Source organism: Methylobacterium sp. Leaf456 (genome assembly GCF_001425465.1).
Taxonomy (GTDB): domain Bacteria; phylum Pseudomonadota; class Alphaproteobacteria; order Rhizobiales; family Beijerinckiaceae; genus Methylobacterium.
The window spans coordinates 1-55345 of sequence record NZ_LMQV01000012.1 but is presented as its reverse complement, the minus strand read 5'-3'; the positions used below and the strand labels follow the sequence as shown (position 1 = coordinate 55345).

Below are 55345 nucleotides of genomic sequence, written 5' to 3'. Positions count from 1 at the left end.
GATCGATCCCGAGGCCGTCGGCGGCGATCTGGGCCAAAGCCGTCCAGGCGCCTTGCCCCATATCGTGGGCGCCGATGGCGACGGTGCCGGAGCCGTCGGCGCGGATTTCGGCGCGGGCCTCGGCCTGCATCATCAGCGCCGGGAAAAGGGCGGTGCCGACGCCCCAGCCGACGAGGCGCCCGGCCCCATCGCTCATGGAGCGCGGCTCGGGCGAACGTCGATCCCAGCCGAAGCGGGCCGCGCCCTGCTCGTAGCATTCGCGGAGCGCCTTCGAGGAGAACGGCCGCTCCGAGATCGGCTCGGCCTCGGCGTAGTTCATCTGGCGGAAGACGAGCGGGTCGATGCCGCAGGCCTCCGCCATCTCGTCGATGGCGGCTTCGAGTGCGGCGCTGCCCGACGCCTCGCCGGGGGCGCGCATGAACAGCGGCGTGCCGGTATCGACCCGCACGCCCGAATGCCCGGTCGAGAGCGAGGGCGCCTTGTAGAGGTAGCGCGAGAGGGCGCTCGCCGGCTCGTAGAAGTCGTCGAAGCTGCTGGTGGCGGTCAGCGTGTGGTGATCGAGCGCGGTCAGCGCGCCCGATCCGTCGGTGCCGAGCCGCAGCGTCTGGCGCGTCTCGGCGCGGTGGCCGACCGGGCCGAACATCTGCTCGCGGCGCAGCACCAGCTTCACCGGCCGGCCCACGTGCTTGGCCGCCATGACGCCGAGCACCTGGGGCCCGGAGAGGAAGCCCTTCGACCCGAACCCGCCGCCGAGGAAGGGCGAGCGCACCAGGATGTTCTTCGGATCGATGCCGAACAGGCCGGCGAGCCGCATCGTCGCCATCGCCATGCCCTGGCTCGGCGTGTCGACGGTGAGCCGATCACCGTCCCACTGCGCCACGATGGCATGGGGCTCCATGGCGTTGTGGTACTGCGCGGGCGTCTCGTAGACGGCCTCGATCCGCCGCTCGGCGTTCTTCAGCCCCGCCTCGACATCGCCCTTGCTCGCGGCGGTCTTGTCGCCCGCGCCCACCGCCTCCGGCTGGTGGGCCTCCGCCGTATCGAGGCCGATGCGGGGCTTTTCCGTCTCGTAGCGGGGCGCCAAAAGCTCGGCGCCCTCGGTCGCGGCCTCCAGCGTCTCGGCGATCACCACCGCGATCGGCTGGTGGGCGTATCGGACGCGGTCGTTCTGGAGCAGGTCGAGCCGGAAGGTGAAGGGATCGTTCTTGGCGTCCGGGTCGGAGGCAAGCTTCGGGGCGTTGCCCGGAACCATCACATCGACGACCCCCGGATGGGCCTTGGCCGCCGCCACATCGAGATGGGTGACGCGGCCCCTGGCGATGCGACTCACCGCGATGACCGCGTGCAGCATTCCTTCGGGGCGGTTGTCGGCGGCGAAGGTCGCCCCGCCGGTGACTTTCAGAAACCCGTCGCGGCGGGTGAGCGGCTGGCCGATGCTCGACCCGTGCCGGGCCTGCTCGGTGGCGATGTCAGGCATGGAGCGTCTCCTCGAAGGCGGAGGCCGGCAGGGCGGGCATGCGCTCCGGCGTGCCGGCGGCGGCGCGGGTGAGCGTGCGGACGATCAGGCGGCGGGCGAGTTCGATCTTGAAGGCGTTGTCGCCGGAGGGTTTCGCCTCAGCGAGGGCTGCGTCGGCGGCTTGGCGGAATATGTGCTCGTTCGGTTCGGCACCGTAGAGCACGGCTTCCGCCGCCCGCGCCCGCCAGGGCTTGAGGGCGACGCCGCCGAGGGCGAGGCGGCCCTCCGTGATGCGCCCCTGGTCGAGCCGCAGCGAGGCGGCGGCAGAGACGACGGCGAAGGCGTATGAGGTGCGGTCGCGGATCTTCAGGTAGCGCGAATGCCCGGAGAAGGCTGCGGCCGCCGCGGGCAGGCGGACCGCTACGATCAGCTCGCCCGCCTCCAGCACTGTCTCGCGCTCGGGCGCGTCGCCCGGCAGGCGGTGGAAGGCTTCGAGCGGCACCTCGCGGGTGCCGTCCTTGCCGGCGATCTCCACGGCGGCGTCGAGCGCCACTAGAGGCACGCAGAAATCGGAAGGGTGGGTGGCGATGCAGTGCTCGCTCCAGCCGAGCACGGCGTGCAGCCGCGTCTCGCCGCCCTGCGCCTCGCAGCCGGCGCCGGGCTGGCGCTTGTTGCACGCGCTGGCCGGGTCGTAGAAGTACGGGCAGCGGGTGCGCTGCATCAGGTTGCCGGCAACCGTCGCGGCGTTGCGCAACTGCGCCGAGGCGCCCGAAAGCAGCGCCTCCGCCACCGACGGATGGGCGCGGGCGAACGCAGTGTCGTAGGCGAGATCGCTGTTGCGCACGAGCGCGCCGACGCGGAACCCGCCCTCCGGCAGTCGATCAATCCGGTCCAGATCGGGCAGGTGGGTTACGTCGACGAGGCGAGCAGGCCGGGTGACGCCGCCCTTCATCAGGTCGAGCAGGTTGGTGCCGGCGGCGAGATAGGCCGCGCCCGGCTCAGTGGCCGCCGCCACCGCCTCGGCGATGGTGCGCGCGCGGACATAGTCGAAGCGGTTCACGCGGCTTCTCCCTGCTGCTCGGTTCCCATCTTGGCTTGCGCGTCGAGCACGGCTTGCGTGATGCCGATATAGGCGCCGCAGCGGCAGAGGTTGCCGCTCATCGCCTCGCGCACCCGCTCGGGATCGTCGCCCGCGTGGCCTTCGCGGATCAGGCCGACGGCGCTCATGATCTGGCCCGGCGTGCAGAAGCCGCACTGGAAGCCGTCATGGGCGATGAAGGCGGCCTGGACCGGATGCAGCGCGTCGCCCTGCGCCAGCCCCTCGATGGTGGTGATCTCAGCGCCGTCGAGGCTGACCGCGAGGCTGAGGCAGGAATTCACGCGCCGTCCGTTCACCAGCACGGTGCAGGCGCCGCACTGGCCACGGTCGCAACCCTTCTTCGAGCCGGTGAGGCCGAGGCGCTCGCGCAGGAGATCGAGGAGGGTGACGCGGGGATCGTCGAGGGCGATGTCGTGCCGCGTGCCGTTGACGCTGAGCGACAGGGACAGGCTGGATGATGCTTCCACGGGCGGGCTCCCACTCTGGAAGCGTTTCAATTAGCCCAAGGGGCCCGGCCGGCCAGTGCGGTGCGAAACGGTCGCAGCGTTTCAGCGCGCCTTGGCGGCCTCTTTCTCCTTCAGGAATTTCTCCATGAAGGCGATCTCGGCGTCCTGCGAGCGGACGATGTCCTCGGCGAGCTTGCGAATCTCGGGGTTCTTCGAGTGCTCCAGGGCGACCTTCGCCATGGCCACCGCGCCGCGATGGTGGGGAATCATCCCGCGCACGAAATCGACATCGACGTCGCCGGTGTAGCGGATCGCCATCTCCTCGTGCATCCGGGCATCGGCCGCGCGGAAGGCACGGGTGGCCGGCGTCTCGTTCGCGGCGGGCTTGGCGCCGTGGTCGTGGTGATGGTGCGAGCCTTCCGCGAAGGCGAGGCTTGCAAGCCCGCAGGCGGCAAGGGCAGCGAGGATCGGCAGGGTCTTCATCACGTCTCCCGTTTTAAGTCTCGGAGCCTGTTCGGCGCATTCATCCCGTCCAATCCCCTCATCCTGAGGTGCCGCAAAGCGGTCTCGAAGGAGGGCCCCAGTGTATCGCGCGATCCCTGGAGCCCTCCTTCGAGGCTCCGCTACGCTGCGCACCTCAGGATGAGGGTGAGGGTGGGAACGGGTGAAGCATCGATCCGCCCCGGCTTCGTAGAACCATGTTCAGTGCCGGCGCTCGGCTTTCATCCGCAGGCCTTCCTTCGGCCGCAGGGTCACCCGGTGCAGCGGCGTCACCGGCGGGTGATCCTGCGGCAGGGTGAGACGCACGGCGCGGACCACGTGGGCCAGCACCAGCGTCGCCTCCTGCAGCGAAAAGCTCTGGCCGATGCAGATGCGGGGCCCGGCGCCGAAGGGCAGATAGGAGAAGCGCCGCACGGACTCGCGCCGCTCGCCGAGGAAGCGATCCGGGATGAAGGCATCGGGCGCCTCCCACAGCTTCTTGTGACGCTGCATCACGTAGGGCGCGATGATGACGGTGGAGTTCCTCGGAATCTTCACGCGCCCGATCCGGTCGTCGCGCAGGGCCTGACGGCTGAGGAACGGCACCGGGGGAAACAGCCGCATGGTCTCCTCCATCACCGCCTTGGCGAAGGGTAACCGGTCGAGGCTCATCGCGCCGTCCTCGCCCAGAGCCGCGTCGGCCTCCGCTTCGAGGCGATCCCGCACGCTCTCGTCCTGCGAGACGCAGTAGAGCGCCCAGGTCAGGGCGTTGGCCGTGGTCTCGTGGCCGGCGGCGATGAAGGTGACGATGTTGGCCTTCACCTCCAGATCCGACAGGCCCTTGCCGGATTCCGGGTCCTGTGCGGCGAGCAGCAGGGTCATCAGATCGTGGGGCGCCTCGCCACGGGCGAGCGCGGCCTTGCGCCGGTCCAGAAGCTCATCGACCACTTCGGCGAAGTAGCGCAAAGCCGGCCGCGCCTTCAGCCGCCCGAGGCGGGGCACGAAGCCCGGCACGCCGAACACGTCGAGGGGGTCGATCGGTCCGATCGATTCGAGCAGCCGCGTCAGCGCCCGCCCGAGCGCGTCGGGGTCGCCGGAAAGGCCCTGCGTGAAGATCGTCCGCTCCAGCACGTCGAGCGTGGTGCGGGTCATCTCCAGGACGACATCGATGCTGGCGCCGTCGCGCCGGGCCAGCCGCTTGGCGACGCGGGCGCCGGCCTTGTCCATCTGCGCGACGAAGCCCGCGACGTGCCGGGCGGAGAAGATCGGCGCCAGAGTGCGCCGTTGCAGACGCCACTCGTCGCCCTCCGCCGTGAGCAGGCCGTTGCCGAGGCCCGGTGCCAGCACCCGGCGCTGAAGGTCGTCCTTGCGGTAGTTCGCGCCGTTCTCGACCAGCAGGTAGCGCACGAGGTCGGGGTCGCTCACGACCGTGATGCGCCCCATCGCCCCCTCGCCCGCGACGACGAATTCCTCGAAGTGGGCCTGCATCCAAGTGGCGATGGGGTTCTCGCGCACCGCCTTGAGGAAGGCGAACAGGCCGAGCGGCCGGGTCAGCGGCGGCGGCACCTTCGGCCGGAACGGCGAGGCTGCCGTGAGAAGAGCCGTGTCCTGCATCGGCGGGGCGAACCTTCGCGGTGACGGAGCGGGGGATGCGTCACGCCTGTTTTGCGGGGCACCATCGCGCTCGGGTATCGGCTTCGTTAAGTAGGGGCCGATCCGAGCCAACGAAGAGGCCACGATGTCGCCGCACGAGTCCCAAGCCGCCGAGTCCCGCGTCGAGACCCGCACGGAATCCGACACCTTCGGCCCGATCGAGGTGCCGGCCCACCGCTACTGGGGCGCGCAGACCCAGCGCTCGATCCAGAATTTCAAGATCGGCACCGAGCGCCAGCCGGCGCCCCTGGTCCATGCCTTGGGTGTCGTGAAGCAGGCGGCCGCCCTGGTGAACAAGGATCTCGGCGGGTTGGATGCCAAGGTCGCCGATGCCATCGCCGAGTCGGCCGCGGAAGTGGTCGCCGGCAAGCACGACGACGAGTTTCCGCTGGTGGTCTGGCAGACCGGCTCCGGCACCCAGTCCAACATGAACGCCAACGAGGTCATCGCCAGCCTCGCCAACGAGCGGCTCGGGGGCAAGCGCGGCGGCAAGTCGCCGGTCCACCCCAACGACCACTGCAACCGCGGCCAGTCCTCGAACGACACCTTCCCGACCGCCATGCACATCGCGGTCGCCCGCGAGGTGCAGGAGCGCCTGATGCCGGCGCTCACCCATCTACACGGAGCGCTCGATGCCAAGGCGAAGGCGTTCGAGAGTATCGTCAAGATCGGCCGCACCCACCTTCAGGACGCGACCCCGGTCTCGCTCGGCCAGGAATTTTCGGGCTACGCCGCGCAGGTGTCGCTCGGCGGCGCCCGCGTCGCCGCGACGCTTCCGGGCGTGCTGGCGCTGGCCCAAGGCGGCACCGCCGTCGGCACCGGCCTGAACGCCCATCCCGAGTTCGCCGAGCGCTTCGCCGCCAAGGTCGCGGAGCTGACCGGGCTGCCCTTCACGAGCGCCGAGAACAAGTTCGAGGCGCTGGCGACCCACGACGCCCTCGTCTTCCTCCAGGGCGCGCTCTCGGCGCTCGCCTCGGGCCTGTTCAAGATCGCCAACGACATCCGCCTGCTGGGTTCGGGCCCGCGCTCGGGTCTCGGTGAGCTGTCGCTGCCGGAGAACGAGCCCGGCTCCTCGATCATGCCGGGCAAGGTCAACCCGACCCAGTGCGAGGCGCTGACGATGGTCTGCGCGCAGGTGATCGGCAACGGCACCACCGTCAGCTTCGCCGGCTCCCAGGGCCATTTCGAACTCAACGTGTTCAAGCCGGTGATCGCCAACGCCGTGCTGCAATCGGTGCGGCTCTTGGCCGACGCGGCGGTGAGCTTCACCGACAACTGCGTCGTCGGCATCAAGGCCAATGAGGACAAGATCGCCGACCTGATGAGCCGCTCTCTTATGCTGGTGACGGCGCTCGCGCCCTCGATCGGCTACGACAAGGCCGCCGAAATCGCCAAGACCGCGCACAAGAACGGCACCACCCTGAAGGAGGAGGCGCTGCGGCTCGGCTACGTCACGGACGAGGAGTTCGAGCGCGTGGTGCGGCCGGAAACCATGCTGGCGCCCGGCGCCGAATAGGCGCAAACTCCTGTTCCGGCGCGGGAAACATCCTGCGCCGGACCTGTGCGGAGGACGATTCGGTGGCCGAGATCATCAACCTGCGGCAGGTGCGCAAGGCCCGCGAGAAGGCCGAGCGCGAGGCCAAGGCCGCCGAGAACCGCGTGCTGTTCGGCCGCCCGAAGAAGGCCAAGACGCTCGCCGAGACCCGCAAGGCGATCGAGGCCACCCGCCACGAGGGCCACCGCCTGAGCGAACCCGACAAGGAATGACCGACGGACGGCCCGCGCCCGAGGGCGTCGCCAAGCGCTCCGTCATGATCGCGGGCCACCGCACCAGCGTCTCGCTGGAGGCGGAGTTTTGGGAGGCGCTGCAAGAGATCGCCCGGTCGGAAAACCTGTCGGTGCAGGCGCTCATCGGCCGGATCGATGCGGAGCGGGCCGGGCGCAACCTATCCTCGGCGATTCGCGTGCACGTGCTGCGAGCGGTGCAGGGACAGGGCTGAACCTACAGCGCGCCCTCGCGGATCGCGCCGGGATCGGCCAGCGCGTGCAGCAGCCCGGCGGCGAAATGGGCGAAGCGCAGGGTCACGGCCTTGCGCCGCGGGCCGCTCAAGGGATGGGCCGCGGGCTCGCGCAGGATCGCAGCGCCGAAGGAATCGGCGACGATGAGGCCGCATTCCTCCGGGATCAGGCTTTCGGGCACGCTCTCGGGGATCGCAAAGAAGAAGCGGTCGCAATAGTCGCGGTAATCCGGCCATTTCCGGTCGGCGCGAAAGTCGGCGACGCTCGATTTGATCTCGACGATGGTGAGCTTTCCGGCCCCGCATAGGGCGATCACGTCGGCCCGGCGCCCGTTGGCGAGCGAGAACTCCGGCAGCGTCACACAGCCCATCTCGGCGAACAGGCGGCGCACCCCGCGCTGGATGTGGAGCGCGGTCGGCGATTGCCGCCGGTCGGGCGGCAGGACGACATGCGCGAGGGCCGGCGACGCGAGGGCTGTGGACATAGCGGGGCGATGGCTTGCGGGTGGGGCCGAATCATGACGGGCCCATTTGGCAGGCGAGCGCGGCGGCTGTCACCTGCGGCGATGTCTCGCGTCGGCGCGGAGTCGTCCTTGAACCCTCTCCGCCGTCATTCCGGGGCGCGAAGCGAACCCGGAATCCACCCGTGATGCGACGGCTGTACAAGCGTCACGGCCAGTCGTGGATTCCGGGTTCCGCTGCGCGGCCCCGGAATGACGGCGACGGATAGCAGTACCCACATCGACCGAATGCCGGCCCGCGTCTAACCCAACGCCGCCCGGATCGCCTCGAACCCCTCCGTCAGCGCCGCCGGGCCCGGCTGGAGGATCAGCGGGGATTTGATCTCGTGGATGCGCCCGGCCGCCACCGCGGGGATCGCGTCCCAGCCCGGCCGGGCGCGGATGCGGTCGATGTTGACGCGCTTGCCGCACCACGAGGCGAGAATCACGTCGGGTGCCGCCGCGATCACCTGCTCTGAGGTGACGATGCGGTCCTTGGCGGCCTGCATCCGGCTCAACGCCGGAAACACATCGCGCCCGCCGGCATGCCCGATCAGGTCGGACACCCAGCCGATGCCGGAGATCATCGGCTCGTCCCACTCTTCGAAATACACCTTGAGCGGCGCCCGCCCGGCGCTCTCGGTGGAGGCCGCGTCGAGGCGCGCCTCGTAGGAGCGGGCCAAGGCTTCCGCCCGCTCGGCCGTGCCGACGAGGGCGCCCAGCGTGCGGATCATCGCGAGGCAGCCGGCCACGTCGCGCTGGTTGAACAGGTGGACCGCGATTCCGGAGCGGGCGAGGTTCGCGACGATCTCCGCCTGGAGATCCGAGAAGGCCAGCACGAGATCGGGTTCGAGCGCGAGAATTTTCGGAAGGTCCGCGCTGGTGAAGGCCGAGACCCGCGGCTTCTCCTTGCGCACGCGGGCCGGGCGCACGGCGTAGCCCGAGACGCCGACGATGCGGCGATCCTCTCCCAGCAGGTACAGCGTCTCGACGGTCTCCTCGGTCAGGCAGACGATGCGTTCGGGCGGGAAACGGCGCATCGATAAGCCTCTGTTGTGCCGCGCTTTCGTTCGACGAACCGGCGTCCACTTCGTCGGAAGGCGCTCACTGCTTGAACCACGTCAGCAGCCCGGCGCCGGGGGCGAGCATGAGGAAGCCCCAGACGAAGGCCGAGAGCCAGTTTGCGATCTGGAACGGGATGCGGTTGACCCCGAAGGAGCCGGCCACCAACGGCACTACGGCGCGGGCCGGGCCGATGAAGCGCCCGATCGCCACCGCGCCCGCGCCCCAACGGCGCAAGAAGTCTTCCGCCTTGTCGGTTATCTCCGGGTAGCGCTTCATCGGCCAGACTTTCTTGACGTCGTCCTTGAAGTAATGGCCGACCTCGTAGGAGACCCAGTCGCCCAGCCCCGCACCGATGCCGGCCCCAATCACCATCGGCCAGAACGGCAGGTCGCTCGATCCGATCAGCGCGCCGATGGCGAGCAGGATGAAGGTCGCGGGCACCAGCAGCGACAGGAAGGCCAGCGATTCGCAGAAGGCGATGGCTCCGGTGACGAGCGGCGCCCAGGCCTTATGCGTCTCCACGAAGGTCAGCACGGTCGTCTTGATCGTCTCGAAGTCCATGCCGTCCCCGGTGCCGCTAGGCTTAAGCGCATCGAAGCCGCAACGCGCGGCGCGCCCATGGGATGCGTCACATCGCGCATCGGGTTACGAAAGCGGTGCAAGACGACACATCCGGAGCGTCATGAAGGTCCTGTCGATCCAGTCGCACGTCGCCTACGGCCATGTCGGCAACGCCTCCGCGGTCTTCCCGATGCAGCGGCTCGGCGTCGAGGTCTGGCCGGTGCACACGGTGCAGTTCTCCAACCACACCGGCTACGGGAAGTGGCGCGGCCGGGTGTTCGACGGGCCGGCCGTCGAGGAGGTGGTGCAGGGCGTGGCCGAGCGGGGCGCCCTGAAACACTGCGACGCGGTGCTCTCCGGCTATATGGGCTCGGCCGATATCGGCACGGCGATCCTGCGGGCGGTCGCCGCCGTGCGGGCGGCCAACCGCGAGGCTTTGTATTGCTGCGATCCGGTGATCGGCGACACCTATGCGGGCGTCTACGTGCGGCCGGGCATCGCCGACTTCATGCGGGATCAGGCGGTGCCGGCGGCCGACATCCTCACGCCGAACCAGTTCGAGCTGGACCTCATCGCCGGGACGCCCACCGACACGCTGGCGGGCGCCAAGGCGGCGGTCGGTGCGGTGCAGGCGCTGGGTCCGCGGGTCGTGCTCGTCACTTCGCTCACCACCGCCGAAACGCCCGCGGACGCCATCGACATGATGGCCGGCGAAGGCGGTTCGTTCTGGCGAGTGCGCACGCCGCGGCTCGACCTCAAGGCGGTGTCCGGTGCGGGCGATGCGGTGGCCGCGCTCTACCTCGTGCATTACTGGCGCACCCGCTCGGCGGCCCTCGCGCTCGGCATGGCGGCGGCCTCGATCCACGGGCTGCTGCGCCGCACGGCGGAGGCCGGCGCCGAGGAACTGCTGACCGTCGAGGCGCAGGAGGAGTTCGTCGCCCCGACCAGCGCCTTCCCGGTCGAGACCGTCTGACAAGGATTTTCGATGCCGAAACGCCGCTTCGCCACCCTCGACGTGTTCACGGACACGGCGCTGGCCGGAAACCCGCTCGCGGTGGTGCTCGACGGCGACGGCCTGGACGCGGCGGCGATGCAGGCCATCGCCCGGGAGTTCAACCTGTCCGAGACGGTGTTCGTGACGGCGCCGAGCGAGGCGCGCCACCGGGCGGCGCTCCGCATCTTCACCCCGGCCCGCGAGCTGCCGTTCGCCGGCCACCCCACCGTCGGGACCGCGGTGCTGCTAGCGCTCCACGACCGCAACGAGAAACCCGGCATCGACGCCCTCGCCTTCGGGCTGGAGGAGCGGATCGGCACCGTCTCCTGCGTGGTCGAGACGGGGGCCGACGGGCGCTCCGGCCGCGCCCGGTTCAAGCTGCCGGTGCTGCCGCGCTATCTCGGCGAGGCCGCGGAGGCCGGGGCACTCGCCGAAGCGCTGGGGCTGTCGCCCTCCAAGATCGGCTTCCACCGCCATCACCCGAGCCGGCACGGGGCGGGCCCGGCCTTCACCTTCGTGCCGCTGGCGAGCCGTGACGCGTTGGACCGGGCGCGGATCGACGAAGCGGGCCTCGCCCGGCTCTTTCCCGAGGAAGCCGACGCACTCTACCTCTACGCCCTCGACCCCGAGGGGATCGGCCGCCAGTATCAGGCTCGGATGTTCGCCCCGCGCCTCGGCGTGCGCGAAGACCCGGCGACGGGGAGCGCGGCGGCGGCCTTCGCGGGGGTGCTGACGCAGTTCGAGCCGCTCGGCGACGGCACCCACGACGTGTTGATCCGCCAGGGCGTCGCCATGGGCCGCCCGAGCGTCATCGATCTGCAGGTGGTCATCTCCGACGGCGCGCTGCGCTCCGTCGAGATCGGTGGAGCCGCCGTGCTGGTCTCCGAAGGGACACTGCATGTCGATTGAGGGCGAGACCCTGCCCGCGCCGGGCTTCTCCCTGACGCCGCTCAGACAGATCGCGGCCCGGCTCGCCCCCTACGACTGGGCCTGGGCCCGCGACAACGCGGAGGCGATCGACCGCAACTGGGCGCGGCGCCTGGAAAAGACGCCGGGCCTGTTCGACGGTCCGGTCTATCTCGCAAGCGGCTGCGCCATCGCGGACGGGGCCTGCGAGGCGGCGTTCTTCGAGGCGCGCTACTCCCGCTTCATCGCCTTCCGCGACGCGGGCGTGCCGGACGCGCTGGTGGCCAACGCCTTCGCGGCGATCGTCCCGCACACCGCCGACGGCGCGGTGGTGCTCGGCGTGATGGGCGCCCACACCGCCAATGCCGGCCAGATCTACTTCCCCTGCGGCACGCCCGACCCCGGCGACCTGCGCGACGGCGAGGTCGTGGACCTCGCTGGAAGCGCCGAGCGCGAGTTCCTGGAAGAGACCGGCCTGTCCCTACCGGAGGGGGCGGCGCAGGACTGGGTGCTGCTGCGCGGCGACGGTCAACTCGCCTTCCTGCGCCCGGTCCGGTTCGATGGCGACGCCGCGGCCTTGACGGCCCGCATCGATGCCCATCGCGGCCACGAGGACGAGCCCGAACTCGCCCACAGCGTCGTTGCCCGCTCGCGGGCCGACATCGACGCGGGCCGGATGCCGGGCTTCGTCCAGGCCTATCTGGCGAGCGTTTTTCCGGAGTGAGACCAGCGCCTTTATCCCACCCATGCCCCTCATCCTGAGGTGCGGAGCGAAGCGGAGCCTCGAAGGAGGGCTCCAGGGATCGCGCGTGTGCGCCTACCGATACCCGTACCGCGCCTTCGCCGCCGCGTGCAGGCGCAGCGCCTCCGCTTCGCGGCCGGCCGCGCAGGCGTCCGCCGCCTTGCCGAGATCGGCGCCGAAGCGCGTGCCGACCGCCTCCGACAGGTCGCCGGTCCGCACGTCGCCCGCGACGATGGATTGCGTCCGGGCGATGATGGGGCCGCAACCGGCGCCGGGCGTCAGGTCGGCGATCACGGCTGCGGGGGCCGCAGCGACGGCCGCGACCGGCGGCGGCGCGCTCGATTGGCAGGCGGTAAGCGACACGCCGAGGGCGGCGAGAACGAGGGCGGAACGGGTCGAGGGCACGGCGGGTCTCCCTGCGGTCGAACGACGAACGGCCGGCATCTCGCGGACAAGCTTGACCGTGAAAGGGTTCTGCGCGTGCGTTCCTTGCGGGTCAATCATCGATAGCGCCCGACCCTCGATCTCCCGATCAGATGGCGTGGACGACTTCGATATGATGTCCGTCGGGATCGCGAAACGACGCGGCGTAGTAGGCGCCGCCGTCGTAGGGCGCCTCGACGCTGGTTGCGCCAAGACTGAGGGCGAGGGCGTAGATCAGATCGACGTGGTCGTCTCCCGTCGCCGAGAAGCTGACCAAGCTGCCATTGCCGATATCGCCCCGATGGCCCTCCGGTTTGCTCTCCACGGTGAATGCGAAGCGGTTCGTTGCATGCCAGGAGACTCGGCGCCCAAACGCATGGGTCTCGCCGAGTCCCAATGCTTCTGCCAGCGGATCGTAAAAGTCCTTGGCCCGCTTCAGGTCGTCGGTCCACAATCGGACCGATAGGGAAACCGGTTCGTTCTCCAGGCGCCGGCGGATGGCGTCACGGTCCGGCAAATCCGCTTCGCTTGGCGGCACGCTCGGGTCGTCGGCTGCGGCGCGGTCCCGTGTCTCCTTATCCATGCCGGCGATCAGCCATCGCAACAACGCTGCCATCCGCTCGGGATGAGCGCCCGCGAACGAACCGCCGTCGCCGGCTTCGATCCGAGCCAGCGTGCCGGCCAGTTCCGCGCGCCGCGCTTCGGTGGTCTTCTTGGCACCCCATGCACCTTCTGGAATGTCGACATCGCTTCCCTCCGGCACCGGTGATCCCTGTCGGCGCCCATCCCGATCGTCACCGGCGACGGATCGGATCGCCGTCATCATCCGTTCAATGCCTGCGCTTGTCACACTCCCCACCAATCGATACATACGCGAACCCTGGTCGCGGGCCCCTTGCCGGCGAGTCAGCCCCTGAGGAGACCGAGCGTGGCCCCTGGCCGCTCCGTGCAGACGATCGACGGCGCCGCTTTCGCGGCCGCGTCGTCCTGCGCGCTCATCCTCGTCGGCCTGCTTCTTAGCCGCCCCTGAGGGCCGTCCGGGCGCGTGCCTGGGCTCTCAGGGGATGCCGCTCGAACCCGGAAACGACAGGCTTATTCCGGCGCCGCTCCTTAACCGAGTCGAGCGCGCCGGCCGCGAGGGAAGACCCATGGCGAACATCACTCCCAAGGACCGCGTCGTCATCTTCGACACGACGCTGCGCGACGGCGAGCAATGCCCCGGCGCCACCATGACGCTCGACGAGAAGCTGGCGGTGGCCGAAGTCCTCGACGGAATGGGCGTCGACATCATCGAGGCGGGCTTCCCCATCGCCTCGAACGGCGATTTCGAGGCCGTGTCCGAGATCGCCCGGCGCACCAAACGCGCAACGATCGCCGGGCTCGCTCGCGCGATTCCCGCCGACATCGCCCGTGCGGGCGAGGCGGTGCGCCACGCGCAGCGGGGCCGCATCCACACCTTCGTCTCGACCTCGGCGATCCACCTCGCCCACCAGATGCGCAAGACGCAGGACGAGGTGATCGAGATCATCCTGAAGACCGTGGCCCAGGCCCGCGACCTCGTCGAGGACGTGGAATGGTCGGCCATGGACGCGACCCGCACCGACATCGATTACCTCTGCCGCTGCGTCGAGGCGGCGATCCGCGCGGGCGCCACCACGATCAACCTGCCCGACACGGTGGGCTACGCGACGCCCCAGGAATACGGCGCGATGTTCCGCTCCGTGCGCGAGCGCGTGCCGGACGCCGACAAGGCGATTTTTTCTGTGCATTGCCACAACGATCTGGGCTTGGCGGTCGCGAACTCGCTCGCGGGGCTGGAGGGCGGCGCGCGCCAGATCGAGTGTACGGTCAACGGCATCGGCGAGCGGGCGGGCAACGCGGCGCTCGAAGAGATCGTCATGGCGATCCGCACGCGGGCCGACGTGATGCCCTACGACACCGGCATCGACACGACGATGCTGACGCGGGCCTCGAAGCTCGTCAGTCACGCGGCGAACTTTCCGGTACAGTACAACAAGGCCATCGTCGGCCGGAACGCCTTCGCCCACGAGAGCGGCATCCATCAGGACGGCATGCTCAAGCATTCCGAGACCTATGAGATCATGACACCGGCCTCCGTCGGGCTCGCCAAGACCTCGCTGGTGATGGGCAAGCATTCGGGCCGGGCCGCGTTCAAGTCCAAGCTGTCGGAACTCGGCATCTCGCTGTCCGACAACCAGATGCAGGACGTGTTCGAGCGGTTCAAGGATCTGGCCGACCGCAAAAAGCACGTCTACGATGAGGACATCGAGGCGCTGGTCGATCAGAACCTCGCGACCGCCCACGACCGGATCAAGCTGGTCTCGCTGTCGGTGATCGCGGGCACGCGCGGGCCGCAGCGCGCGACGATGAAGATCGAGATGGACGGGCGCACCTTCACGGAAGAGGCCGACGGCAACGGGCCGGTGGACGCGGTGTTCAACGCCATCCACGCGATGGTGCCGCACGACACCACGCTCGAACTCTATCAGGTCCACGCCGTGACCGAGGGGACCGACGCGCAAGCCGAGGTCTCGGTGCGATTGAAGGCCGGCGAGCGCTCGGTGACGGCCCGCGGCGCCGACCCGGACACGCTGGTCGCCTCGGCCAAGGCGTACCTCTCGGCGCTGAACAAGCTCTCGGCGGCCTCCGTCCGGCTGCACGCGCAGCACGCCGCGGTGGTGTGATCTCCTCGGCGTGATCCCACCCTCTCCCTCATCCTGAGGTGCTCAGCCAACGGCTGAGCCTCGAAGGAGGGCTCCAGGGATCGCTGTGACTACTGGAGGCCTCCTTCGAGGCTCCGCTTCGCTTCGCACCTCAGGATGAGGGTGTGTCTTGGAGGATCGGCCCAGCGGCCGATCCGGCTCGAACAGTCGATCAGCAAAAATGCCCGCCTATCGCTCCCGCACCACCACCCACGGCCGCAACATGGCCGGCGCCCGCGGCCTGTGGCGGGCCACCGGCATGAAGGATTCGGATTTCGGCAAGCCGATCATCGCGGTGGTGAACTCGTTCACGCAGTTCGTGCCCGGCCACGTCCACCTGAAGGACCTCGGCCAGCTCGTCGCCCGCGAGATCGAGCATGCGGGGGGAGTCGCGAAGGAATTCAACACCATCGCGGTCGATGACGGCATCGCCATGGGCCATGACGGGATGCTGTATTCGCTGCCGTCCCGCGAACTCATCGCCGATTCGGTCGAGTACATGGTCAACGCGCATTGCGCCGACGCCATGGTCTGCATCTCGAATTGCGACAAGATCACCCCAGGCATGCTGATGGCGGCGCTCCGCCTCAACATCCCGGCGGTGTTCGTCTCCGGCGGACCGATGGAGGCCGGCAAGGTCGTGATGAACGGCATCACCCGCAAGTTCGACCTCGTGGACGCCATGGTGGCGGCGGCCGACGACCGGGTATCGGACGAGGACGTCGCGATCATCGAGCGCTCGGCCTGCCCGACCTGCGGCTCGTGTTCGGGGATGTTCACGGCCAATTCGATGAACTGCCTGACGGAAGCGCTCGGCCTGTCCTTGCCCGGCAACGGCTCGACGCTGGCGACGCATGCCGACCGCAAGCGGCTGTTCGTGGAAGCCGGGCACCTGATCGTCGATCTCGCCCGCCGTTACTACGAGCAGGACGATGCCGGCGTGCTGCCGCGCTCGGTCGCTAGCTTTGCCGCGTTCGAGAACGCGATGACGCTCGACATCGCCATGGGCGGCTCGACCAACACGGTGCTGCATCTGCTCGCCGCCGCGCACGAGGGCGAGGTGCCGTTCACCATGGCGGACATCGACCGGCTGTCGCGGCGCGTGCCGGTGCTGTGCAAGGTCGCCCCGGCGGTGGCCGACGTCCACATGGAGGACGTGCACCGGGCCGGCGGTATCATGGCGATCCTGGGCGAACTCGACCGCGCCGGCCTGATCGACCGCAGCGTCGGCAACGTGAGCGCGGGCACGCTGGGCGAAGCCCTCGACCGCTGGGACGTGACCGTGACCCGCAGCGAATCGGTCCAAACATTCTTCCGCGCGGCGCCGGGCGGCGTGCCGACGCAGGTCGCTTTCAGCCAGGATTCGCGCTGGGACGACCTCGACCTCGACCGCGAGGGCGGCGTGATCCGCGACGGGGCGCACGCCTACTCGCAGGACGGCGGACTCGCCGTGCTCTACGGCAACCTCGCGGAGGACGGCTGCATCGTGAAGACGGCGGGCGTGGACGCCTCGATCCTCACCTTCACCGGCACCGCCCACGTGTTCGAGAGTCAGGACGCCTCGGTGGACGCCATCCTCAACGGGCGCGTGAAGGCCGGCGAGGTGGTGCTGATCCGCTACGAGGGCCCCCGCGGCGGGCCGGGCATGCAGGAGATGCTGTATCCGACGAGCTACCTAAAATCGAAGGGCCTCGGGAAGGCCTGCGCGCTGGTCACCGACGGACGCTTCTCCGGCGGCTCGTCGGGCCTCTCCATCGGCCACGTCTCGCCGGAGGCGGCCGAGGGCGGGTTGATCGGGCTCGTCGAGCAGGGCGACCGGATCGAGATCGACATCCCGAACCGGCGCATCCATCTCGCCGTGGACGAGGCGGTGCTGGCCGAGCGCCGCGCGGTGCGCGAGAAGGACGGCTGGAAGCCGGCGGCGCCGCGCAAGCGCAAGGTGAGCACGGCCTTGCGGGCCTATGCGATGCTGGCGACGAGCGCGGCGAAGGGGGCCGTGCGGCGGCTCGAGGAGTGATCCGCCGAGGCCAGACTCAGGCCGCCCGATCGAGTCGGGCCGCGCTGGGCTCGGTCACCTCATCCGTATGCACCTCGAACTGCACCAGCCGCGCCGAGCCGAAGCTGGTCGAGATCGCGCAATCGGTGGCGTCGCGGCCGCGCGCCATGACGATGCGGCCGATGCGGGGCGTGTTGTGGCGAGCGTCGAACGTGTACCAGCGGCCGTCGAGATACACCTCGAACCACGCGGAGAAATCCATCGGGTCCGGCACGGCCGGAACGCCGATGTCGCCGAGATAGCCGGTGCAGTAGCGCGCCGGGACGTTCATGCAGCGGCAGAACGCGATGGCGAGATGGGCGAAGTCGCGGCAGACGCCGACCTGCTGGGTGTAGCCGTCGAAGGCCGTGCGGGTGGCGTCCGCCAGCTGGTAGTCGAAGCGGATGCGCGCGTGGACGTAGTCGACGATCGCCTGAACCCGCGCCCAGCCTTCCGGCGTGTGGCCGAAGAGCTGCCACGCGGTGGCGCAGAGCCGATCGGTGTCGCAGTAGCGGCTGCCGAGCAGGAACGGCATCACGTCGTCGGGCAGCTCGTGAATCGGGATTTGGTGCGCGTCCGGCACCACCGGGTCGGGCCGGCCTGAATCGTCCACGAGGAAATCGGCCGAAAGCGCGATCCGGCCCGCGGGCGCGAGAATGCGGGTGACGACGTTGCCGAACGCGTCGAGCGACTGGCGCTGCGGCACCTGCGGATCGATTCGGATGGTCTCGGGGCTGCGCAGATCCATCTGGCGCGACGGATGAACGTTCAGGAGGAACGACATCGGCGTCGGAGCGAGGGTCTCGAAAGTGATGTCGTAGCCGGTGCGGATCAGCATGACCGTGCCTTGAAATGAAAGCTGTGGCGCGGAGATCGACGATTGGTCGAGCCCGGGGGCCGCTCTGAGACCTCGCCAGAAAGTCGGATCGCACCGCGCCGTTCCGATCCACCGTGCACAAATGTTGCGCAGTGCAACCCGTCGGCCGCGCGCAAGGCGCGCATTGCTGGTGCAGCGCAGCACGCGGTATGGGTAGGTCCATGTGGACCGCCCTCTGGAACCGCCTCGCCCAACCGGGCCATTTCCTGCGCTGGTCGGGCGCGACCCTGCCCTGGCTCGCCGGGCTGTCGGCCGTGCTGCTCGCTTTCGGCCTGTACCTGACCTTCTTCACCGTGCCGCCGGACTACCAGCAGGGCGACACGGTGCGGATCATGTACATCCACGTGCCGGCCGCCGTGCTCGGCATGGGCTTCTACGGGGCGATGGCGCTCTCGGCGATCGGCTCGCTGGTCTGGCGCCATCCGCTCGCCGACGTGTCGCAGCGCGCCGCCGCGCCGATCGGGGCCGCCTTCACCCTGATCTGCCTCGTCACCGGCTCGCTCTGGGGCAAGCCGATGTGGGGCACCTATTGGGTGTGGGACGCGCGGCTGACCTCGATGCTGGTGCTGTTCCTGCTCTATTGCGGCATCATCGCCCTGTGGCGCACCATCGAGGACCCGAGCCGGGCGGCCCGCGCGGTCTCGATCCTGACGCTCGTCGGCGCGGTGAACCTGCCGATCATCAAGTTCTCGGTGAACTGGTGGTCGACGCTGCATCAGCCGGCCTCGATCCTGCGCATGGGTGGGCCGACGCTGCATTCCTCCATGCTGTATCCGCTGCTGGAAATGATCCTGGCGATGACGCTGCTCGGCGTGACGCTGCATCTCCAGGCGATGCGCACCGAAATCTACCGCCGCCGGGTGCGCAGCCTGCTGATCCGGCAGGCCGAGCGGCTCGATGCGGGGGCGCAGGCGCCCGTCGCCCGCGCCGCGGCTGCGCTCCCCGTGGGCCAGGCGATCTGAGGGACGGAGCCCATGGAGTTCGGACCCTACACCCCGTTCATCGCGGGCGCCTTCGGCTTCACCGCCCTGGTGCTCGGCGCGCTGATCCTCCACGGCTGGCGCGACGGTCGGGCGCAGAAGCGGGCGCTCGCCGAATTGCAGGGTGAGCAACCATGAGTACGACCCCGACCCTTGAGCGCCCCCGGCGCTCGTTCCTCGTCCTGTTGCCGGTCGTCGTCTTCGCGGTGCTGGCGGTGATCTTCTTCGTGCGCCTGCGCTCGGGCGCCGACCCGGCCGCCCTGCCCTCGGCGCTGATCGGCAAGCCGGTGCCGGCCTTCGCGCTCGGCCCCGTGACGGGCCTGCAGGCCAACGGCCAGCCGGTGCCGGGGCTGGCGAGCACCGACCTGAAGGGTCAGGTGACGGTGCTCAACGTCTTCGCCTCGTGGTGCGCCCCCTGCCAGATCGAGCACCCGATGCTGATGCGGCTGGCCCAGGAGCCGGGCATCCGCCTCGTCGGCATCGACTACAAGGACCCCGGCGACGCCGGCCGGCGCTGGCTGGAGCGCCACGGCCTGCCGTTCGCCGCCGTCGGCGCCGACGCGACCGGGCGGGCCGGGATCGATCTCGGCGTCTACGGCGTACCCGAGACCTTCATCATCGGCCCCGACGGCACCATCCGCGACAAGCTCGTCGGCATCCTGACGCCGGAGAATTATTCCAATGTACTGGAGCGCATCCGCGCCGCTGGCAAACCGGCCCCCGTGACGAACTGACCGGGCGGCCCGGCGGGCGCTTGGAACCGAGGCGCCAGGGGCGTATTGCACCCACAGCGTCAGCTTGTAACCGTTCCATGGGACGAGCCACGCCACGGTTTCAACAAGCTATAGAAGCGCCATGCGGATCGGGCTGTTCGTCCCCTGCTACGTCGATGCGTTCGAGCCGGAGGTCGGCATCGCGACGCTGGAACTGCTGGAGCGGTTCGGCCTCGACGTCGAATATCCGTTCGACCAGACCTGCTGCGGCCAGCCTATGACCAACACCGGTTGCCACGCCGAGGCCGCCGCCACCGAGGCCCTGTTCGTCAAGAACTTTTCCGGGTTCGACTACGTCGTCGCCCCGTCGGGCTCCTGCGTGCATCAGGTGCGCGAGCACCTCACCGCCATCCCGCAGACCGACGAGGTGAAGGCGGTACGTTCGAAGACCTTCGAGCTGGTTGAGTTCCTGCACGACGTGATGAAGATCGAGGAACTGCCCTGGGCGGCCTTCCCGCACCGGGTCGCCTACCACTCGAACTGCAACGCTTTGCGCGGCATCGGCCATGCCCGGCCCAGCGAGCTGAACCGGCCGTACTTCTCCAAGCCCCTCAACCTCCTGAAGAAGGTGAAAGGCATCGAGATCGTCGATCTGGCGCGGCCCGACGAGTGCTGCGGCTTCGGCGGCACCTTCTCGGTGTTCGAGCCCGCGGTCTCGGCCAAGATGGGCTACGACAAGGTGACGGATCAGGCCCGCGCTGGGGCCGACTACGTCGTCTCGGCCGATTCCTCCTGCCTGATGCATCAGAAGGGCTGCGCCGAGCGCCTCGGCGTGCCGCTGAAATACATCCACATCGCCCAGGTGCTGAACGGAGCCGCGGCATGAGCGAGGAGCTTCAATCCCGCGAGCGCGAGGGCGTGATCCACCCGGAGGTGCGCGCCCGGAGCGACGAGAGCGAGCGCGGCCCCGACGGCCAGCGCCTCCAGCACGCGGAAGCCGCTTCGAAGCCGATCCGCGCCGACGCCCCCCGCGAGCCGCAGCCCCGCGGCGCCAAGGTGAAGGGCAACCGCCCGATCGATCAGGCCGAGGCCGCCGAGCGCTTCCTCGCCGCGCCGCTGCACCAGAAGGCCCATGACGAGCGCCTCTGGGACGTGCGCAAGAAGCGCGACACCGCCGCCCACGGCATCCCCGAATGGGAGGAGCTGCGCGAGATCGCCTCGCAGATCAAGGCGCACACCCTCACCCATCTCGACACCTACCTCGAACAGTTCGAGGCGGCAGCCAAGGCGAACGGCGTCCACGTCCACTGGGCCGAGGACGGGGCGGCGCACAACCGCATCGTCCTCGACATCCTGCAAAAACACGGCGCGAAGTCGCTCGTGAAGTCGAAGTCGATGCTGACCGAGGAGTGTGGCTTCCGCCACTTCATGGCGGCCAACGGCATCGACATCATCGAGACCGATCTCGGCGAGCGCATCCAGCAGCTCGACGACGAGGAGCCGAGCCACGTCGTCATGCCCGCCGTCCACAAGACGCGGCTCGACGTGGCCGACGTGTTCGCCCGTACGCTCGGCACCGACCCGGACAACGACGACGCTCACTACCTCGCCGAGAGCCAGCGCGAGACGACGCGCCCGCTGATCCTCAAGGCCGATGCGGGGCTGACCGGCTGCAACTTCGCCATCGCCGAGACCGGCACGGTGGTCACCTGCACCAACGAGGGCAACGCCGACCTCTCGGGCAACGTGCCGCCGCTGCAGATCCACTCGATCGGCATCGAGAAGATCGTCCCCAAGGTCGAACATCTCGGCGTGTTCATCCGCCTGCTGTCGCGCTCCGCGCTCGGCTCGCCGATCACGCAGTACACCTCGCATTTCCGGGGCCCGCGGCCAGGGACCGAGATGCACATGGTGCTGGTCGACAACGGCCGCTCCGAGCGGCTCGGGATGGAGGAGTTCTGGACCTCGCTCAAATGCATCCGCTGCGGCGCCTGCATGAACACCTGCCCGGTCTACCGGCGCAGCGGCGGCCTCTCCTACGGCGCGACTTATTCCGGCCCGATCGGGCTCATCATCGATCCGACCTTCAACAAGCGCAAATACTCGACCCTGCCGTTCTCCTCGACCATGAACGGCTCCTGCACCAACGTCTGCCCGGTCAAGATCAACATCCATGAGCAGATCTTTGCGTGGCGCAAGGTGCTGGCCGAGGAGCACCAGATCCCGCTGCTGAAGCAGGGCATGATGAAGGCCGCGGGCGCGGTGCTGAGCCGCCCCGCCGCCTACCGCGCCGCGATCGGGGCCGCCGATTCGGCGCTGCGCGTCCTGCCGCGCTTCGCCGTCTACAACCCGGCCAACACCTGGGGGAAGAAGCGCGAGATGCCCCACGCCCCACGCCAGAGTTTCCACGCGTGGTACCGGCAGAACCGCATGAACAAGGATGGGCAATCGTGAGCGCCCGCGAGGCCATTTTCGCCCGGCTCAAGGCCAACCGGCCGGCGGGCGATTACCCGCTGCCCGCGGTCCCGGATTTCGCTCCCCTCGTCGGCGACGATCTCGTGGCCGAGTTCGCCGAGCGGCTGGCCCGGATGGGCGGCCGCGTCGAGCGCGCCGGCAGCCCCGCCGACCCGTTCGCCCCCGTGCGCTCGCGGCTCGCGGGCGCGGCGGTGATCGCCTCCGCCGTCCCGGAATTCACCGGCAACCGCGATCTCCGGGCGGCGCAGCGCCCGCAGGACATGGCCGACGTGGACGTGGCGATTGTGCGCGCACGCTTCGGCGTCGCCGAGACCGGCTCGGTGCTGTTCACGCAAGACGACCTGATCGTGAACGCGGTCGCCTACCTCGCCCAGCACCTGATCGTGCTGCTCGATCCCGCCGATCTCCTGACCAATATTCAGGCGGCCTATCGACGCCCGGAATTCGGGCGATCCGCCTACGCCGTGCTCCATACCGGGCCGTCCGCGACCGCCGACATCGAGGGCGTGTTGATCCACGGGGCACAGGGCGTGCGCTCGCTCACCGTGCTTCTGTTGCAGCGCAAAATTCAGGCAGCGTGAAAGCGGAGCCGTAGAGGTTTCCGGACGTTTGCGACGAAACGCCTCCGGCCACGGAGGAACCTTCGTCCAACGAACCCGGAGCCCCCCGTGCGCTTCAAGCTCGGCTGCAGCCTCGCCTACGAGGTCAAGACGCCCACAACCTTCATCTTCAACGTGGAGGTCGCCCACCTGAAGAGCCTCGCGGTGATGAGTGAGACCCTGACGCTCGCGCCCGACCTGTCCCGCCGCACCTACGTCACGCCCGATCTCAAGAATCGCTATCTCGGCGTCAACGTCGCGCCCGGCCCGTTCTCGCTGGAATACAACGCCGAGGTCGAACTGACGGTCTTGCGGGCCGACCCCGAGACGATCCGCGAGACGCCGGTCTCGGAGCTGCCGCTCGACATCCTGCCGTTCCTGCTGCCGAGCCGCTTCGTCTCCTCCGACCGGCTCGCGCCGTTCGCGCAGGCCGAGTTCGGGCACCTGCCCAAGGGGCACCAGCGCGTCAACGCGATCTGCAACTGGATTCACGACCACATCGCCTATCAGCGCGGCGCCAGCGACGGCGAGACCACCGCCGACGAGAGCCTGCTGAAGCGGGCGGGCGTGTGCCGCGATTTCGCCCATCTCGGCACCGCCTTCTGCCGCGCGCTCGGCATCCCGGCCCGGTTCGTGAGCTGCTACGCCTACGGCCTCGTGCCGCGCGACTTCCACGCCGTGTTCGAGGCCTATCTCGACGGACGCTGGTGGCTGTTCGACGCCACGCGCCAAGCCCATCTCGACGGGCTGGTCCGCATCGGCATCGGCCGCGACGCCGCCGAGATCGCGTTCTCGACGCCCTACGGCGAGATGGAGTCGACAGGCATGGAGATCCGCATCGACCGCGCCGACGGTGGTCCGGAGCCCCCCGAGCGCACGGTCGATGCGATCTCGACGGAGGAGCCGGCGCCCCATGCCGGGGCGGCGTAACCGCCACCTCGACATCTCCCCCGATCCTTGCATCCTGTGATCAGAGGCAGGAGCGACACCGGATGCCCTATCGCCATACCGTCGGCCCACGCACCCACGTCTTCGCCGATCTGGCGACCCTGATGGCGAAGGCGACGCCGATCCGCTCCGGCGATTGCCTCGCCGGCATCGCCGCCGAATCGGCCGAGGAGAACATGGCGGCGCGCTGGTGCCTTGCCGAGGTGCCGCTGAAGGACATCCTGGCCCGGCCGCTGATCGGTTACGAGGACGACGACGTCACCCGCCTGATCCTCGACGACCACGACGAGGCGGCGTTCTCCGAGATCACCTCTCTCACCGTCGGCGATTTCCGCGAGTTCCTGCTCACCGCATCGTCGGAGACGCTGGCCCGCATCGCGCCGGGGGTGACGCCGGAGATCGCGGCGGCGGTCTCGAAGATCATGCGTAACCAGGACCTGATCTTGGTCGCCCGCAAGTGCCGCGTGGTGACGAAGTTCCGCAACACCATCGGCCTGCCCGGCACGCTCGCCGTACGGCTCCAGCCCAACCACCCGACCGACGACCTCGCGGGCGTCACCGCCTCGATCCTCGACGGGCTGTCCTACGGCTGCGGCGACGCGGTGATCGGCATCAATCCGGTCTCCGATTCGATCCAGACCATGGCCGGCCTGCTGCGGCTGTTCGACGGGATCATCGCGCGGCTCGAAATCCCGACTCAGGCCTGCGTCCTCACCCACGTCACGACGACGCTCGACGCGATGAACCGGGGGCTGCCGGTCGATCTCGTGTTCCAGTCCATCGCCGGCACGCAGCGGGCCAATGCCAGCTTCGGCGTCACCCTGCCGATCCTGCAGGAGGCGCACGAGGCCGCGCTTGCTTTGAAGCGCGGCACGCTCGGCGACAACGTGATGTATTTCGAGACCGGCCAGGGCTCGGCGCTCTCGGCCGACGCTCATCACGGCATCGACCAGCAGACGCTGGAGGCCCGAGCCTACGCCGTCGCCCGGCGCTACCGGCCGCTGCTGGTCAATACGGTGGTGGGATTCATCGGGCCCGAATACCTCTACAACGGCAAGGAGATCATCCGGGCCGGGCTGGAAGATCATTTCTGCGGCAAGCTCATGGGCGTGCCGCTCGGCGTCGATGTCTGCTACACCAACCACGCCGAGGCCGATCAGGACGACATGGACACCCTGCTGACGCTTCTGGGCGCGGCTGGCTGCACCTACGTGATGGGCATTCCCGGCGCCGACGACGTGATGCTGAACTACCAGTCCACCTCGTTCCACGACCAGCTCTACATCCGCGAGGTGCTGGGGCTGAAGCGGGCGCCGGAATTCGAGGAATGGCTCGCCCGCATCGGCCTCACCGATTCCGCCGGCACGCTGCTCCCCGGCGGGGCCGCCGCCCGCCTGCTCACCGCCGCGCCGGACCTCGCCGCATGAGCGAACCCGACGACCTCTGGCAGCGCCTCGCCGGGCTGACCCCGGCCCGAATCGGCCTCGGGCGGGCCGGCGCCGGCTTGCCGACCCGCGAGGTGCTGAAGTTCGGCCTCGCCCACGCCCAGGCCCGCGACGCCGTCCACACGCCGCTGGACGCCGCACAGGTCGCCGCCGAGATCGAGGCGTTGGGGTTCGCCACCGTGACGGTCGCCTCCCGTGCCGAGGACCGTGCCACCTATCTGCGCCGCCCCGATTACGGCCGCCGCCTCTCGCCCGAGAGCCACGCGGCCCTCGCCGAGGCCGCGGGCGAGCCGGTTGACTTGGCCCTCGTCGTCGCCGACGGCCTCTCGGCCCGCGCGGTCCACGAGGGCGCGGCGGCGATGCTTAAGGCGTTCCAGCCGCATGCGGAAAAAGCCGGCTGGCGCCTCGCTCCGGTGACCATCGCCGCCCAAGCCCGCGTCGCGCTCGGCGACGAGGCCGGCGAAGCGCTCAAGGCCCGCGCGGTCGCGGTGCTGATCGGCGAGCGCCCCGGCCTTTCCTCCCCCGACAGCCTCGGCCTCTACGTCACCTTCGAACCCAGACCCGGCCGCTCGGACGCGGAGCGCAACTGCATCTCGAACGTGCGTCCGGCCGGGCTCTCGCACGAGTTGGCCGCGTTCAAGCTGAACTGGCTGCTGACCCAGGCCTTCTCCCGCGGGCTGACGGGCGTGAACCTCAAGGACGAGAGCGACCGGCTGATCGAGGCGGCGGACTCGCCCGAGGCCCTGGCGCCACCCGCTTGATGCGTCAGCCCGGCGCGAGGCCGAGGATCGAGCCGAGCGGCACGATCAGCGTGGCGCCGACGTAGAACCCGTCCTTGGAGCGATTCGGCGTGAACGGGTTCCAGTAGGAATTGCCGTTGACGAGGTACTGCACCACCGGCTCGAAGAAGACGCCCTTGCCGAGCGCCAGATGGGCGTTGGCCTCGAACACGAGCTTGTCCCGAGGATAGGCGCCGCCCGGCCCGCCGGAAATCGAATTGGCGTCGCCGAGGAAGCGCGCGTAGTCGGGGGCGATGCGCTGCCAATTCACCTTGATGCCGTACCGGTCGAGCGGACGGCTCTGGTCGGGCGCCTGCAAAGTTAGACCGGCAAACGCGTTCCAGCGGATCGGGATCGTCGGATCGGGCGCATAGGCGAGGCTGGTATAGGCCTGGAGCGAGGTTGGGTTCGGGTTGTTGGCGTCCGCACCATGGTCGGCGCGCCAGACCACCTGCGAGCCGGTCAGGATGACGCCGGAGGTGCCCGCGCGCTGCAGCACCGGCTCGCCGGGGTTCAGCCCCTTCGAGCGCCCGGACACCGTCCGAACGTTGTCTTCGTGGTCGGCGGTGTTGACGAAGCCGGTCAGGGCCACGCGGCTCGGATAGGGATCGGTCGCGAAGGTGGTCGTGCGGCCGATCTCGGCGAGCGTCACGACGCCGTTCAGCGGCTCGTGTCCGAAATCCCAGCCGGAGGAGAAGTTGGCTCGCGCCGTCACCGCGAAGGCGCCGGCCTGGATGTAGCTCTCGGGGGTGATCTTGTAGGTGGCGTTGGCGCCCCAGACGCCGTAGAGCGGCGAGGTCAGACCGGCATTGATCTGCAGGATGTCTTGGAAGCAGCTCGCCGCCGACTGGCAGGGCGGCAGCGCGTAGTACCGGTTCGGATGCGTGCGTCCGACCTCGATGGAAAGGCGGTCGTCGAGAAGCCGCTGCTCGTAGGTCAGCACTGAAAGGCGGGCGGAATCGCGGTTGAAGGTCGGCTGGTAGCCCACCGTGGTGTCGCCGACATCGCCATCCATGTTGCGGTTGTTGAAGCGGAAGCCGAACACCGTCTGGGTGATGTGGAACCAGCCGCCGGGAATGCCGGCGAGCCGGTCGAGGTCGGCGTCGAGGCTGAGCAGGAAGTAGGCCGAGTTCGAGAGCTGGCCGGGGCGCAGGCCCGCGCTCGGGTTCGAGAAGAAGAACTCGTAGACGTTCACGTCGAAGCTGAGCCCGGCGGCCGCCAGCGAGGCGGCGGTGGGCGCGAGCGGCCCGTGCCACTTCACGCTGCCGTCCGGCGCGACGCCGATCGCCCCCGCATCGGTTCGAGGCCCGGCCTCGCCGGTGAAGGTCTCGACCGCGCTCGGCGACTGGGCGGAGGCGGGGGCCGCTGCGAGGCAAAGGGCGAGCACCGTAGCGGCGAATCGAACCCGGAGGGCGGGAGCAGGCGAGGCATGCGTCATCGACACGGGTCTCCGGCGACCGGGCGCGGTCGAGCGACCGGCCGGCCTGGATGCGCGGTGGTGAGCGAAGGCGGTGATGGAGTTGTGCAGCCGCGGAAGGGTTGCGGCCGCATCGATCGTCCGACGAGGAACGGAAGTCCGCCGCCTTACGATTGATGATGTTTGTTATCCTTTAGATGAACACGGCATCGGTCAATGAAATCGATTTCTGTATTTCAGATGTCTTGCGAAAATCCATTTCGCCGCAAGCTTGGCCCGTAGAACGATGTCGACCGACCGCGTGGGCTCGCCGCTTCGGCACCGTGGGGAGGGAGCGCGGCGGAGGCTTGCCCAAGCGTGGCTGTTGCGGGCCCGACACACCGCGAAACCAACCAGACTTTGCCTTGGGGAGCGCCTTCGAGCGCCGCAATCCCACCATAAACCGGGACGACTTCGGGGTCGCGGTAAATGCTGTCGCTCCAACGCTTTATCGCGGAGTTTCGAGGGTGTCGAAAGACGCTTTCGCGGGTCCCCCGTCCGGGGGTTCCGCGGCCTCGGATGCGTAGCAGGGCCGGGGCACGAGATCAGCGATGGACGCGCGTCAGACCGACAAGTCGAAGCTGCCGAGCCGGCACGTGACGGAGGGGCCCGAGCGGGCGCCGCACCGCTCGTATCTCTACGCCATGGGCCTGACCACCGAGCAGATCCACCAGCCGCTCGTCGGCGTGGCCTCCTGCTGGAACGAGGCGGCCCCCTGCAACATCTCGCTGATGCGCCAGGCGCAGGCGGTGAAGAAGGGCGTGGCCGCCGCCAAGGGCACCCCGCGCGAGTTCTGCACCATCACGGTCACCGACGGCATCGCCATGGGCCACAGCGGCATGCGCGCCTCGCTGCCCTCGCGCGAGGTCATCGCCGATTCGGTCGAGCTGACGATCCGCGGCCATTCCTACGACGCGCTCGTCGGGCTGGCCGGCTGCGACAAGTCGCTGCCCGGCATGATGATGGCCATGGTGCGCCTCAACGTGCCGTCGATCTTCATCTACGGCGGCTCGATTCTGCCCGGCTCGTTCCGCGGCCGCCCGGTCACCGTGCAGGACCTGTTCGAGGCGGTCGGCAAGGTCGCCGTCGGCGACATGAGCCTGGACGACCTCGACGAGCTGGAGCGGGTCGCCTGCCCTTCGGCGGGCGCCTGCGGCGCGCAATTCACCGCGAACACCATGGCGACCGTCTCGGAGGCCATCGGCCTCGCCCTGCCCTACTCCGCCGGCGCCCCGGCTCCGTACGAAATCCGCGATCAATTCTGCGCCGCGGCGGGCGAGAAGGTCATGGAGCTGATCGCAAAGAACATCCGCCCGCGCGACATCGTCACCCGCAAGGCGCTGGAGAACGCCGCCGCGACGGTGGCGGCCTCGGGCGGCTCGACCAACGCGGCTTTGCACCTGCCGGCGATCGCGCATGAATGCGGCATCGAGTTCACGCTGTTCGACGTGGCCGAGATCTTCCGCAAGACGCCGTACATTGCCGACCTGAAGCCCGGCGGGCGCTACGTGGCGAAGGACATGTTCGAGGTCGGCGGCATCCCGCTGCTGATGAAGACCCTGCTCGACCACGGCTACCTGCACGGCGACTGCCTCACCGTGACCGGCCGGACGATTGCGGAAAATCTCGCCAAGGTGGCCTGGAACCCCGATCAGGACGTGGTCTTCCCGGCCGATCGGCCGATCACCGTCACCGGCGGCGTGGTGGGTCTCAAGGGCAACCTCGCCCCCGAGGGTGCCATCGTGAAGGTCGCGGGCATGCCGGCCTCGAGCCAAGTCTTCACCGGGCCTGCCCGCGTGTTCGACGGCGAGGAAGCCTGCTTCGAAGCCGTGCAGAACCGCACCTACAAACCGGGCGAGGTTCTGGTCATCCGCTACGAGGGCCCGAAGGGGGGCCCCGGCATGCGCGAGATGCTCTCGACCACCGCGGCTCTCTACGGCCAGGGCATGGGCGACAAGGTGGCGCTCATCACCGACGGGCGCTTCTCCGGCGCGACCCGCGGCTTCTGCGTCGGCCATGTCGGCCCCGAGGCCGCCATCGGCGGGCCGATCGGCCTGCTGCGCGACGGCGACATGATCACGCTCGACGCCATCGAGGGCACCCTCGACGTGGCGCTCTCGGACGAGGAGCTGGCCCAGCGCCGCTCGGAATGGACGCCGCGGGGCAACACCGCGACCTCCGGCTATCTCTGGAAATACGCGCAGACCGTGGGTCCCGCGGTCAACGGCGCCGTCACGCATCCGGGCGGTGCGAAGGAGACGCACACCTATGCCGATGTCTAGAACCGTCCCTTTCCGGCCCATGCGGCCGGCCGGGGTCGATCTGGATCGGCTCCGGACCGGCCTGCTGGCCGCATTCCTGGGCGCTTGCCTGGCGGTCGCCGCCGTCGATCCCGGCACCGCCCTCGACGCCACCGCCCGCACCCCCGTGCCCGAAAAGGGTTTTCGCTCGGGTCGTGACGCACTCCGCTCGGGCGTGCGCGACTACAACGCGGGCGACAAGCAGGGCGCCGTGCGCGCGCTCGAATACGCCGCCGACCAGGGCCAGACCCTGGCGCTGTGGAAGCTCGGCCGCATGTACGCGGCCGGCGACGGCGTGCCCCAGGACGACCTCAAGGCGTTCGAGTACTTCTCGCGCATCGCCGACGACACCACCGACGACGCGCCCGACACACCGAATTCCGGCGTGCTGGCGAGCGCCTTCAACGCGCTGGGCACCTACTTCCTTGAGGGGATCAAGGGCACCTACGTGCGCCCGAACGCCGAGCGCGCCTACGAGATGTTCAACTACGCGGCGTCCTACTTCGGCGACCCCAACGCACAGTACAACCTCGCCCGGCTCTACCTCGAAGGGACCGGCGTGGAACAGGACCCGCGCAAGGCCGCGCGCTGGTTCAACCTCGCCGCCGAGAAGGGCCATCGCCCGGCCCAGGCGCTGCTCGGCGACCTTCTGGTCAACGGCACCGGCATGCCGCGCCAGACGGTGAAGGGCCTGAGCTGGTTGGCACTCGCGCGGGCCGGGGCGCAGGGCGCGCCGGACGCCTGGATCGTCGATCTGTACGACAAGGCCTGGGCCTCCGCGAGCGAGGCCGACCGGGCCGACGCGATGGCCCAGGCGCAGACGCTCTCGACGGGCTCGACCCGGCGGCGGCGCTGATCCTTGCCTGAACCGGCATGAGCCGGTTTAGGCTGATCACGGCGTGACCGGGAAGACACAGCCATGGGGATCGGCGCGACGTTCGCAACCATTCGTCCGGCCCGATGGTTCCAGCGGTATGCCGTCATCTGTATCGGCACGGCCCCGCACGGTAGCTTGGCGCCATGGTGAATGCGTATCCCAAGGCCGACCCGGCGCTGGAACGGACCGCCGCGCTGCTGGCGGACGCCCGCTCCGCCGACGAGGTGGTCGAGATCCTGCGGCTGACCGCCCGGCGGATCGCCGGCTCCGACGGCATCGCCGTCGTCCTGCGCGACGGGCGATCCTGCTTCTACGCCGCAGAGGACGCGATCGAGCCGCTCTGGCGCGGCTGCCGCTTCCCCCTCGACGCCTGCGTCTCGGGCTGGGCGATGCTCAACGATGAGACCGTCGTGATCCCGGATATCGGCATCGATCCCCGCGTGCCGCAGCCCGCCTACGCCAACAAGGCGATCTGCAGCCTCGCCATGGTGCCGATCGGCACGCCCGAGCCGGTGGCGGCGCTGGGCGCCTACTGGTGCGCCATGGTGCTGCTCGACCCGACGACGCTGACGCGGATCGAGACGCTGGCCCGGCAGGCCGGGGAGGCCTTGGCGCGGGTGCGGGGCGAAGCGTTGGCCGCGGCCGGTGCCGGGCGGTCGTTGCAGCCGGAAGCGGCTTCGTAGCGAGGACGCCCACCGGGCTCCGCGTCGCACCGTCATTGCGAAGCAACGCCGAAGCAATCCAGGGCGCGACCTCCCCGGAAAGATCGAATTCAGCCGACAATCGGCAGCAGCCGCGCGGACTTTCGAGAATCTGCGGAGCGCTGGATTGATACGGCTTCCCCCTCGCAACGATGGTGTGATTTATTTTGACGCCGTCGTGCGTGTGAAACGAAAGGCTCAGAAGGCCGGGCACGTAAGGGAACGGCGTCGGCCGCGGCGGTGGCGATTTCGACCACGAGGAAGCTGGACAAGGTCACGACCAACACCGCCCCGCGCAGACGCTTCTGCAGCGCCACTGCCCCGAACGGCGTCAGGTCCCAGGCGTGGCCGGGCGGACCTGCGACGAGGCGTCAGTTGGCGAAGCGGAAGTGCAGCACGTCGCCGTCCTGCACGACGTACTCCTTGCCTTCCAGCCGCAGCTTGCCGGCGTCGCGCGCGCCGGACTCGCCGTTCAGCGCGGTGTAGTCCTTGTAGGCGATCGTCTCCGCGCGAATGAAACCCTTCTCGAAGTCGGTGTGGATGACGCCTGCGGCCGCCGGCGCCCGCGTGCCCTTGGTGATCGTCCAGGCGCGGGCCTCCTTCGGGCCGACGGTGAAGTAGGTGACCAGCCCGAGCAGATCGTAGCCGGCGCGGATCACACGGTTGAGGCCGGGCTCGGTCAGGCCGACGGCTTCTAGGAAATCGCCCTGGTCGGCGACCGGCATCACCGCGATCTCGCTCTCGATCTTGGCCGAGACCACCACCGCCACGGCGCCTTCGGCCTTGGCCCGATCGAACACGGCCTGCGAGTGGGCATTGCCCTTGTCGGCATCGCCCTCGTCCACGTTGCAGACGTAGAGGACGGGTTTGGCCGTCATCAGGCCGAGCTGCTGGAACAGACGCTCCTCGTCGGCCTTGCGCTCGACGAGGCGGGCGGGCTTGCCGTCGCGCAGCAGCGGCAGGGCGCGGTTGACGAGGTCGAGGAACTCCTTGGCCTCCTTGTCGGCGCCCTTGGCGCGCTTCTCCAGAGCAACAACGCGCTTCTCCAGGCTGTCGAGGTCGGCCAGCATCAGCTCGGTCTCGATGGTCTCGATGTCGGCGATCGGATCGACCTTGCCCTCGACATGGGTCACGTCGCCGTCCTCGAAGCAGCGCACCACGTGGGCGATGGCATCGACCTCGCGGATGTTGGCCAGGAACTGGTTGCCGAGCCCCTCCCCCTTGGAGGCGCCGCGCACGAGGCCGGCGATGTCCACGAAGGTCAGCCGCGTCGGGATGATCTCCTTCGACGTGGCGATCTTGGCCAACGCGTCGAGGCGCGGATCCGGCACCGCCACCTCACCGACGTTCGGCTCGATGGTGCAGAACGGATAGTTGGCGGCCTGCGCCGCCGCCGTCTGCGTCAGCGCGTTGAAGAGGGTCGACTTGCCGACGTTCGGCAGGCCGACGATGCCGCATTTGAAGCCCATGGCTGGTCCTACAAGTCCACTTTGATCGGTCGGGAGCCGCGCCCGGTTGCGGGCTCCATCGGATTCCGGCGTCGCCGTGTCAATTCGCGACTTTAAGAGGCGTCGCGCGCTTTCGCCTTCCCGGCTTCCGCCGGGGTCTTCACCGTATCCCAGCCGCGGCCGGCCATGGCGAGGTGGACCTTGTTCTGGAAGCTCGCATCCTCGCCCGCGGCCATCACCGGCGCGTGGTCGGCGATGGCCCGGCACAGATCCTCGACCCACGGCTCCTCCGACTTGGCGAAGTCGTTGAGCACGTAGGCATGGACCAGCGCCTTGTCGCCGGGATGGCCGATGCCCAGCCGCACCCGGCGGTAGTCGTTGCCGCATTGGGCGGTGATCGAGCGCAGGCCGTTATGGCCCGCGTTGCCGCCACCGAGCTTCACCCGGAGCTTGGCCGGGGCGAGATCGAGTTCGTCGTGCAGCACGATCACGTCGGCGAGTGCGATCTTGAAAAAGCGCTGCGCCTCGCCGACCGAGCGGCCGGACTCGTTCATGAAGGTCTGCGGCTTCAACAGGATGGCCCGCTCGGTGCCGAGCACCACCTCCGCGGCCTCGCCCTGGAAGCGGCGGCGAAAAGGGCTCGCCCGATGAACGCGGGCGATCTCGTCCACGCCCAGGAAGCCGATGTTGTGGCGGTTTCGCGCGTAGCGCGGGCCGGGATTCCCTAAGCCGACGATGAGCCGCATGCGATGCCCCGCTCCACATGAAAATGCCCCGGCCGGGCGGCCGGGGCATCGCTAGACGATCGTTCTGGATACGAAATCGGGGACGATTGTCTAAATCACTGTGCCGCATCGGCCGGGCGCGGTGACGCGCCCGGACCGGATCACGCCTTGTCGGACTCGTCGGACTTCTCGTCCGCTTCGCCCTCGGCCTCCTCGGCCTTCTCCTCGGCGGCTTCCGCCGACTGCGCCTCGGCGATCGCGGCCTCCTCGGCCTCGACCTCGGCGCCGAGCACCGTCGGCGGGACGATGTTGGCGACCGCGTCGGTCGATTCGCCGGTATAGGTGCCGGCCGGGATCTTGAGGTCGGCGACCGTGATGACGTCGCCGATGGCGCGGCCGGTGAGGTCGCCCTCGACCGCCTCGGGGATCTGGTCGGGCGCGACTTCGAGCTCGATCGTGAAGGCCGAAATGTTGAGCGTGCCGCCCTCCTGCTTGATGCCGGGGGCCGCGTCCTCGTTCACGAAGTGCACCGGCACCTCGACCGTCACGGTCTGGCCCGCGACGACGCGCAGGAAGTCGACGTGCAGCGGCACGCCGGAGACCGGGTCGAGCTGGTAGTCGCGCGGGATCGCGCGGACCTTCTTGCCGCCGACGCCGATCTCGAACAGCGTGGTCTTGAAACCGCCTGCGTAGATCAGCGTGCGGGTGCGGATGAGTTCGATGGCTATGGCCTGCGGAGCCTGGTTGCCGCCGTAGATGACGGCGGGAATCTGGCCCTGGCGACGAACGGCCCGGGCGGCCCCCTTGCCGACCCGGTCGCGTGCCACGGCCTCAAGCGACTTCGGTGCGCTCATGGCGTGATCCTTCACAAGAAAAATGGAGCCGGGACAAACGACAAAGGCCGCCCGAAGCGGACGGCCCGACCGTTCCCCAGCGCGCCCGTGCCTCCAAGGGTGTCTCAAGGGCGCGAGGCGCGCATACACGGGAATGCCGGCGCTGGCAACGCCGCGCCCCCGGATATTGCAGCGCGAACTACTATCGGGACTTCGCAAGTCGAAGGTCCGTCACGTGCGGTGCATCGTCTTGAGCGCGGAAGAATTGGCGGGCCGATTAGGGAACGGCTTCGGATCGGGTCGCGTTCCGGTGCGACAACAGATCGGAGGAAACCATGAAACGCGTATCGCTCGCCGTCCTCGCCACGCTCGCACTCGGCGGCACGGCGCTCGCCACCGAGCAGCCGGGCGCCTCCGGGCACGCCCCCGGCCACGAGATGAAGCAGGGTGACGGTAAGAAGATGCAGGGCTCGCCCAACGCCGCCGGCTTCGACAAGAGCAAGTCGGACGCCACCGGCACAACCGCGCCGGGCCAAGGCTCGGGCGCGGCCAGCGCCACCAGCAGCGACAGCAAGGTCAAGCAGTAAGGCTCGGTGCCGCCGGACCCGTCCGGCGGCATTCTGGCCGAGCGGTCGCGCGTCCGCGATCCGCTCGACGGAGCGGATCAGCCCTGCGCGGCGACGATCGCCGCGATCAGCGTGCGCTTGAGGTCGGCCTGGCTGAACGGCTTCTGCACCACCGGGCGATCACGGAACGGCTCGCGGATGCCCGCGCCACCGTAGCCCGTGGAGAATACGATCGGCAGGTTGCGCTCGGCGATGGCCTCGGCGACCGGATAGATCGGCTCGCCCGCCACGTTCACGTCGAGGATGGCGACGGTGTAGTCCTCCGCGCGCGCCATCTCCAGGGCGGTCGCGAGCCGCGCGGCCGGGCCGACGATCTCGCAGCCGAAATCGAGGAGCATGTCCTCGAGCAGCATCGAGATGGCGGCCTCGTCCTCCACCACGAGCACGCGGGCGCCCGTCAGACGATCCTCGTTCGAATCCACACTCACGCCGGGTCGTCTTCCCTCAGATCCGTTATCGTGACGGAGGGCCTTGGCCGCTCCGACTCGCATCCCAAGACGATTCCGACGAGGCGACACCGGCCGCCGTACGGCCCGCGCCCCCTTCCGGCTCCCGCCCCGGCTCAGGGCAGGCGTCGCTTGGAAAGACAGGCGTGTCAAGCACCGTGGGCGGGGCCGCCATGCTATCGTGAACGCCGCGATGTTAGTCCGAGATACATTTCCGCCCCCCTGTGGCCGGAAGGCCGTCCCCGGCCTCAGCCGCCGCGCCGTGATCGCGGGTGCGGGCGCCGCCGCGCTCGCCGCGTGGCGGCCCCGGCGGGCGGGTGCGGCGGGCGGGTCTCCGCTCGTGATCGGCTCGAAGAGCGACACCGAGGGGGCGCTGCTGGGCAACCTGATCGCGGATGCGCTGGAGAATTCGGGCCTGCCGGTGGAGCGGCGCCTTGGCCTCGGGCCGACGCTGATCGTGCGCTCGGCCCTGCTTTCGGGCGAACTCGACCTCTATCCCGAATATACCGGCAACGTCGCCTTCTTCTCCGGCACCGAGACCGATCCGGCCTGGAAGGCGGGCGAGGCGGCTTACGCCGCCGCGCGCCGCCTCGACGGGGCACGCGGCCTCGTCTGGCTCGGGCGGGCGCCCGCCGACAACACGTGGTGCATCGCGGTCAACGGTCGCCTCGCCCGTGCGGAAAATCTCGTCGGCATGGCGGATTTCGCCCGGATGGTCGGCGCCGACCGCATTCGGCTCGCCGCCTCGACCGAGTTCGTCGAGAGCCCTGCCGCGCTTCCCGCCTTCGAGGCGGCCTACGGCTTCCGTCTGCCGACGAACCGCATCGTCAGCCTGCCGGGCGGCGACACCGCGGTGACCGCGCGGGCGGCGGCGGAAAACATCAGCGGGGTCAATGCCGGCATGGTCTACGGCACCGACGGGGCGTTGTCCGCCCTCGACCTCGTCGTGATGCGCGATCCGCAGCGGGCCCAGATCGTCTACGAGCCGGCCCCGGTGATCCGGGCACAGACGCTGGAACGGCATCCGGAGATCCCGGCCGCCCTCGATCCGCTCTTCGCCGCCCTCGACGCCGCGACCCTGCGCCGCCTCAACGCCGCGGTCGCGGTCGAGGGGCGCACCGCCGAGGCGGTCGCCGCCGAATGGCTCGGGCAGCGGGCCGGGACACGATGACGAGCGCCCCTTTCGGAGTGCGGGCCGTCCTGCTGCCGCTGGCCGCCGCGCTCGCCCTGCCGCTGGTGCTCGGAAGCCTGCCGCTGCTGCACCTCGCGCCGAACCGCCTCGTCACCGGCGCGCCGATTCCCGTCGCGGCGGCGCTCGGCCCCTGGCTGTGGCCGCTGCTGGCGCTGGCCGCGACCGGCCCCGCGCTGGTCGCATCGGGCCGGGGCCGCGCGGGCGCATGGTTCGGCCTGCTCGCCTGCACCGGCGGGTTCGCCCTGCTGCTGACGGGCCTCGGCGCGGGCGCCGCGGAGCTTCTGGTCGGCCAGCCGCCGGCCGCTCGGGCAAGGCTCGCCGCGGGCGCGTGGCTCGCCGGGCTCGGCCTCTGCGCCGGAATCTTTTTGGGGATGCGCGCGAGCCGTCTCCCCGCCGCCGGATGGCTTTCGGCCCTCGTGCTCCTCACTCTAATCGGCGGCCTCGGCGCTGCCGGGACGCTCGACGCCTTCTCCCTCACGGTCGAGTTCCGCGCCCGGCGCGACGGCCTCGCGCGGGCGATCCTCGAACATCTCGCCCTGTCGAGCGGCGCCCTGATCATCGCCGGCCTCGTCACCGCCGCACTCGGGCTTTGGCGGCGCGGGCGCGGCGCCATCGACCTCTTCGTCGGCGGCGTTCAGGTGGTGCCGGCCGTCGCCTTGCTCGGCGGACTGGTTGCCGTTGCCTCCGCTGGGCTCGCGTTGATGCCGGCTCTACGCGCCTACGGCGTCTCGGCGCTCGGTGCCGGGCCGGCGCTCGTGGGCATGGCCGCCTACCTGCTGCTGCCGCTCTGGCGCGGGCTGCAAGGCGCGCTGCGCACCCCCGACCCGGCGACGCTGGACGCCGCCCGCGCCCTCGGGCTGACCCCGCGCCAGACTCTTGCAAGCCTGCGCCTGCCCCTCGGCGCCGGCTTGCTGATCGGCGGCTTGCGCGTCGCGGCGGTGCAGGCGCTCGGCCTCGCGACGCTGGCGCCGCTCGTCGGCGCGGGCGGGCTCGGGCGCCTCGTCTTCGACGGGATGGCGCAGTTCGCCCCCGACCTGATCCTGCTCGGCGCGCTGCCGGTGATCGCCCTCTCGCTCGCCGCCGAATCGGCGCTGAGCGCCGTGGAGGCGGCGGCGCGCCGCCGCTGGCCGTCATGAGGGCAACCTTGGCGCCGCTTCTGCTGGGCCTCGCGCTGGCCGCCGTGAGCCATCCGGCCGTCGCAGGTCGGCTCGCGGGCGGTGCCGGCTCGCGCCCGCTCGCGCTGGACCGCCTCACGGAGTTGGCCGCGAACCACCTCGCGCTCGCCGGAATCGGCTTCCTGATCGTCGCCGGGCTCGGGATCGCCCTCGGCATCGCCGCGACGCGCCCCGGCTTCGCCCGCTTGCGCGGCGGCATCGACGCGCTCGCCGCCTTCGCGCAGAGCCTGCCGCCGGTCGTCGTGGTGGCGCTCGCCCTGCCGGTGCTCGGCTTCGGCGGCCCGCCGACCCTTCTGGCGCTCCTCGCCTACGGCCTGATGCCGACGCTGCGCGGCACCGTCGGCGCCCTCGACGCCGTCTCGCCCGAGGCCCGCGCGGCGGCCGAGGCCATCGGCCTCACTCGGCGGCAGATTCTCACGAAGGTCGAGATACCGCTGGCCGCCCCCGGCCTGATCGAGACGCTGCGCACGGCGCTGATCCTGTCGATCTCGGTCGCGGCGGTGGGCGCTCTGGCCGGCGCCTCCACCCTCGGCACCCCGATCGTCGCCGGCCTCCAGAACCAGAATCTTTCGGGTTTGCTCCAGGGGACGGCGGCGACCGCCGCGCTGGCGTTCCTGGGGGATGCGCTGCTGCTCGCAGTGGGCGGGTTTTTGACGAGGGATTGAAACCGGTGCCGGCTGATCCGCCCGGGTCGAACCGCACCCCCGTCGTTGCGAGGCGAAGCCGAAGCAATCCACGACTCCGCAGTCTACGGAAAGCTCATCCGTGGATTACGAACGACGCTGAGCTGGATTTCACAATCGAATTCGCCCCTTTCGGCATCCTCGCGCACTGGATTGTTTCGGCTCCGCCTCGCAATGACGGCGCGGGTGATGCCCGCCGCCGTTCGCGATCAGCCCACCGAACCAAAATCACAAAAAATCACTTGTCGAGGAATTCCACCTTCGCCCCCTTCACCGTGTGGCTCGCCAGATCGCGCGCATCCCAATTCGTCAACCGGATGCAGCCGTGCGACTCCGTCTTGCCGATCTTTTCCGGCTCGGGCGTTCCGTGGATGCCGTAGGACTCGATCGAAAGGTCGATCCAGACGAGGCCGACCGGGTTGTTCGGGCCCGGATGGATCGAGAACTTTTTCCGCGTTTTCACCCCTTTGAACCGGTACTTGGGGTTGTACGTGTACCAAGGATCGAAAGCGACCGCCTTTACCTTGGCGGTGCCGTCCGGCGCGGGTTTTTCGCTGCTGCCGATCGAGGCCGGGTAGTCGGCCGTCAGCGTGCCGTCCTCGCCGTAGGCCCGCACCCGCTTCGTCTTCTTGTCGACCTCGATTCGGGAGACCTTGGGCGCCAACGGCGCGCCCTCGACCTTGCCGTCGCCGGTCGGCGGCACGGCCGCGACGATCAGGCTGCCGCCGGCCTTGTCGAGCGGCACGCCCGGATTGAGCGCCGAGAGTAGGTCGCGCTGCATGTGGAAGCGCTCGGAAAGCATCTCGCGGATGTTGGTGTAGCGCATCGGCCCGACATCGGCCTGCTCCTCCATCTTCGGAGGCATCTTCTCGACGAAGGGGCCTTTCACGTCGGTGTCCGTGATCGCGTAGTCGGACACCACCGGGTCCGGGCTCGTGCCCTGGAGTTTGTCGAAGAGCGCGCGGGTGAGCTTGCCCTCAGCGGGCAGGCCTTGCGCCGCCGCGTAGGCCCGGAGCGCGCCGCGCAGGTTCTCGCCGTCGCGTCCGTCGATGGCGCCCGGCGAGAACCGGGCGCGGTCGAGCAGCACCTGCACCTTGATGAGCAGCGGATCGGGCCGCTTGGCTTCGGCATCCTTTTCGGGGCGCTTGGACTTGCCCTTCGGCTTGTCCGCCTCGGCCTCCGGCTCGCGGAAGGTGGCGTCGTTGATCGCCCCCTTGGTCAGGGCCGATGCGGCGGCCTCCTGCTTGGCAGGTTCGGGCGCGGCGTGTGCGGAACAACTCGCGCCGAGCAGGGGCAGCCCGACGAGGGCGCCCCGCATCCATGACCGCACCATCGCCCGTCCGCCTCCGCTGCCGATGGCGGGACAAATGACCGGCAAGCGCCGCCGTTCCCGCGGCGAAGCGGCCATCCCCCGCTATTGGCAGAGGCGGTGACCGGCGTTGCGCTCGCGCTCGTCGAGATGGAGGTGGTTGCCGTGGGCCGCGTCGCTGCCCGGCCCCAGCACCGTGCGGAAAAAGGTGCAGGCGCTCGCTCGGACCGCGGCGAGGAAGGCCGCCTCCGGCGTGCCCTCAGCGGCGGCCGTCACCTTGATCGCCGGGCGCTTGGAAAAACCGTAGCCCATCACGTCGACGGCGTTGGCGAAGCTGTGCTCGCTGAGCTTGGCGTCGGTGTCGTGGTTCTGGCCGCGGCAGACGTATGTTCCGCCGAGCGAAAGGCTTTTCAGTGAGTCGTCCAGCTCCCGGCGGGCGGAAGCCTGCACCTCGGTGGTCCAACGGGCGAGCGCTTCGGCCGTGCGGCAGGTGAGCGTTGCGGCCGGCTCCAGAGCGATGCCGTCGGCGAGCGCGGTGACGCTCAGGGGGCGCGGCGCGCTGCACTGGCCGTTGCCGAGGGGCGGCACGGCCTCGAACCGGGCGCCGAGCCGCTCCAGCCGGCGCAGGCAGGCGGAATCGTCGGGCGCCGCGACCTTGAGCGCGAGCGCGGCCTCCCCCGACAATTCCGGCGGACGCGCGGGCGGCAGCGGCGCCTCGGGAAGCGCGTCCTTCACCGCCTCCCCGGCCGTCATCTTCTCCGGCTCCTTGGCGATGGTGAGTTCCGGCGGGCGCTCCGGCGGCAGCGGTGTCGTCTGCGGCACGGTTGGCGGCCCTTGCGGGACGAGGTCCGCCGGCCGCGCGGGCGGCTCCGGCGGCGGCAGCGGGACGGTCGCGGCGGGGGGCTTCGCCGGTTCCGCCCCGGCGGAACTCGCAAAGAAAACGGCGGCCAGCAGGCAGGCGAACACGACAGGCCTCATGCCCCGGAACTCTCTCCGAAGGCCCCGGACGGGAGCCGACCCGATCCGTGATCCGCCGCCGGCCCGCCGCGGACAAGGACGCCGGGGCCACGCCCGCTGGCAATCGTCACGAGAAGCCCTTTTGCCTGCGCCGGCCCGCGAACCTATGCTCAGGCGTGAGCCTCGCTCCCGAAGGGTTTTTGTATGACCGCCGACACCGCACGCGATCCGAGCGCCACCGCCGGCGCGAACCCGTTCGATGCGAGCGAGTGGCCCACCTTCTTCGGCCTGCCGCCGTTCGAGGCGATCCGGCCGGAGCATTACGTTCCGGCCTTTGCCGACGCCCTGAAGGCGCACGAGGCGGAGATCGCGCTCATCACCGGCAACGCCGACGCACCGAACTTCGACAACACCGTCGCGGCTCTGGAACGCTCCGGCCATGCGCTGGAGCGGGTGGCGAGCGTGTTCTTCAACCTCTCGGGCAGCACGACGAGCCCAGAACTGCAGGCGATCGAGCGGACGGTGGCACCGCAGCTCGCCCGGCATTCGAGCGCGATTTCGCTGAACCCGGAGCTGTGGGCGCGCCTCTCGGGGATCGACCCGGTCACGGAGCGGCTCGATGCAGAGCAGGCCCGCGTGCTCGATCGCACCCGCACCCGTTTTCGACGCGCGGGTGCCGACCTCGCGCCCGAGGCCAAGGCCCGCATCGCGGAGATCGCGATGCGGCTCGCCGAACTCGGCACGCAGTTCGGCCAGAACCTCCTGGCGGATGAAAATTCCTTCGTCCTGCCGCTCGACGGCGAAAACGATCTGGCCGGCCTGCCGCCCTTCCTGCGCGACGCCACCGCCGCGGCCGCGGCCGAGCGCGGCGGCACGCACAGCCACGTCGTCACCCTGTCGCGCTCGCTGATCGAGCCGTTCCTGGTCTTCTCCACCCGCCGCGATCTGCGGGCGCGGGCCTACGCGGCCTGGACCCTCCGTGGCGAGAACGGCGGCGAGACCGACAACCGCGGCCTCATCGCCGAGATCGTGGCCCTGCGCGCCGAGCGGGCCCGGCTCCTCGGCTTCGAGAGCTACGCCCATTTCCGCCTCGACGACACCATGGCGGCCTCGCCCGACGCCGCGATGGCGCTGCTGCGCGACGTCTGGACCCCGGCGCTCCGCCGGGCCGGGGAGGAGCGCGAGCGGCTTCAGGCGCTGGTGCGGGCCGAGGGGCACGACTTCGCGCTGGAGGCCCACGATTGGCGGCACTACGCCGAAAAGCTGCGGCAGGCCGAGCACGAACTGGATGAGGCCGAGATCAAGCCGTACCTGCCGCTGGAAGGTGTGATCCAGGCTGCCTTCGACACCGCTTCACGGCTTTTCGGCTTGTCGTTCGAAGAAGTCGCCGACCTGCCGCGCTACCACCCGGACGTGCGGGCATGGCTCGTGCGCGACGCCGACGGCGCCGAGGTCGGGCTGTTCCTGGGCGATTACTTCGCCCGCTCCTCCAAGCGGTCGGGCGCCTGGATGAGCGCGTTCCGCTCGCAGGAGCGGCTCTCCGGCGACATCAAACCCATCATCGTCAACGTGATGAACTTCGCCCGCGGGTCCCGCGCTGAGCCGACGCTGCTGTCGTTCGACGACGCCCGCACCCTGTTCCACGAGTTCGGCCACGGCCTGCACGGGCTCCTGTCCGACGTGACCTACCCGCTCCTGTCCGGCACCGCGGTCTCCCGCGACTTCGTGGAACTGCCCTCGCAGCTCTACGAGCACTGGCTGGAGCAGCCGGAGGTCTTGCGCGCGCATGCCCGCCACTACCGCACCGGCGAGCCGATGCCGGACGCGCTGCTGGAACGGCTCCTCGCCGCCCGCAGCTTCAACCAGGGCTTTTCGACGGTGGAATACACGGCCTCGGCCATCGTCGACATGACGCTCCATCTCTCGGCGGCGGGCGAGGACGGGCTCGACGTGCCGGCCTTCGAGGCGGACGCGCTCAAGCGCATCGCCATGCCTGCGGAGATTTCCATGCGGCACCGCTCGCCGCACTTCGCGCACATCTTCTCCGGCGACGGCTACGCTGCCGGCTATTACAGCTACCTCTGGTCCGAGGTTCTCGACGCCGACGCCTTCGACGCCTTCCGCGAGGCCGGCGACATCTTCGATCCCGAGACCGCGGGCCGCCTGCGCCGCTACGTCTACGGCGCGGGCAACCTGCGCGACGCGCGGGAGGCCTACACCGCCTTCCGCGGCCGCTTGCCGAGCATCGCGCCGCTGCTGAAGAAGCGGGGGCTCGCGGCCTAGGCGGTCCCCCGGATCGGTCGATCAGGCGGCTTCCCGGACGCCGCCGCGCATCGACAGGTCGATCGGCGCCTCGACCACCGGCAGGGGCTTGGCCTGGCGGTTGGCTTTGTCGCCGTAATGGGCGCGCAGCAATTGAGTCCGGTCGCGCAGATGCGCCTCGACCCGCTCGTTCATCCGGCCGACCGGGCCGGTCAGGGCGTCGAAGCCGGCGGTGAGAGCACGGGCCATCGCGCCGGTGCCCGTGACGATGCCGTCGCCGATCTTGTCGAGAATGCGCATGGGTGTCCGCTCGTCTTGAGAGTTTGGGTCGGAGATAGGGCTCGGACGGCGGCTTCGGGCGCGGCCGAACGCTGCATCCGAGACATGGAACCCAGTCGAAGGCATCGGCTTGTACGGTGTTGCCCGGCGCGCCGCGCGGCCTGACTTGTTCCACGACTGCCTTCTTCTTTGACACGATTGCCGACACGACTTCATCCCGCTGCCGGACTTTTCATCATCGTCGCCTGCGATCGGTGTCGCCCTCGATGGCGCCTGCGCCGTGCGAACGTGCCCGAATCTTGAACATCGCGAGGGGATGGCGCATCGCTCCAGCATGACACACACGACGCTCCGAGGGCGGAGGGCGCCCCGCCGCCGCGCCTCCGCATGAGGCGAGCCGCCTCCGCGGCGCTGATGCCGTTCGATGCGGCGCGCGGGCTTCTGCTCGGGCTGGCCCGGCCCGTGGCGGCGCGATCCGTGCCGCTCGCGGAGGCGTCGGGCGCCGTCGCGGCCGAGCCGGTGCTGGCCCCCCGTGACCGTCCCGCCGCCGCGACGGCCCTGCGTGACGGCTACGCCGTCGCCGCCGCGCTCCTCGGCGGAGCCTCGCCCTATGCGCCCGTGCGGCTGCCCGGCGAACCGGTTTGGGTCGAGGCCGGGGACGGGCTGCCCGCGGGGACGGACGCCGTGCTCCCGCCCGAGGGCCTGGAGGGACGCGATGCCGTGGCCGAGGTCTTCGTGGGCGAGGGCGTGCGGGAGGCCGGCGGCGACTGGCGGGCGGGCGAGGCGTTGCTCGCTGCTGGCGAGCGGATCGCGCCGCGTCATCTCCTGGCGCTCGCGGCCTGCGGCCTGTCGGCCGTCGCGGTCCGGCGCCCGCACTTGGCGCTGATCGTCACCGGCGCGCCGGAGCCCGATGCGCTGTCGCCGTTCCTCGCGGCGTCGATCGCCCGGCAGGGCGGCACCGCCGCGACCGCCACCGTTCCGGACGTGCCCGAAACCATCGCCGACGCGATCCTCGATGCGACCGCTGACGCGGTGCTGGTGCTCGGCGGGACTGGGTTCGGACGAAGCGACCACAGTGCGGCGGGCCTCGCCCGTGCCGGGCGGCTCCACGCCCACGGCCTCGCCCTGCGGCCGGGCGAGACCGCCGGGATCGGCGAGGCGGCGGGGCGCCCGGTCCTGCTCGTGCCGGGCGGGCCCGAGGCGGCGCTGGCGGTGTATCTCACGCTCGGCCGACCGCTGCTGGCGGCCCTGTCCGGCTCCGCGCCGCCGGAGAGTCGTCCGGCCGTGCTTGCCAAAAAGATCGCGTCCGCCATCGGCTTGAGCGAGATCGTCTTCCTGCGCCGCCAGGGCGGCAGGGTCGTGCCGCTCGGCGGGGTCGATCTGCCGCTGCGGCGGCTGGTGGACGCGGATGCCGCGGTGCTGGTGCCGCCGGAGCGCGAGGGCTATCCCGAGGGGACCGAAATCGAGGTTTGGGATTGGTGAGCGGACTCCAAGGCACACCCCAAGGCACCCACCAAGCCGCCCAGGATCGAGACACCGAGGATTTCGTCCGCCGCCTCGCGGCTGCGGCACGCCAGGAGCAGTTCCTGACGGTGGTGAGCCGCGAGGACGCGCTCGCCGCCTTCCGCGCCGCCGTGCCGCACAGGGCGTTGCCCCCCGAGACGGTGCCGCTCGCCGATTCCCTCGGCAGAGTGCTGGCGAGCGACGTCGCCTCGCCCATCGACGTGCCGCCCTTCGACCGGGCGCTGGTCGATGGCTTTGCGCTCCGCGCCGCCGACACCGAGGGCGCCGGCCCGTCGCAGCCGCGGCGGCTCGCCCTCAACCGCGAGATCCTGGCCTGCGGCGTCGCCCCCGGGCTCGCGGTCGAACCCGGCACCGCCACCCCGATCGCCACCGGCGGCGTGATCCCGCGCGGGGCCGACGCCGTGGTGATGGTGGAGCAGACCGAGTTCGACGAACCCGGCCTCGCCATCGACGTGTCGGCCCCGGTCCGCCCCGGCCAGTTCCTCGGCTATGCCGGTGCCGACATGGCGCTCGGCGAGACGGTTCTCCGAAAAGAGCTGACGATCACCGCCCGCGAGATCGGCATGCTGGCGGCCTGCGGGCTCGCCGCGGTGCCGGTGGTGCGCCGCCCACGCGTGGCGATTCTCTCGACCGGCGACGAACTCGTGGCGCCCGGCGCGACGCTGCGGCCCGGCGCGATCTACGATTCGAACGGAGCCATCGTCGCGGCCTCCGTCACCGAGAACGGCGGCGAGCCGATCGCGCTCGGCATCGTGCGCGACGACGAGGCCGCGCTGGCCGACGCGCTGCGCGGCGCGCTCGCCGGTCACGATCTCGTCGTGCTGTCCGGCGGCACCTCGAAGGGCGCGGGCGACGTGTCCCACCGCATTCTCGACCGGTTGGGATCGCCCGGCATTCTGGTCCACGGCGTCGCGCTGAAGCCCGGCAAGCCGCTCTGCCTCGCGGTGGCGGATGGCACGCCGGTCGTGGTGCTGCCGGGTTTTCCGACGTCGGCGATGTTCACCTTCCACGAATTCGTCGTGCCACTGGTGCGCGCGCTGGCCGGTTTGCCGCCGCGGGAAGAGCAGGCGGTGGCGGCGACCGTGCCGCAACGAGTGCCGTCCGAAATCGGCCGCACCGAATTCGTGATGGCCTCGCTCGGTCGCGGGCCCGACGGGCCGGTGGCGTTGCCGCTGCCAAAGGGCTCTGGCTCGGTCACCGCCTTCAGCCAAGCTGACGGCTTCTTCGCCATCCCCGCCCCCCGCTCCGGGCTGGAAGCGGGCGAGGCGGTCTCGCTGGTGCGCCTCGGCGCGGGCGTACGGGCGCCGGACCTGACGATCGTCGGCAGCCACTGCATCGGGCTCGACCGGCTGGTTGGGCTCCTGGCCGAGCGCGGGTTCACCGCCCGCACCGTCTGGGTCGGCTCCGCCGGGGGGCTCGCGGCGCTGCGGCGCGGCGAGTGCGATCTGGCCGCGATGCACCTGCTCGACCCCGAGACCGGCCGCTACAACGCGCCCCTCCTCGACACGAACATGCGCCTCGCCCCGGGCTGGCGCCGCCTGCAGGGCGTGGTGTTCCGCCCGGGCGACGGGCGCTTCGAAGGGCGCAGCGCCGAGGCCGGCGTCGCCGCCGCGCTCGCCGATGCGCAGGCCGTGATGGTCAACCGCAATGCCGGCTCCGGCACGCGCCTCCTCGTCGATGGCCTGCTCCAGGGCGCCCGGCCCGCGGGCTTCTGGAACCAGCCGCGCTCACACAACGCCGTCGCGGCCGCCGTCGCCCAGGGGCGAGCCGATTGGGGGGTGGCCATCGCCAGCGTGGCGCGCGCCTACGGCCTCGGCTTCCGACCGCTGACGGAGGAGCATTACGACTTCGCCACCACGGCCGGTACCGAGGACCGCCCGGCGCTCGCCGCCTTCCTGGCCCTGCTCGGCGCCCCCGAGACCGCGGCGGCGCTCACAGAACTCGGCTTCACGCCGGCAGGAGACGCCCCATGAGCGGGCTCAGAGTGATCGGCCTCGCCGGCTGGAGCGGTGCGGGCAAGACCACGCTGCTGTCCCGGCTGATTCCGCTGCTGGTGACCCGCGGCGTGCGCGTCGCGACGCTCAAGCACGCCCATCACGGCTTCGACGTGGACCATCCGGGCAAGGATTCGCACATCCACCGGCAGGCCGGGGCGAGGGAGGTGATCGTCTCCTCGTCCCGCCGCTGGGCGCAGATCCGCGAGGTCGCGGAGGGGGACGAGGCGCGCCTGCCCGACCTGCTGCGGCGCCTCACGCCGGAGGGCCTCGCTTTGGTCGAGGGCTTCAAGCGCGAGAGCCACGCGAAACTCGAAGTGTTTCGCGCGGCCAACGGGCGACCGCCGATCTTTCCCGACGATCCGCGCATCGTCGGCATCGCCAGCGATGTCCCCTTCCCCGAGGCCGGCGTGCCGGTGGTCGGACTCGACGACATCGCTGTCGTTGCCGATCTGGTGCTGAGCCGCGCCGAGCCGTTGGAGACGGTGCTGGCCCGGCTGGAGAGCGTGTGATGGCGCAGCTCACCGACGATTGCTTCGCCTTCGGCGGCAAGCTCATGGCGATCGAGGAGGCGGTCGCGCGCATCGCCGAGCGCTTCCCGGTGATCGCCGGCACCGAATCCGTGCCGCTGGCCGAGGCCGACGGGCGCATCGCGGCGCACGATGTATACGCCGAACACGCGCTGCCGCCCTTCGCCAATTCGGCGGTGGACGGCTATGCCGTGCGCCACGCCGACCTCGCGCCCGGTGCCGAGACCGTCCTGCCCGTCACCGGCCGCCTGCCCGCAGGCGCCGCCGCCGAGGGCGCGTGGCCCGGCGGGGCGATCCGCATCTTCACCGGCGCGCCGATGCCGCCGAACGCCGACACCGTGTTCATGCAGGAGGACGTGAGCCGCGCGGGCGCGCGTGTCGTCCTGCCGCCGGGGTTGAAGCCCGGCGCCAACGCCCGGCCCGCGGGGGAGGATCTGGAACGTGGCGCTCTGGCGATCCCCGCCGGGCAGCGGCTTCGCCCGCAGGATCTCGCCCTCGCCGCCGCCACCGGCCACGCCCGCCTCACCGTGCGGCGGCGGCTGAGGGTCGCCTTGTTCTCCACCGGCGACGAACTGGTCGAGCCCGGCACAGCGCTTCGCCCCGGCGCGATCCACGATTCGAACCGGGTGCTGCTGGCCTCCCTGCTGACGCGCCTCGGCTGCGCGGTCTCCGATCTCGGCATCCTGCGCGACGATGCCGCGACCCTGCCGAGCCATCTCGCGCGAGCCGCGGAGGGCCACGACCTGATCCTCACCTCCGGCGGCGTCTCGACCGGCGAGGAGGACCACGTGAAGGCCGCGGTCGAGGCGACAGGACGGCTCGTGATGTGGCGCCTCGCGGTCAAGCCCGGCCGCCCAGTGGCGGCTGGGCTGGTGGCCGGCACGCCCTTCGTCGGCCTGCCGGGCAATCCGGTCGCGGTCTACGTCACGCTGCTGTTCGTGGTGCGTCCGCTGCTCGCCGCCTTGAGCGGCGCCCGCTACGAGCCGCCGCAGGCCTTTTCCGTGCGCTCGGATTTCTCCTACAAGAAGAAGCAGGGCCGGCGCGAATTCGTCCGCGTCACCCTCGCCCACGGGCCGGATGGGCTGATCGCCCAGAAATTCCCGCGCGACGGGGCCGGCGTACTGACCTCGCTCACCGGCAGCGACGGCCTCGTGGAACTGCCCGACGACGCGCTGGGCGTCGCGCCGGGCGAGCCCCTCGCCTTCTTCCCTCACGCCTCGCTCTGGTAGAGTTCCGGAGGGGCGTAGCCCGAGACGGTGCCGGCGCGTCTGCGGGTCAGGTCGCGCAAAGGGGCCAGCCGGGCCGGCGGCAGCGAGGCGCGGGCGGCGAGGTAATAGGTCTCCCAGCCGAACGGCCGGTAATCCAGGGCGAAGCGCTCGGCGACGGCGCGGGTGCCCATGCCGACATCCGCCGCCCCCGTGGCGATGAGCGCCGCCACCGCCTGATGCGTGAATTCCTCCGTCTGGTGTCCGACGATGGACGCGATCGGCACGCCGGCCTCCTGGCACAGCCGCTCGAACCAGATGCGGGTGCCTGCCCCCCTCTGCCGGTTCACGAAGCGCGCCTTTCGCGCGGCGATGTCGGCGACGTCCGTCAGCCGCAGCGGGTTGCCGGGGGCGAACAGCAGCCCCTGCTCCCGGCGAAACAACGGCGTCACCGCGAGGTCGGCATCGCGAAACAGCCCGTCGAAGGGGGGTGGGGGCGGCCCATCGCTGCCGAAATGAAAGCCCGCCGCCTCGACCGCGCCGTCCCGCAGCCGCGCGATGGCATCGAGGCTGCCGGCCACCATCAGGTCGATCTCGCGATGCGCCTCCACCGCCTCCAGGAGCAGCGGATCGTGGCTCGCAGCCAGGCGGATGCGGGCGACGTCCGGCTCCATCAGGCGGCGCAGGCCGTCGGCGAGCGCCAGTTCCTCGGCGGCGAGCGCCGGCCCGAGCCGCACCTGCGAGGCCTTGAGCAGGGCGAGCAGCCCGGCCCCGAGCGGCGTCAGCGCGCTGCCGTGGCCCTTGGTCTTCACCGCCGCCGGGCGGCCGAGCGCGTGTTCGAGCGCGGATAGCTGGCCCCAGGCCGAGCGGTAGGACACGCCGAGTTCCAACGCCACGCCCTGGAGCGAGCCGGTGCGCTCCAGCGCTTCCAGCAGCGCCATCGTCGGCCCGAGGGGGATGTCGGCCCGGCCGCCGCCGGCGCGGCCGTCGATGCGCAGGCTCACCCTCATATGCAAGCCCTTTCCTATTGATCTTCTCCTCGCGGGCGTAGCATCCGGCGGTTCGAGGCGCATCCCCCGGCGCCGATTGCCGCGATGACAGACACCCTCCACGAGACGTTCGCCCGCCTGTGGACGCTCGACCGCGACGTGGTCGCGATCGCGTGGCTGTCGCTGCGCGTCAGCCTCACGGCGGTCGGCATCGGCCTGCTGCTCGGGATTCCACTGGGCGCGCTGGTCGCGGTGGCGCGCTTTCCCGGCCGCGACGGGCTCGTGGCTTTGCTCAACGCCTTCATGGGGCTGCCCCCCGTCATCGTCGGGCTGGTGCTCTACCTCGTCCTGTCCCGCTCCGGCCCGCTTGGGGGCTTCGGCCTGCTGTTCACGCCGGGTGCGATGGTGGCCGCGCAGGCCGTGCTGGCGACGCCGCTGGTGGCCGCGCTCTCGCGCCAAGTGGTGGCCGATGCCGAGGCGCATCTCGGCGAGCAGCTGCGCTCGCTGCGCCTCTCGGCGCCGCGCCGGGCTCTGGTGCTGATCTACGACGCGCGCTTCTCGCTCGTGACGGCGGCGCTCGCCGCCTTCGGCCGGGCGATCTCGGAGATCGGCGCCGTCCTCGTCGTCGGCGGCAACATCGACGGCCACACCCGCACCATGACGACGGCGATTTCCCTGGAGACGCAGAAGGGCGATCTCAGCCTCGCTTTGGCCTTGGGCGTCGTGCTGATGGGCCTCGTCATCACGGTCAACGCCGCCGCCGCCTTGCTGCGGGGCCACGCGGCGAGGGCGTACGGGTGAGCGCGGAGCACGCCATCCGCCTCGCCGGCGTGGACCTGTCCCTCGGCGGGCGGCCGATCCTCGATCGGCTCACCTTCGATGTGCCGTCGCGCGGTGTGACGGCCATGATCGGCCCGAACGGCGCGGGCAAGAGCGTGACGCTCCGCGTGATCGACGGCCTGCTCCGGCCCGATTCCGGCACCGTCCATGTCAGCCCCGGCCGCACGACCTTCGTCTTCCAGCGCACCGCCCTGGTGCGGGCGAGTGCTGCCGCCAACGTCGCCCTGGCGCTCGGGCCGCTCAAGCTGTCCCGGGGCGAGCGGCGGGAGCGCGTCGCCGCAGCACTCGCCCGCGTCGGCCTGTCCGGGCGAGCGGAGGACGCCGCCACCCGCTTCTCGGGCGGCGAACAGCAACGGCTGGCGCTCGCCCGCGCCTGGGCCCTGCGCCCCGCCCTCCTGCTCCTCGACGAGCCGACCGCGAGTCTGGATCCGGGCGCCACCGCGATCGTCGAGGATCTGATCGCCGCGATGGCGCGGGCCGGCACCGCCGTGCTGCTCGTCTCGCACAATCTCGGGCAGGTCGCGCGGCTCGCCGAGACCGTGGTCGTGCTCGATGCCGGCCGTGCCGTCGAGCAGGGCCCGACCCGCACCACCCTCCCCTCACCCCGAACGCCCGAAGCGCGGGCCTATCTGACCGGAGAACTGCCTTGGACTTCCTTCGCCGCGGCTTCCTGACTCTCGCCCTTGCGGCCGGCCTCGCCGCCGCCGTGCCGGCTCACGCGGACCCGCAATCCATCGTCGTCGCCTCGACGACCTCGACCGAACAATCGGGCCTTTTCAAGCACATCCTGCCGCTGTTCAAGGACAAGACCGGCATCGAGGTGAAGGTCGTGGCGCTCGGCACGGGCCAAGCCCTCGACGCCGCTCGCCGGGGCGACGCCGACGTGGTGCTGGTCCACGACCGCGCGGCCGAGGACAAGTTCGTTACGGAGGGCTTCTCCAAGGCGCGCCGGGACGTGATGTACAACGACTTCGTCGTGATCGGCCCCAAGGCCGACCCGGCGGGGATCAAGGGCGCCAAGCTTCAGGACGCCTTCAAGAAGCTCGCCGAGGCCAAGGCGCCGTTCGTCTCCCGCGGCGACCGCTCCGGCACCCACAGCGCCGAACTGCGGGCCTGGAAGGAGGCCGGCGTCGATCTGGCCGCCCAGAAGGGCGACTGGTACCGCGACGTCGGCCAGGGCATGGGCCCGGCCCTCAACACCGCCTCGGCCCTCAACGCCTACATCCTGGCCGACCGCGGCACGTGGCTCTCGTTCAAGAACCGCGGCGAGTTGACCGTGCTGGTCGAGGGCGATCCGAAGCTGTTCAACCCCTACGGCGTGATGCTGGTGAACCCGGACAAGCACCCCACCGTGAAGGTGAAGGAAGGGCAGGCCTTCATCGACTGGCTGGTCTCGCCCGAGGGCCAGGGCGCCATCGCCAGCTACAAGATCGGCGGCGAGCAACTGTTCTTTCCGAGCGCGGACAAGGCCGGGAAGTAGAACGGTTTTTTGCTCGATCGCTTCGGCTTCGCCTCGCAATGACGGAGCGGAGCGGAGGCCGTACGAGACAGACAGCATGAAAAAGCCCCCGAACCGAGAGGTCCGGGGGCATTCTTGTTTCAGAGCACGATAATCAGCCTTCAGAGCACGAAGTCGGCCGCGGTGAGCGTGTAGAGGCCCTTCAGCTCGATGTGGAAGTCGGCGATCTTGTTGCCGTCCATGTCGGCCTGGAGGACCGTGCGGTCGTTGTCGGTGCCGGTCGCGTCCACGATCGAGTAGACGAGCTGGCCCGCCTTGCCGGTGAAGGCCGAGCCCGCCTTGGCGACGAACTCGAACGCGTCGCCGGCCAGCGCCCCGTTGGCGTCGATGGTCGAGAGGTCGATGCGGTCCTCGCCCTGCTTGAAGTCGAGGATCACGTCGCGGGTCGCGGCGGTGGCGCCGCTGTCGGTCCGGGCGTTGAAATCGAAGGTGTCGCGGCCGAGCCCGCCGGTGAGCCGGTCGGCACCGGCACCGCCGGTCAGGATGTTGGCGCCCGCATTGCCGGTGATGACCTGCGCGAACTCGTTGCCGGTCAGGTTGATCGCACCTGTGCCCGCCGCGTTCGTCGTGGTCAGCGTCTCGATCTCCTGGCCGGCGGCGAGGGTGAAGCTCACGCTTGTCAGGACCGTGTCGGCGCCGCCGCCCTTGGCCTCGATCACCTTATCTCCGACGTTGTCCACGACGTAGGTATCGCTGCCGGCAAGACCCGTGAGGATGTCGGCGCCCTTGCCGCCGTCGAGGCGGTTGGCGCCGCCGTCGCCGGTCAGCTTGTCGGCCGCTGCGCCGCCGACGACGTTCTCGATGTTGACGATGCGGTCCTCGACCACGCCGCCGACCTTCACGGCCACGACCTTCGCGCCGTTGAGCGCGACTTCCACCGCAGTCGCCTTGTCGCCGTAATCGGCGGTGTCGAGGCCGCCGAGGCCGTTGAGCACGTCGGACCCGCCGCCGCCGCGCAGCACGTTGGCGCCGGCATTGCCGTCGAGCGTCTGGCCGAACTCGTTGCCGGTCAGATTGATCGCGCCCGTGCCCGCCACGTTCGTGGTGGTCAGCGTCTCGATCTCCTGGCCGGCCGCAAGGATGTAGCCCAGGGCCGCCCGCACCGTGTCGCTGCCGCCGGCCTTGGCCTCGATCACCTTGTCGCCGACATTGTCCACGACGTAGGTGTCGTTGCCGCCGAGACCCGTCATCGTGTCGGCGCCGAGGCCGCCATCGAGGATGTTGGTGCCGGCATTACCGGTGATGGACTGTGCGAACTCGTTGCCGGTGAGGTTGATCGCGATCCGGCTCGCGGCGTCGGTCGTGGTCAGGGCCTCGATTTCCTGGCCGGCGGCGAGAGTGTAGCTCGCGCTCGCCCGCACCGTGTCGCTGCCGCCGCCCCTGGCCTCGATCACCTTATCGCCCGCGTTGTCCACGACGTAGGTGTCGCTGCCGGCAAGACCGGTGAGGGTGTCGGCGCCGAGGCCGCCATTGAGGAGGTTGGCGCCCCCGTCACCGGTGAGAAGGTCGGCCGCGGAGCCGCCGGTGACGTTCTCGATGTTGACGATGCGGTCCTCGATCACGCCGCCGACCTTCACGGTCACGACCTTCGCGCCGTTGAGCGCGACTTCCACCGCGACGGTCTTGTCGGCGTAATCGGCGGTGTCGATGCCGCCGAGGCCGTTGAGGACGTCGGACCCGCCGCCGCCGCGCAGCACGTTGGCGCCGGCATTGCCGTCGAGCGTCTGGCCGAACTCGTTGCCGGTCAGGTTCAGCGCGCCCGTCGCCGCGGCGTCCGCGGCCGTCAGGGTCTCGATCTCCTGGGCCCCGAGCAGCGCGTAGCGGCCCGCGCCCACCGCCACCTTGACGGTGTCGGTGCCGCCCTTGACGGCGTCGTAGACGAGGTCGTTGGCGTCGTTGACGAGGTAGGTGTCGTTGCCGGCCAAGCCCGTCATCGTGTCGGCGCCGAGGCCGCCGTCGAGGATGTTGTTGCCGGCATTGCCCCGCAGGCCGTTCGCCCACAGGCTACCGGTGAGGTTGATCGCGTCCGTGCCGGCGTCGTTCGTCGTCGTGAGGAGTTCGACCTCCTGGCTGATGTCGAGGACGTAGCTCACGCTCGTCCGCACCGTGTCGCTGCCGCCGTTGGCGTTCTCGAAGACGCGGTCGCCCGCGCTGTCGACGATGTAGGTGTCGTTGCCGCCCTTGCCGATCATGGAATCGTTGCCGCCGCGACCGTCGATCGTGTCGTCGCCGTCGCCGGTGACGACCCTGTCGTCGCGGTTGGTGAGCGTCAGGTCGAAATGCTCGACATCCGTGAAGGTGACGTTGGCGTTCGCCCCGTAGCGCCCGAAATAGCCGTCGTAGCCTTCGGCCAGAGTCCCGGAGCCGACGCCGACATCGCCGTCGAAGTAGCCGACGCCGTAACCGGCGTCGGCGGTCCCGGAATAGCCCCGAGCGCAACGGTGTCGGTGCCGCCGGCGACCTTCACCCGGTCGCTGCCCGCCCCCGTCGTGACCTGATCGCTGTGGGACGCCGCCTGCGTGACGATCACGTCGTTGCCCGACCCCGTCGTCAGGGTCAGCATGTCGATGTCGCGCACCGCGCCGGTGCCGTTGGCCTTGGTGACCTCGCTGCGCACGCTGTAGGTGCCCTGCAGCCCGGTCTTGGTCAGGTCGAGCACCATCGCCTGCGCCGTCGTCATCTCCGACTTGTCGGCCACCCAGCGGTCGGCCTCGGCGCCGCCATCGACGCTGTCGAAGCCCTTGCCGGTGCTGAGGATGTCATCCCCGCCCAGGCCCCTGAGGGTGTCGTCGCCGTCGCCGCTCACCGCCCGGTCGCCGCGATTGGTGAGCGTCAGGTCGAAGCGCTCGACGCCCGAGAAGGTGACGTTGGTNGCCCCTGAGGGTGTCGTCGCCGTCGCCGCTCACCGCCCGGTCGCCGCGATTGGTGAGCGTCAGGTCGAAGCGCTCGACGCCCGAGAAGGTGACGTTGGCACCCGAGCCGTAGCGCCCGAAATACCCGCCATAGCCTCCGGTCAGAGTTCCCGAGCTGACGCCGACATCGCCGTCGAAGTAGCCGACGCCGTAGCCGCCGTCGGCGGAGGCCGAGTAGTCGAGCACCAGCGTATCGACGGTCCCGGTCGCGTTGGCGCCCAGATCGACCCAGTCCGATCCATCGTAGACCCGCACCGTGTCGGTGCCGGCGCCCGTGGCAATCTGATCGTTNGTCGACGGTCCCGGTCGCGTTGGCGCCCAGATCGACCCAGTCCGATCCATCGTAGACCCGCACCGTGTCGGTGCCGGCGCCCGTGGCAATCTGATCGTTGTAGGCCGCCAGATGCGTGGTGATCGCGTCGTTGCCCGAGCCGGATCGGAACGGGTTGGCGGCACTGGAACCGAGCTGCTCGATGTCGCGCACGGTGGCCGTGCCGACGAGGCCGGTCACTTCGCTCTTGACGCTGTAGCTCGTCTGCAGGCCGGCGACGTTCAGGTTCAGGCTCAGCCCGGTCGTCATCGCCGACTTGTCGGCCGTCCAGGCGTCGACGCCGTCGCCGCCGTCGACGCTGTCGATGCCCTTGCC

The 55345-nt window shown here is 70.2% G+C and carries 54 protein-coding genes and 1 pseudogene (1 of these 55 cut by a window edge); 32 read left to right on the top strand and 23 right to left on the bottom strand.

Going from position 1 to position 55345, the window contains the following annotated elements:
- The 5 genes from ASG52_RS10255 to ASG52_RS10235 all read right to left on the bottom strand — a co-directional run.
- A protein-coding gene (locus ASG52_RS10255; RefSeq protein ID WP_056242590.1) for a xanthine dehydrogenase family protein molybdopterin-binding subunit crosses the window boundary here: on the bottom strand, window positions 1-1477 show its 5' portion. Its footprint begins 767 nt before the window's first position; the window shows 1477 of its 2244 coding nt (coding positions 1-1477); its start codon is at window positions 1475-1477; its stop codon lies beyond the left edge, outside the window.
- Complete coding sequence (locus ASG52_RS10250; protein WP_056242588.1) at window positions 1470-2516, bottom strand: FAD binding domain-containing protein; 1047 nt, start codon at window positions 2514-2516, stop codon at window positions 1470-1472. The genes ASG52_RS10255 and ASG52_RS10250 overlap by 8 nt, the downstream gene beginning before the upstream one ends.
- Window positions 2513-3022, bottom strand: coding sequence for a (2Fe-2S)-binding protein (locus ASG52_RS10245; protein WP_056242586.1), 510 nt, complete (start codon window positions 3020-3022; stop codon window positions 2513-2515). Before ASG52_RS10245 ends, ASG52_RS10250 begins: the two co-directional genes overlap by 4 nt.
- Before the next feature lie 81 nt (window positions 3023-3103).
- Entirely contained in the window at window positions 3104-3484 is a 381-nt protein-coding gene (gene copM, locus ASG52_RS10240; protein WP_056242585.1) for a CopM family metallochaperone, read from the bottom strand.
- Window positions 3485-3703: 219 nt separating this feature from the next.
- Window positions 3704-5095 carry a cytochrome P450 gene (locus tag ASG52_RS10235; protein WP_056242584.1) on the bottom strand — a complete coding sequence of 464 codons (1392 nt, stop codon included), beginning with the start codon at window positions 5093-5095 and terminating at the stop codon, window positions 3704-3706.
- A 124-nt stretch (window positions 5096-5219) separates the two neighbouring features.
- On the opposite strand from ASG52_RS10235, the gene fumC reads away from it, so the two are divergent.
- The 3 genes from fumC to ASG52_RS10220 all read left to right on the top strand — a co-directional run bounded on the left by fumC (window position 5220) and on the right by ASG52_RS10220 (window position 7134).
- Entirely contained in the window at window positions 5220-6650 is a 1431-nt protein-coding gene (fumC, locus tag ASG52_RS10230; protein ID WP_056242582.1) for a class II fumarate hydratase, read from the top strand.
- A gap of 62 nt (window positions 6651-6712) precedes the next feature.
- Window positions 6713-6901 carry a DUF4169 family protein gene (locus ASG52_RS10225; protein ID WP_056242580.1) on the top strand — a complete coding sequence of 63 codons (189 nt, stop codon included), beginning with the start codon at window positions 6713-6715 and terminating at the stop codon, window positions 6899-6901.
- The gene (locus ASG52_RS10220; RefSeq protein WP_056242578.1) at window positions 6898-7134 is read left to right on the top strand and encodes a ribbon-helix-helix domain-containing protein; all 237 of its coding nucleotides are present in this window, start codon (window positions 6898-6900) and stop codon (window positions 7132-7134) included. The genes ASG52_RS10225 and ASG52_RS10220 overlap by 4 nt, the downstream gene beginning before the upstream one ends.
- 2 nt (window positions 7135-7136) lie before the next feature.
- On the opposite strand, the gene ASG52_RS10215 is transcribed toward ASG52_RS10220, so the two are convergent.
- The 3 genes from ASG52_RS10215 to ASG52_RS10205 all read right to left on the bottom strand — a co-directional run bounded on the left by ASG52_RS10215 (window position 7137) and on the right by ASG52_RS10205 (window position 9278).
- Window positions 7137-7637 carry an MmcB family DNA repair protein gene (locus ASG52_RS10215; RefSeq protein ID WP_056242574.1) on the bottom strand — a complete coding sequence of 167 codons (501 nt, stop codon included), beginning with the start codon at window positions 7635-7637 and terminating at the stop codon, window positions 7137-7139.
- Window positions 7638-7915: 278 nt separating this feature from the next.
- Window positions 7916-8692: a cobalamin-binding protein gene (locus ASG52_RS10210; protein WP_056242572.1), complete on the bottom strand. Its 777-nt coding sequence runs from the start codon at window positions 8690-8692 to the stop codon at window positions 7916-7918.
- 64 nt (window positions 8693-8756) lie between these two features.
- On the bottom strand, window positions 8757-9278 hold the full coding sequence (locus ASG52_RS10205) for a DedA family protein (protein WP_056242571.1): 522 nt from the start codon (window positions 9276-9278) through the stop codon (window positions 8757-8759).
- Window positions 9279-9399: 121 nt separating this feature from the next.
- On the opposite strand from ASG52_RS10205, the gene pdxY reads away from it, so the two are divergent.
- The 3 genes from pdxY to ASG52_RS10190 are packed head-to-tail and all read left to right on the top strand — an operon-like array spanning window position 9400 to window position 11902.
- Entirely contained in the window at window positions 9400-10251 is an 852-nt protein-coding gene (pdxY, locus tag ASG52_RS10200) for a pyridoxal kinase PdxY (protein WP_056242569.1), read from the top strand.
- A 12-nt stretch (window positions 10252-10263) separates the two neighbouring features.
- Window positions 10264-11181 (top strand): PhzF family phenazine biosynthesis protein, encoded by a 918-nt coding sequence (locus ASG52_RS10195; protein WP_056242567.1) that lies wholly within the window; start codon window positions 10264-10266, stop codon window positions 11179-11181.
- Window positions 11171-11902 (top strand): NUDIX hydrolase, encoded by a 732-nt coding sequence (locus ASG52_RS10190; protein WP_056242566.1) that lies wholly within the window; start codon window positions 11171-11173, stop codon window positions 11900-11902. The genes ASG52_RS10195 and ASG52_RS10190 overlap by 11 nt, the downstream gene beginning before the upstream one ends.
- Before the next feature lie 93 nt (window positions 11903-11995).
- Here ASG52_RS10190 and ASG52_RS10185 read toward each other — a convergent pair whose 3' ends face one another.
- Together ASG52_RS10185 and ASG52_RS10180 are read right to left on the bottom strand one after the other, a co-directional pair.
- Window positions 11996-12364, bottom strand: coding sequence for a hypothetical protein (locus ASG52_RS10185; protein ID WP_056243182.1), 369 nt, complete (start codon window positions 12362-12364; stop codon window positions 11996-11998).
- An 88-nt stretch (window positions 12365-12452) separates the two neighbouring features.
- Window positions 12453-13169 carry a VOC family protein gene (locus tag ASG52_RS10180; RefSeq protein WP_156383880.1) on the bottom strand — a complete coding sequence of 239 codons (717 nt, stop codon included), beginning with the start codon at window positions 13167-13169 and terminating at the stop codon, window positions 12453-12455.
- 322 nt (window positions 13170-13491) lie between these two features.
- Between ASG52_RS10180 and ASG52_RS10175 the strand changes: the two genes are divergently transcribed.
- Together ASG52_RS10175 and ilvD (ASG52_RS10170) are read left to right on the top strand one after the other, a co-directional pair.
- The gene (locus tag ASG52_RS10175) at window positions 13492-15048 is read left to right on the top strand and encodes a 2-isopropylmalate synthase (protein WP_056242562.1); all 1557 of its coding nucleotides are present in this window, start codon (window positions 13492-13494) and stop codon (window positions 15046-15048) included.
- A gap of 199 nt (window positions 15049-15247) precedes the next feature.
- Window positions 15248-17083, top strand: coding sequence for a dihydroxy-acid dehydratase (ilvD, locus tag ASG52_RS10170; protein WP_056242560.1), 1836 nt, complete (start codon window positions 15248-15250; stop codon window positions 17081-17083).
- 16 nt (window positions 17084-17099) lie between these two features.
- Here the strand turns inward: ilvD (ASG52_RS10170) and ASG52_RS10165 are convergent, their stop codons facing one another.
- Entirely contained in the window at window positions 17100-17939 is an 840-nt protein-coding gene (locus tag ASG52_RS10165; RefSeq protein WP_056242558.1) for a transglutaminase-like domain-containing protein, read from the bottom strand.
- A 200-nt stretch (window positions 17940-18139) separates the two neighbouring features.
- Here ASG52_RS10165 and ASG52_RS10160 point away from each other — a divergent pair, with 200 nt between their 5' ends.
- From ASG52_RS10160 to eutC, 9 genes are all read left to right on the top strand, one after another.
- A complete protein-coding gene (locus tag ASG52_RS10160) occupies window positions 18140-18940 on the top strand; it encodes a heme ABC transporter permease (protein WP_056242555.1) in 801 nt (266 codons plus the stop codon).
- Between the two features lie 12 nt (window positions 18941-18952).
- Window positions 18953-19096, top strand: a complete 144-nt coding sequence (gene ccmD / locus ASG52_RS10155; protein ID WP_056242552.1) for a heme exporter protein CcmD — start codon at window positions 18953-18955, stop codon at window positions 19094-19096.
- The gene (locus ASG52_RS10150) at window positions 19093-19692 is read left to right on the top strand and encodes a DsbE family thiol:disulfide interchange protein (RefSeq protein ID WP_056242550.1); all 600 of its coding nucleotides are present in this window, start codon (window positions 19093-19095) and stop codon (window positions 19690-19692) included. The genes ccmD and ASG52_RS10150 overlap by 4 nt, the downstream gene beginning before the upstream one ends.
- Before the next feature lie 121 nt (window positions 19693-19813).
- Window positions 19814-20557, top strand: a complete 744-nt coding sequence (locus tag ASG52_RS10145) for a (Fe-S)-binding protein (protein ID WP_056242548.1) — start codon at window positions 19814-19816, stop codon at window positions 20555-20557.
- Window positions 20554-22125 carry a lactate utilization protein B gene (locus tag ASG52_RS10140; protein ID WP_056242546.1) on the top strand — a complete coding sequence of 524 codons (1572 nt, stop codon included), beginning with the start codon at window positions 20554-20556 and terminating at the stop codon, window positions 22123-22125. The genes ASG52_RS10145 and ASG52_RS10140 overlap by 4 nt, the downstream gene beginning before the upstream one ends.
- A complete protein-coding gene (locus ASG52_RS10135) occupies window positions 22122-22727 on the top strand; it encodes a LutC/YkgG family protein (RefSeq protein ID WP_056242544.1) in 606 nt (201 codons plus the stop codon). The genes ASG52_RS10140 and ASG52_RS10135 overlap by 4 nt, the downstream gene beginning before the upstream one ends.
- Window positions 22728-22814: 87 nt before the next feature.
- Window positions 22815-23675, top strand: a complete 861-nt coding sequence (locus tag ASG52_RS10130; protein ID WP_056242541.1) for a transglutaminase-like domain-containing protein — start codon at window positions 22815-22817, stop codon at window positions 23673-23675.
- Between the two features lie 62 nt (window positions 23676-23737).
- The gene (locus ASG52_RS10125) at window positions 23738-25120 is read left to right on the top strand and encodes an ethanolamine ammonia-lyase subunit EutB (protein WP_056242539.1); all 1383 of its coding nucleotides are present in this window, start codon (window positions 23738-23740) and stop codon (window positions 25118-25120) included.
- Complete coding sequence (gene eutC, locus ASG52_RS10120) at window positions 25117-25899, top strand: ethanolamine ammonia-lyase subunit EutC (protein WP_056242537.1); 783 nt, start codon at window positions 25117-25119, stop codon at window positions 25897-25899. Before ASG52_RS10125 ends, eutC begins: the two co-directional genes overlap by 4 nt.
- A 4-nt stretch (window positions 25900-25903) precedes the next feature.
- On the opposite strand, the gene ASG52_RS10115 is transcribed toward eutC, so the two are convergent.
- Window positions 25904-27355, bottom strand: coding sequence for a carbohydrate porin (locus ASG52_RS10115; RefSeq protein ID WP_056242535.1), 1452 nt, complete (start codon window positions 27353-27355; stop codon window positions 25904-25906).
- 569 nt (window positions 27356-27924) lie between these two features.
- On the opposite strand from ASG52_RS10115, the gene ilvD (ASG52_RS10110) reads away from it, so the two are divergent.
- The 3 genes from ilvD (ASG52_RS10110) to ASG52_RS10100 all read left to right on the top strand — a co-directional run bounded on the left by ilvD (ASG52_RS10110) (window position 27925) and on the right by ASG52_RS10100 (window position 31233).
- A complete protein-coding gene (ilvD, locus tag ASG52_RS10110) occupies window positions 27925-29655 on the top strand; it encodes a dihydroxy-acid dehydratase (protein ID WP_056242532.1) in 1731 nt (576 codons plus the stop codon).
- Window positions 29642-30529 carry a tetratricopeptide repeat protein gene (locus tag ASG52_RS10105; RefSeq protein ID WP_056242529.1) on the top strand — a complete coding sequence of 296 codons (888 nt, stop codon included), beginning with the start codon at window positions 29642-29644 and terminating at the stop codon, window positions 30527-30529. The genes ilvD (ASG52_RS10110) and ASG52_RS10105 overlap by 14 nt, the downstream gene beginning before the upstream one ends.
- Before the next feature lie 164 nt (window positions 30530-30693).
- Entirely contained in the window at window positions 30694-31233 is a 540-nt protein-coding gene (locus ASG52_RS10100) for a GAF domain-containing protein (RefSeq protein WP_056242528.1), read from the top strand.
- 389 nt (window positions 31234-31622) lie between these two features.
- On the opposite strand, the gene ychF is transcribed toward ASG52_RS10100, so the two are convergent.
- From ychF to ASG52_RS10085, 3 genes are all read right to left on the bottom strand, one after another.
- Complete coding sequence (ychF, locus tag ASG52_RS10095; protein ID WP_056242527.1) at window positions 31623-32720, bottom strand: redox-regulated ATPase YchF; 1098 nt, start codon at window positions 32718-32720, stop codon at window positions 31623-31625.
- Between the two features lie 92 nt (window positions 32721-32812).
- Window positions 32813-33445, bottom strand: a complete 633-nt coding sequence (gene pth, locus ASG52_RS10090; protein ID WP_056242526.1) for an aminoacyl-tRNA hydrolase — start codon at window positions 33443-33445, stop codon at window positions 32813-32815.
- Between the two features lie 140 nt (window positions 33446-33585).
- Window positions 33586-34278: a 50S ribosomal protein L25/general stress protein Ctc gene (locus ASG52_RS10085; RefSeq protein ID WP_056242524.1), complete on the bottom strand. Its 693-nt coding sequence runs from the start codon at window positions 34276-34278 to the stop codon at window positions 33586-33588.
- A 314-nt stretch (window positions 34279-34592) separates the two neighbouring features.
- On the opposite strand from ASG52_RS10085, the gene ASG52_RS10080 reads away from it, so the two are divergent.
- Window positions 34593-34844, top strand: a complete 252-nt coding sequence (locus ASG52_RS10080) for a hypothetical protein (protein ID WP_056242521.1) — start codon at window positions 34593-34595, stop codon at window positions 34842-34844.
- Between the two features lie 77 nt (window positions 34845-34921).
- Here ASG52_RS10080 and ASG52_RS10075 read toward each other — a convergent pair whose 3' ends face one another.
- Window positions 34922-35311: a response regulator gene (locus ASG52_RS10075; protein WP_056242519.1), complete on the bottom strand. Its 390-nt coding sequence runs from the start codon at window positions 35309-35311 to the stop codon at window positions 34922-34924.
- A 211-nt stretch (window positions 35312-35522) separates the two neighbouring features.
- Here ASG52_RS10075 and ASG52_RS10070 point away from each other — a divergent pair, with 211 nt between their 5' ends.
- The 3 genes from ASG52_RS10070 to ASG52_RS10060 are packed head-to-tail and all read left to right on the top strand — an operon-like array spanning window position 35523 to window position 38361.
- Complete coding sequence (locus ASG52_RS10070) at window positions 35523-36500, top strand: glycine betaine ABC transporter substrate-binding protein (protein WP_056242517.1); 978 nt, start codon at window positions 35523-35525, stop codon at window positions 36498-36500.
- On the top strand, window positions 36497-37657 hold the full coding sequence (locus tag ASG52_RS10065) for an ABC transporter permease subunit (protein ID WP_056242514.1): 1161 nt from the start codon (window positions 36497-36499) through the stop codon (window positions 37655-37657). Before ASG52_RS10070 ends, ASG52_RS10065 begins: the two co-directional genes overlap by 4 nt.
- Window positions 37654-38361: an ABC transporter permease gene (locus tag ASG52_RS10060; protein WP_056242512.1), complete on the top strand. Its 708-nt coding sequence runs from the start codon at window positions 37654-37656 to the stop codon at window positions 38359-38361. Before ASG52_RS10065 ends, ASG52_RS10060 begins: the two co-directional genes overlap by 4 nt.
- Before the next feature lie 256 nt (window positions 38362-38617).
- On the opposite strand, the gene ASG52_RS10055 is transcribed toward ASG52_RS10060, so the two are convergent.
- Window positions 38618-39712 carry a L,D-transpeptidase family protein gene (locus ASG52_RS10055; RefSeq protein ID WP_056242511.1) on the bottom strand — a complete coding sequence of 365 codons (1095 nt, stop codon included), beginning with the start codon at window positions 39710-39712 and terminating at the stop codon, window positions 38618-38620.
- Window positions 39713-39793: 81 nt separating this feature from the next.
- Window positions 39794-40666 carry an extensin-like domain-containing protein gene (locus tag ASG52_RS10050; RefSeq protein ID WP_056242508.1) on the bottom strand — a complete coding sequence of 291 codons (873 nt, stop codon included), beginning with the start codon at window positions 40664-40666 and terminating at the stop codon, window positions 39794-39796.
- Between the two features lie 183 nt (window positions 40667-40849).
- Between ASG52_RS10050 and ASG52_RS10045 the strand changes: the two genes are divergently transcribed.
- Window positions 40850-42928: a M3 family metallopeptidase gene (locus ASG52_RS10045; RefSeq protein WP_056242507.1), complete on the top strand. Its 2079-nt coding sequence runs from the start codon at window positions 40850-40852 to the stop codon at window positions 42926-42928.
- A 21-nt stretch (window positions 42929-42949) separates the two neighbouring features.
- Here the strand turns inward: ASG52_RS10045 and ASG52_RS10040 are convergent, their stop codons facing one another.
- Window positions 42950-43207, bottom strand: a complete 258-nt coding sequence (locus tag ASG52_RS10040) for a hypothetical protein (protein ID WP_056242505.1) — start codon at window positions 43205-43207, stop codon at window positions 42950-42952.
- Between the two features lie 366 nt (window positions 43208-43573).
- Between ASG52_RS10040 and ASG52_RS10035 the strand changes: the two genes are divergently transcribed.
- The 4 genes from ASG52_RS10035 to ASG52_RS10020 are packed head-to-tail and all read left to right on the top strand — an operon-like array spanning window position 43574 to window position 48463.
- Window positions 43574-44668 (top strand): molybdopterin-binding protein, encoded by a 1095-nt coding sequence (locus ASG52_RS10035; RefSeq protein WP_056242503.1) that lies wholly within the window; start codon window positions 43574-43576, stop codon window positions 44666-44668.
- Window positions 44665-46683 carry a molybdopterin biosynthesis protein gene (locus ASG52_RS10030; protein ID WP_056242501.1) on the top strand — a complete coding sequence of 673 codons (2019 nt, stop codon included), beginning with the start codon at window positions 44665-44667 and terminating at the stop codon, window positions 46681-46683. Before ASG52_RS10035 ends, ASG52_RS10030 begins: the two co-directional genes overlap by 4 nt.
- The gene (mobB, locus tag ASG52_RS10025; RefSeq protein WP_056242498.1) at window positions 46680-47216 is read left to right on the top strand and encodes a molybdopterin-guanine dinucleotide biosynthesis protein B; all 537 of its coding nucleotides are present in this window, start codon (window positions 46680-46682) and stop codon (window positions 47214-47216) included. The genes ASG52_RS10030 and mobB overlap by 4 nt, the downstream gene beginning before the upstream one ends.
- Window positions 47216-48463, top strand: coding sequence for a molybdopterin molybdotransferase MoeA (locus ASG52_RS10020; protein WP_056242496.1), 1248 nt, complete (start codon window positions 47216-47218; stop codon window positions 48461-48463). Before mobB ends, ASG52_RS10020 begins: the two co-directional genes overlap by 1 nt.
- Here the strand turns inward: ASG52_RS10020 and ASG52_RS10015 are convergent.
- On the bottom strand, window positions 48445-49449 hold the full coding sequence (locus ASG52_RS10015; protein ID WP_056242495.1) for a substrate-binding domain-containing protein: 1005 nt from the start codon (window positions 49447-49449) through the stop codon (window positions 48445-48447). The two genes, ASG52_RS10020 and ASG52_RS10015, sit on opposite strands and share 19 nt — an antisense overlap.
- A gap of 84 nt (window positions 49450-49533) precedes the next feature.
- Between ASG52_RS10015 and ASG52_RS10010 the strand changes: the two genes are divergently transcribed.
- Genes ASG52_RS10010 through ASG52_RS10000 form a run of 3 tightly spaced genes read left to right on the top strand, consistent with a single transcriptional unit; the run spans window position 49534 to window position 51748 of the window.
- On the top strand, window positions 49534-50229 hold the full coding sequence (locus tag ASG52_RS10010) for an ABC transporter permease (protein ID WP_056242492.1): 696 nt from the start codon (window positions 49534-49536) through the stop codon (window positions 50227-50229).
- On the top strand, window positions 50226-50942 hold the full coding sequence (locus ASG52_RS10005) for an ATP-binding cassette domain-containing protein (protein ID WP_056242489.1): 717 nt from the start codon (window positions 50226-50228) through the stop codon (window positions 50940-50942). Before ASG52_RS10010 ends, ASG52_RS10005 begins: the two co-directional genes overlap by 4 nt.
- Window positions 50915-51748: an ABC transporter substrate-binding protein gene (locus ASG52_RS10000; RefSeq protein WP_056242485.1), complete on the top strand. Its 834-nt coding sequence runs from the start codon at window positions 50915-50917 to the stop codon at window positions 51746-51748. The genes ASG52_RS10005 and ASG52_RS10000 overlap by 28 nt, the downstream gene beginning before the upstream one ends.
- A 140-nt stretch (window positions 51749-51888) precedes the next feature.
- Here ASG52_RS10000 and ASG52_RS09995 read toward each other — a convergent pair whose 3' ends face one another.
- From ASG52_RS09995 to ASG52_RS28035, 3 genes and pseudogenes are all read right to left on the bottom strand, one after another.
- The gene (locus tag ASG52_RS09995; RefSeq protein ID WP_286159019.1) at window positions 51889-54060 is read right to left on the bottom strand and encodes a calcium-binding protein; all 2172 of its coding nucleotides are present in this window, start codon (window positions 54058-54060) and stop codon (window positions 51889-51891) included.
- Window positions 54057-54623 carry a hypothetical protein gene (locus tag ASG52_RS28630; RefSeq protein WP_353612479.1) on the bottom strand — a complete coding sequence of 189 codons (567 nt, stop codon included), beginning with the start codon at window positions 54621-54623 and terminating at the stop codon, window positions 54057-54059. Before ASG52_RS28630 ends, ASG52_RS09995 begins: the two co-directional genes overlap by 4 nt.
- Before the next feature lie 368 nt (window positions 54624-54991).
- Window positions 54992-55345, bottom strand: a pseudogene (locus ASG52_RS28035) (hypothetical protein); the annotation flags it as partial.

Bases quoted from the DNA above. Each gene is read 5' to 3' on its own strand.
- ASG52_RS10180 (WP_156383880.1), bottom strand. From the start codon at position 13,169: ATGATGACGGCGATCCGATCCGTCGCCGGTGACGATCGGGATGGGCGC.
- ASG52_RS10060 (WP_056242512.1), top strand. From the start codon at position 37,654: ATGAGGGCAACCTTGGCGCCGCTTCTGCTGGGCCTCGCGCTGGCCGCC.
- ASG52_RS10065 (WP_056242514.1), top strand. From the start codon at position 36,497: ATGACGAGCGCCCCTTTCGGAGTGCGGGCCGTCCTGCTGCCGCTGGCC.
- ASG52_RS10235 (WP_056242584.1), bottom strand. From the start codon at position 5,095: ATGCAGGACACGGCTCTTCTCACGGCAGCCTCGCCGTTCCGGCCGAAG.
- ASG52_RS10045 (WP_056242507.1), top strand. From the start codon at position 40,850: ATGACCGCCGACACCGCACGCGATCCGAGCGCCACCGCCGGCGCGAAC.
- ASG52_RS10220 (WP_056242578.1), top strand. From the start codon at position 6,898: ATGACCGACGGACGGCCCGCGCCCGAGGGCGTCGCCAAGCGCTCCGTC.
- ASG52_RS10210 (WP_056242572.1), bottom strand. From the start codon at position 8,692: ATGCGCCGTTTCCCGCCCGAACGCATCGTCTGCCTGACCGAGGAGACC.
- ASG52_RS10040 (WP_056242505.1), bottom strand. From the start codon at position 43,207: ATGCGCATTCTCGACAAGATCGGCGACGGCATCGTCACGGGCACCGGC.
- ASG52_RS10185 (WP_056243182.1), bottom strand. From the start codon at position 12,364: ATGCCGGCCGTTCGTCGTTCGACCGCAGGGAGACCCGCCGTGCCCTCG.
- ASG52_RS10105 (WP_056242529.1), top strand. From the start codon at position 29,642: ATGCCGATGTCTAGAACCGTCCCTTTCCGGCCCATGCGGCCGGCCGGG.
- ASG52_RS10010 (WP_056242492.1), top strand. From the start codon at position 49,534: ATGACAGACACCCTCCACGAGACGTTCGCCCGCCTGTGGACGCTCGAC.
- ccmD (WP_056242552.1), top strand. From the start codon at position 18,953: ATGGAGTTCGGACCCTACACCCCGTTCATCGCGGGCGCCTTCGGCTTC.
- ASG52_RS10160 (WP_056242555.1), top strand. From the start codon at position 18,140: ATGTGGACCGCCCTCTGGAACCGCCTCGCCCAACCGGGCCATTTCCTG.
- ilvD (WP_056242560.1), top strand. From the start codon at position 15,248: ATGCCCGCCTATCGCTCCCGCACCACCACCCACGGCCGCAACATGGCC.
- ASG52_RS10205 (WP_056242571.1), bottom strand. From the start codon at position 9,278: ATGGACTTCGAGACGATCAAGACGACCGTGCTGACCTTCGTGGAGACG.
- ASG52_RS10125 (WP_056242539.1), top strand. From the start codon at position 23,738: ATGCCCTATCGCCATACCGTCGGCCCACGCACCCACGTCTTCGCCGAT.
- ASG52_RS10055 (WP_056242511.1), bottom strand. From the start codon at position 39,712: ATGGTGCGGTCATGGATGCGGGGCGCCCTCGTCGGGCTGCCCCTGCTC.
- ASG52_RS10115 (WP_056242535.1), bottom strand. From the start codon at position 27,355: ATGACGCATGCCTCGCCTGCTCCCGCCCTCCGGGTTCGATTCGCCGCT.
- ASG52_RS10165 (WP_056242558.1), bottom strand. From the start codon at position 17,939: ATGCTGATCCGCACCGGCTACGACATCACTTTCGAGACCCTCGCTCCG.
- ASG52_RS10190 (WP_056242566.1), top strand. From the start codon at position 11,171: ATGTCGATTGAGGGCGAGACCCTGCCCGCGCCGGGCTTCTCCCTGACG.
- ASG52_RS10085 (WP_056242524.1), bottom strand. From the start codon at position 34,278: ATGAGCGCACCGAAGTCGCTTGAGGCCGTGGCACGCGACCGGGTCGGC.
- ASG52_RS10035 (WP_056242503.1), top strand. From the start codon at position 43,574: ATGAGGCGAGCCGCCTCCGCGGCGCTGATGCCGTTCGATGCGGCGCGC.
- ASG52_RS10140 (WP_056242546.1), top strand. From the start codon at position 20,554: ATGAGCGAGGAGCTTCAATCCCGCGAGCGCGAGGGCGTGATCCACCCG.
- ASG52_RS10215 (WP_056242574.1), bottom strand. From the start codon at position 7,637: ATGTCCACAGCCCTCGCGTCGCCGGCCCTCGCGCATGTCGTCCTGCCG.
- mobB (WP_056242498.1), top strand. From the start codon at position 46,680: ATGAGCGGGCTCAGAGTGATCGGCCTCGCCGGCTGGAGCGGTGCGGGC.
- ASG52_RS10195 (WP_056242567.1), top strand. From the start codon at position 10,264: ATGCCGAAACGCCGCTTCGCCACCCTCGACGTGTTCACGGACACGGCG.
- copM (WP_056242585.1), bottom strand. From the start codon at position 3,484: ATGAAGACCCTGCCGATCCTCGCTGCCCTTGCCGCCTGCGGGCTTGCA.
- ASG52_RS10100 (WP_056242528.1), top strand. From the start codon at position 30,694: ATGGTGAATGCGTATCCCAAGGCCGACCCGGCGCTGGAACGGACCGCC.
- ASG52_RS10050 (WP_056242508.1), bottom strand. From the start codon at position 40,666: ATGAGGCCTGTCGTGTTCGCCTGCCTGCTGGCCGCCGTTTTCTTTGCG.
- fumC (WP_056242582.1), top strand. From the start codon at position 5,220: ATGTCGCCGCACGAGTCCCAAGCCGCCGAGTCCCGCGTCGAGACCCGC.
- pth (WP_056242526.1), bottom strand. From the start codon at position 33,445: ATGCGGCTCATCGTCGGCTTAGGGAATCCCGGCCCGCGCTACGCGCGA.
- ASG52_RS10145 (WP_056242548.1), top strand. From the start codon at position 19,814: ATGCGGATCGGGCTGTTCGTCCCCTGCTACGTCGATGCGTTCGAGCCG.
- ilvD (WP_056242532.1), top strand. From the start codon at position 27,925: ATGGACGCGCGTCAGACCGACAAGTCGAAGCTGCCGAGCCGGCACGTG.
- ASG52_RS10150 (WP_056242550.1), top strand. From the start codon at position 19,093: ATGAGTACGACCCCGACCCTTGAGCGCCCCCGGCGCTCGTTCCTCGTC.
- ASG52_RS10015 (WP_056242495.1), bottom strand. From the start codon at position 49,449: ATGAGGGTGAGCCTGCGCATCGACGGCCGCGCCGGCGGCGGCCGGGCC.
- ASG52_RS10080 (WP_056242521.1), top strand. From the start codon at position 34,593: ATGAAACGCGTATCGCTCGCCGTCCTCGCCACGCTCGCACTCGGCGGC.
- ASG52_RS10175 (WP_056242562.1), top strand. From the start codon at position 13,492: ATGGCGAACATCACTCCCAAGGACCGCGTCGTCATCTTCGACACGACG.
- pdxY (WP_056242569.1), top strand. From the start codon at position 9,400: ATGAAGGTCCTGTCGATCCAGTCGCACGTCGCCTACGGCCATGTCGGC.
- ASG52_RS10070 (WP_056242517.1), top strand. From the start codon at position 35,523: ATGTTAGTCCGAGATACATTTCCGCCCCCCTGTGGCCGGAAGGCCGTC.
- ychF (WP_056242527.1), bottom strand. From the start codon at position 32,720: ATGGGCTTCAAATGCGGCATCGTCGGCCTGCCGAACGTCGGCAAGTCG.
- eutC (WP_056242537.1), top strand. From the start codon at position 25,117: ATGAGCGAACCCGACGACCTCTGGCAGCGCCTCGCCGGGCTGACCCCG.
- ASG52_RS10020 (WP_056242496.1), top strand. From the start codon at position 47,216: ATGGCGCAGCTCACCGACGATTGCTTCGCCTTCGGCGGCAAGCTCATG.